At 64.2% G+C, this 55,481-nt stretch carries 55 protein-coding genes, 2 pseudogenes and 1 riboswitch (2 of these 58 running past the window's edge); of the genes and pseudogenes, 36 read left to right on the top strand and 21 right to left on the bottom strand.

Annotated elements, in window-relative coordinates; genetic code table 11:
• The 3 genes in view from ATB98_RS11190 to ATB98_RS11180 are tightly spaced (each overlapping or abutting the next) and all read right to left on the bottom strand, a layout consistent with a single transcriptional unit that may run on beyond the window.
• Positions 1-373 carry the 5' end (the start) of a methylenetetrahydrofolate reductase gene (locus tag ATB98_RS11190; RefSeq protein WP_066873492.1) on the bottom strand. It extends 719 nt beyond the left edge of the window, so the window shows 373 of its 1,092 coding nt (coding positions 1-373); the start codon lies at positions 371-373; its stop codon lies off the left edge, out of view.
• Positions 370-954: a methylenetetrahydrofolate reductase C-terminal domain-containing protein gene (locus tag ATB98_RS11185; RefSeq protein ID WP_066873489.1), complete on the bottom strand. Its 585-nt coding sequence runs from the start codon at positions 952-954 to the stop codon at positions 370-372. The genes ATB98_RS11190 and ATB98_RS11185 overlap by 4 nt, the downstream gene beginning before the upstream one ends.
• Positions 947-1,249, bottom strand: a complete 303-nt coding sequence (locus ATB98_RS11180; protein WP_066873485.1) for a virulence factor — start codon at positions 1,247-1,249, stop codon at positions 947-949. Before ATB98_RS11180 ends, ATB98_RS11185 begins: the two co-directional genes overlap by 8 nt.
• Positions 1,250-1,567: 318 nt before the next feature.
• On the opposite strand from ATB98_RS11180, the gene ATB98_RS27955 reads away from it, so the two are divergent.
• Positions 1,568-2,044, top strand: coding sequence for a BA14K family protein (locus ATB98_RS27955; RefSeq protein ID WP_084435431.1), 477 nt, complete (start codon positions 1,568-1,570; stop codon positions 2,042-2,044).
• A 69-nt stretch (positions 2,045-2,113) separates the two neighbouring features.
• On the opposite strand, the gene ATB98_RS11175 is transcribed toward ATB98_RS27955, so the two are convergent.
• The 3 genes from ATB98_RS11175 to ATB98_RS11165 form a co-directional block, all read right to left on the bottom strand.
• A complete protein-coding gene (locus ATB98_RS11175) occupies positions 2,114-2,296 on the bottom strand; it encodes a hypothetical protein (protein WP_066873482.1) in 183 nt (60 codons plus the stop codon).
• Positions 2,297-2,369: 73 nt separating this feature from the next.
• Positions 2,370-3,083 carry a formyl transferase gene (locus ATB98_RS11170; RefSeq protein ID WP_234781907.1) on the bottom strand — a complete coding sequence of 238 codons (714 nt, stop codon included), beginning with the start codon at positions 3,081-3,083 and terminating at the stop codon, positions 2,370-2,372.
• Between the two features lie 263 nt (positions 3,084-3,346).
• Positions 3,347-3,967, bottom strand: coding sequence for a DUF1638 domain-containing protein (locus ATB98_RS11165; protein ID WP_066873476.1), 621 nt, complete (start codon positions 3,965-3,967; stop codon positions 3,347-3,349).
• A 39-nt stretch (positions 3,968-4,006) separates the two neighbouring features.
• Here ATB98_RS11165 and ATB98_RS11160 point away from each other — a divergent pair, with 39 nt between their 5' ends.
• The gene (locus tag ATB98_RS11160; RefSeq protein WP_066873611.1) at positions 4,007-4,165 is read left to right on the top strand and encodes an entericidin domain-containing protein; all 159 of its coding nucleotides are present in this window, start codon (positions 4,007-4,009) and stop codon (positions 4,163-4,165) included.
• A gap of 92 nt (positions 4,166-4,257) precedes the next feature.
• On the opposite strand, the gene ATB98_RS11155 is transcribed toward ATB98_RS11160, so the two are convergent.
• Positions 4,258-4,953, bottom strand: coding sequence for a corrinoid protein (locus ATB98_RS11155; protein WP_066873473.1), 696 nt, complete (start codon positions 4,951-4,953; stop codon positions 4,258-4,260).
• A 498-nt stretch (positions 4,954-5,451) separates the two neighbouring features.
• On the opposite strand from ATB98_RS11155, the gene ATB98_RS11150 reads away from it, so the two are divergent.
• The 5 genes from ATB98_RS11150 (at position 5,452) to ATB98_RS11130 (ending at position 11,566) form a co-directional block, all read left to right on the top strand.
• Positions 5,452-7,026, top strand: a complete 1,575-nt coding sequence (locus ATB98_RS11150; RefSeq protein WP_066873470.1) for a trimethylamine methyltransferase family protein — start codon at positions 5,452-5,454, stop codon at positions 7,024-7,026.
• A gap of 107 nt (positions 7,027-7,133) precedes the next feature.
• Positions 7,134-7,838 (top strand): 4Fe-4S dicluster domain-containing protein, encoded by a 705-nt coding sequence (locus tag ATB98_RS11145; RefSeq protein ID WP_066873467.1) that lies wholly within the window; start codon positions 7,134-7,136, stop codon positions 7,836-7,838.
• A gap of 357 nt (positions 7,839-8,195) precedes the next feature.
• A complete protein-coding gene (locus ATB98_RS11140) occupies positions 8,196-8,948 on the top strand; it encodes a phosphodiester glycosidase family protein (RefSeq protein ID WP_066873463.1) in 753 nt (250 codons plus the stop codon).
• 87 nt (positions 8,949-9,035) lie between these two features.
• The gene (locus tag ATB98_RS11135; RefSeq protein ID WP_066873460.1) at positions 9,036-9,563 is read left to right on the top strand and encodes an RNA polymerase sigma factor; all 528 of its coding nucleotides are present in this window, start codon (positions 9,036-9,038) and stop codon (positions 9,561-9,563) included.
• The gene (locus ATB98_RS11130; RefSeq protein ID WP_066873457.1) at positions 9,563-11,566 is read left to right on the top strand and encodes a vWA domain-containing protein; all 2,004 of its coding nucleotides are present in this window, start codon (positions 9,563-9,565) and stop codon (positions 11,564-11,566) included. Before ATB98_RS11135 ends, ATB98_RS11130 begins: the two co-directional genes overlap by 1 nt.
• A gap of 39 nt (positions 11,567-11,605) precedes the next feature.
• Here the strand turns inward: ATB98_RS11130 and ATB98_RS11125 are convergent, their stop codons facing one another.
• The 3 genes from ATB98_RS11125 to ATB98_RS11115 all read right to left on the bottom strand — a co-directional run bounded on the left by ATB98_RS11125 (position 11,606) and on the right by ATB98_RS11115 (position 14,135).
• Positions 11,606-11,950 carry a hypothetical protein gene (locus tag ATB98_RS11125; protein WP_066873454.1) on the bottom strand — a complete coding sequence of 115 codons (345 nt, stop codon included), beginning with the start codon at positions 11,948-11,950 and terminating at the stop codon, positions 11,606-11,608.
• Between the two features lie 176 nt (positions 11,951-12,126).
• Positions 12,127-13,146, bottom strand: a complete 1,020-nt coding sequence (bmt, locus tag ATB98_RS11120; RefSeq protein ID WP_066873451.1) for a betaine--homocysteine S-methyltransferase — start codon at positions 13,144-13,146, stop codon at positions 12,127-12,129.
• A 125-nt stretch (positions 13,147-13,271) separates the two neighbouring features.
• Positions 13,272-14,135, bottom strand: a complete 864-nt coding sequence (locus ATB98_RS11115; RefSeq protein ID WP_066873448.1) for a LysR substrate-binding domain-containing protein — start codon at positions 14,133-14,135, stop codon at positions 13,272-13,274.
• 103 nt (positions 14,136-14,238) lie between these two features.
• On the opposite strand from ATB98_RS11115, the gene ATB98_RS11110 reads away from it, so the two are divergent.
• Positions 14,239-14,649 (top strand): tautomerase family protein, encoded by a 411-nt coding sequence (locus ATB98_RS11110; RefSeq protein WP_066873445.1) that lies wholly within the window; start codon positions 14,239-14,241, stop codon positions 14,647-14,649.
• A gap of 53 nt (positions 14,650-14,702) precedes the next feature.
• On the opposite strand, the gene ATB98_RS11105 is transcribed toward ATB98_RS11110, so the two are convergent.
• Positions 14,703-15,749, bottom strand: coding sequence for a quaternary amine ABC transporter ATP-binding protein (locus ATB98_RS11105; RefSeq protein WP_066873442.1), 1,047 nt, complete (start codon positions 15,747-15,749; stop codon positions 14,703-14,705).
• Positions 15,750-15,956: 207 nt separating this feature from the next.
• Entirely contained in the window at positions 15,957-16,955 is a 999-nt protein-coding gene (locus ATB98_RS11100; protein ID WP_066873439.1) for a glycine betaine ABC transporter substrate-binding protein, read from the bottom strand.
• A gap of 907 nt (positions 16,956-17,862) precedes the next feature.
• On the opposite strand from ATB98_RS11100, the gene ATB98_RS11095 reads away from it, so the two are divergent.
• Positions 17,863-19,317: a cobyric acid synthase gene (locus tag ATB98_RS11095; protein WP_066873436.1), complete on the top strand. Its 1,455-nt coding sequence runs from the start codon at positions 17,863-17,865 to the stop codon at positions 19,315-19,317.
• 197 nt (positions 19,318-19,514) lie between these two features.
• Positions 19,515-21,686, top strand: coding sequence for a CHASE2 domain-containing protein (locus tag ATB98_RS11090; protein ID WP_066873608.1), 2,172 nt, complete (start codon positions 19,515-19,517; stop codon positions 21,684-21,686).
• 24 nt (positions 21,687-21,710) lie between these two features.
• Here ATB98_RS11090 and ATB98_RS11085 read toward each other — a convergent pair whose 3' ends face one another.
• Positions 21,711-22,568, bottom strand: a complete 858-nt coding sequence (locus ATB98_RS11085; protein ID WP_066873433.1) for a FecR family protein — start codon at positions 22,566-22,568, stop codon at positions 21,711-21,713.
• 233 nt (positions 22,569-22,801) lie between these two features.
• A riboswitch (cobalamin riboswitch) is annotated at positions 22,802-23,203 on the top strand.
• A 135-nt stretch (positions 23,204-23,338) separates the two neighbouring features.
• On the opposite strand from ATB98_RS11085, the gene cobU reads away from it, so the two are divergent.
• The 4 genes from cobU (at position 23,339) to cobO (ending at position 29,843) form a co-directional block, all read left to right on the top strand.
• Positions 23,339-23,866: a bifunctional adenosylcobinamide kinase/adenosylcobinamide-phosphate guanylyltransferase gene (cobU, locus tag ATB98_RS11080; protein ID WP_066873431.1), complete on the top strand. Its 528-nt coding sequence runs from the start codon at positions 23,339-23,341 to the stop codon at positions 23,864-23,866.
• A gap of 2 nt (positions 23,867-23,868) precedes the next feature.
• The gene (gene cobW / locus ATB98_RS11075) at positions 23,869-24,933 is read left to right on the top strand and encodes a cobalamin biosynthesis protein CobW (RefSeq protein WP_066873428.1); all 1,065 of its coding nucleotides are present in this window, start codon (positions 23,869-23,871) and stop codon (positions 24,931-24,933) included.
• Between the two features lie 305 nt (positions 24,934-25,238).
• Positions 25,239-29,189: a cobaltochelatase subunit CobN gene (cobN, locus tag ATB98_RS11070; RefSeq protein ID WP_066873425.1), complete on the top strand. Its 3,951-nt coding sequence runs from the start codon at positions 25,239-25,241 to the stop codon at positions 29,187-29,189.
• Positions 29,190-29,198: 9 nt separating this feature from the next.
• Entirely contained in the window at positions 29,199-29,843 is a 645-nt protein-coding gene (cobO, locus tag ATB98_RS11065) for a cob(I)yrinic acid a,c-diamide adenosyltransferase (RefSeq protein WP_066873422.1), read from the top strand.
• Positions 29,844-29,896: 53 nt separating this feature from the next.
• On the opposite strand, the gene ATB98_RS11060 is transcribed toward cobO, so the two are convergent.
• Both ATB98_RS11060 and ATB98_RS30345 read right to left on the bottom strand, forming a co-directional pair.
• Positions 29,897-30,682, bottom strand: coding sequence for a TSUP family transporter (locus ATB98_RS11060; protein WP_066873418.1), 786 nt, complete (start codon positions 30,680-30,682; stop codon positions 29,897-29,899).
• A 45-nt stretch (positions 30,683-30,727) separates the two neighbouring features.
• Positions 30,728-30,862 (bottom strand): hypothetical protein, encoded by a 135-nt coding sequence (locus ATB98_RS30345; protein ID WP_268801787.1) that lies wholly within the window; start codon positions 30,860-30,862, stop codon positions 30,728-30,730.
• A 225-nt stretch (positions 30,863-31,087) separates the two neighbouring features.
• Between ATB98_RS30345 and ATB98_RS11055 the strand changes: the two genes are divergently transcribed.
• From ATB98_RS11055 to ATB98_RS30340, 14 genes are all read left to right on the top strand, one after another.
• On the top strand, positions 31,088-31,543 hold the full coding sequence (locus tag ATB98_RS11055) for a cobalamin biosynthesis protein (protein ID WP_066873415.1): 456 nt from the start codon (positions 31,088-31,090) through the stop codon (positions 31,541-31,543).
• On the top strand, positions 31,540-32,382 hold the full coding sequence (gene cobA / locus ATB98_RS11050; RefSeq protein WP_066873411.1) for a uroporphyrinogen-III C-methyltransferase: 843 nt from the start codon (positions 31,540-31,542) through the stop codon (positions 32,380-32,382). The genes ATB98_RS11055 and cobA overlap by 4 nt, the downstream gene beginning before the upstream one ends.
• Positions 32,379-33,674 carry a cobyrinate a,c-diamide synthase gene (locus tag ATB98_RS11045; RefSeq protein WP_066873407.1) on the top strand — a complete coding sequence of 432 codons (1,296 nt, stop codon included), beginning with the start codon at positions 32,379-32,381 and terminating at the stop codon, positions 33,672-33,674. Before cobA ends, ATB98_RS11045 begins: the two co-directional genes overlap by 4 nt.
• 2 nt (positions 33,675-33,676) lie before the next feature.
• Positions 33,677-34,678: a threonine-phosphate decarboxylase CobD gene (gene cobD / locus ATB98_RS11040; RefSeq protein ID WP_066873404.1), complete on the top strand. Its 1,002-nt coding sequence runs from the start codon at positions 33,677-33,679 to the stop codon at positions 34,676-34,678.
• On the top strand, positions 34,679-35,662 hold the full coding sequence (gene cbiB / locus ATB98_RS11035) for an adenosylcobinamide-phosphate synthase CbiB (RefSeq protein WP_066873399.1): 984 nt from the start codon (positions 34,679-34,681) through the stop codon (positions 35,660-35,662).
• Between the two features lie 3 nt (positions 35,663-35,665).
• The gene (locus tag ATB98_RS11030) at positions 35,666-36,415 is read left to right on the top strand and encodes a glycerophosphodiester phosphodiesterase (RefSeq protein WP_066873396.1); all 750 of its coding nucleotides are present in this window, start codon (positions 35,666-35,668) and stop codon (positions 36,413-36,415) included.
• Positions 36,416-36,689: 274 nt separating this feature from the next.
• Positions 36,690-36,974: an acyl carrier protein gene (locus ATB98_RS11025; protein ID WP_085938953.1), complete on the top strand. Its 285-nt coding sequence runs from the start codon at positions 36,690-36,692 to the stop codon at positions 36,972-36,974.
• A gap of 115 nt (positions 36,975-37,089) precedes the next feature.
• Entirely contained in the window at positions 37,090-37,566 is a 477-nt protein-coding gene (locus ATB98_RS11020; protein ID WP_066873393.1) for a 3-hydroxyacyl-ACP dehydratase FabZ family protein, read from the top strand.
• A 2-nt stretch (positions 37,567-37,568) separates the two neighbouring features.
• On the top strand, positions 37,569-38,771 hold the full coding sequence (locus ATB98_RS11015) for a beta-ketoacyl-ACP synthase (RefSeq protein WP_066873390.1): 1,203 nt from the start codon (positions 37,569-37,571) through the stop codon (positions 38,769-38,771).
• An 11-nt stretch (positions 38,772-38,782) separates the two neighbouring features.
• Complete coding sequence (locus ATB98_RS11010) at positions 38,783-40,066, top strand: beta-ketoacyl-ACP synthase (protein ID WP_066873383.1); 1,284 nt, start codon at positions 38,783-38,785, stop codon at positions 40,064-40,066.
• A gap of 229 nt (positions 40,067-40,295) precedes the next feature.
• Positions 40,296-41,324 carry a zinc-binding dehydrogenase gene (locus ATB98_RS11005; RefSeq protein ID WP_066873380.1) on the top strand — a complete coding sequence of 343 codons (1,029 nt, stop codon included), beginning with the start codon at positions 40,296-40,298 and terminating at the stop codon, positions 41,322-41,324.
• 11 nt (positions 41,325-41,335) lie between these two features.
• A complete protein-coding gene (locus ATB98_RS11000; protein ID WP_066873605.1) occupies positions 41,336-42,259 on the top strand; it encodes a lipid A biosynthesis lauroyl acyltransferase in 924 nt (307 codons plus the stop codon).
• A 417-nt stretch (positions 42,260-42,676) separates the two neighbouring features.
• Positions 42,677-43,465: a PAS domain-containing protein gene (locus ATB98_RS10995; RefSeq protein ID WP_234781904.1), complete on the top strand. Its 789-nt coding sequence runs from the start codon at positions 42,677-42,679 to the stop codon at positions 43,463-43,465.
• A gap of 113 nt (positions 43,466-43,578) precedes the next feature.
• Positions 43,579-43,701, top strand: coding sequence for a hypothetical protein (locus tag ATB98_RS30340; protein ID WP_268801786.1), 123 nt, complete (start codon positions 43,579-43,581; stop codon positions 43,699-43,701).
• Between the two features lie 310 nt (positions 43,702-44,011).
• Here the strand turns inward: ATB98_RS30340 and ATB98_RS10990 are convergent, their stop codons facing one another.
• From ATB98_RS10990 to ATB98_RS10980, 3 genes are all read right to left on the bottom strand, one after another.
• Positions 44,012-44,365 carry a VOC family protein gene (locus ATB98_RS10990; RefSeq protein WP_066873377.1) on the bottom strand — a complete coding sequence of 118 codons (354 nt, stop codon included), beginning with the start codon at positions 44,363-44,365 and terminating at the stop codon, positions 44,012-44,014.
• A gap of 19 nt (positions 44,366-44,384) precedes the next feature.
• Positions 44,385-44,792: an SRPBCC family protein gene (locus ATB98_RS10985; protein WP_066873373.1), complete on the bottom strand. Its 408-nt coding sequence runs from the start codon at positions 44,790-44,792 to the stop codon at positions 44,385-44,387.
• A gap of 191 nt (positions 44,793-44,983) precedes the next feature.
• Positions 44,984-45,583 carry a glutathione S-transferase family protein gene (locus ATB98_RS10980; RefSeq protein WP_234781903.1) on the bottom strand — a complete coding sequence of 200 codons (600 nt, stop codon included), beginning with the start codon at positions 45,581-45,583 and terminating at the stop codon, positions 44,984-44,986.
• Positions 45,584-45,689: 106 nt separating this feature from the next.
• Here ATB98_RS10980 and ATB98_RS10975 point away from each other — a divergent pair, with 106 nt between their 5' ends.
• From ATB98_RS10975 to ATB98_RS10955, 5 genes and pseudogenes are all read left to right on the top strand, one after another.
• A complete protein-coding gene (locus ATB98_RS10975; RefSeq protein ID WP_066873370.1) occupies positions 45,690-46,637 on the top strand; it encodes a LysR family transcriptional regulator in 948 nt (315 codons plus the stop codon).
• Positions 46,638-46,700: 63 nt separating this feature from the next.
• Positions 46,701-46,883: pseudogene (locus tag ATB98_RS10970) on the top strand (hypothetical protein); the annotation flags it as partial.
• A pseudogene (gene ccoS / locus ATB98_RS10965) lies at positions 46,883-47,039 on the top strand (cbb3-type cytochrome oxidase assembly protein CcoS). The pseudogenes ATB98_RS10970 and ccoS, both read left to right, overlap by 1 nt.
• A 178-nt stretch (positions 47,040-47,217) precedes the next feature.
• A complete protein-coding gene (gndA, locus tag ATB98_RS10960) occupies positions 47,218-48,648 on the top strand; it encodes an NADP-dependent phosphogluconate dehydrogenase (RefSeq protein ID WP_066873366.1) in 1,431 nt (476 codons plus the stop codon).
• A 100-nt stretch (positions 48,649-48,748) separates the two neighbouring features.
• Positions 48,749-49,018, top strand: coding sequence for a hypothetical protein (locus ATB98_RS10955; RefSeq protein WP_066873365.1), 270 nt, complete (start codon positions 48,749-48,751; stop codon positions 49,016-49,018).
• A gap of 322 nt (positions 49,019-49,340) precedes the next feature.
• On the opposite strand, the gene ATB98_RS10950 is transcribed toward ATB98_RS10955, so the two are convergent.
• Positions 49,341-49,940: a YdeI/OmpD-associated family protein gene (locus tag ATB98_RS10950; protein WP_066873363.1), complete on the bottom strand. Its 600-nt coding sequence runs from the start codon at positions 49,938-49,940 to the stop codon at positions 49,341-49,343.
• Positions 49,941-50,226: 286 nt separating this feature from the next.
• On the opposite strand from ATB98_RS10950, the gene ATB98_RS10945 reads away from it, so the two are divergent.
• Positions 50,227-50,901 carry a hypothetical protein gene (locus ATB98_RS10945; RefSeq protein ID WP_066873360.1) on the top strand — a complete coding sequence of 225 codons (675 nt, stop codon included), beginning with the start codon at positions 50,227-50,229 and terminating at the stop codon, positions 50,899-50,901.
• A gap of 91 nt (positions 50,902-50,992) precedes the next feature.
• On the opposite strand, the gene ATB98_RS10940 is transcribed toward ATB98_RS10945, so the two are convergent.
• Positions 50,993-51,790 carry a class I SAM-dependent methyltransferase gene (locus ATB98_RS10940; RefSeq protein ID WP_066873357.1) on the bottom strand — a complete coding sequence of 266 codons (798 nt, stop codon included), beginning with the start codon at positions 51,788-51,790 and terminating at the stop codon, positions 50,993-50,995.
• Positions 51,791-51,947: 157 nt separating this feature from the next.
• Positions 51,948-53,009, bottom strand: a complete 1,062-nt coding sequence (locus ATB98_RS10935; RefSeq protein WP_066873354.1) for a LacI family transcriptional regulator — start codon at positions 53,007-53,009, stop codon at positions 51,948-51,950.
• Positions 53,010-53,636: 627 nt separating this feature from the next.
• Here ATB98_RS10935 and ATB98_RS10930 point away from each other — a divergent pair.
• Both ATB98_RS10930 and ATB98_RS10925 read left to right on the top strand, forming a co-directional pair.
• Positions 53,637-54,872 carry an ABC transporter substrate-binding protein gene (locus ATB98_RS10930; RefSeq protein WP_066873351.1) on the top strand — a complete coding sequence of 412 codons (1,236 nt, stop codon included), beginning with the start codon at positions 53,637-53,639 and terminating at the stop codon, positions 54,870-54,872.
• Between the two features lie 292 nt (positions 54,873-55,164).
• Positions 55,165-55,481, top strand: partial view of a carbohydrate ABC transporter permease gene (locus ATB98_RS10925; protein ID WP_066873348.1) — the start only. It continues 592 nt past the right edge of the window; 317 of the gene's 909 nt are visible here — the first part of the coding sequence; its start codon is at positions 55,165-55,167; the stop codon falls past the right edge of the window.

Raw genomic sequence — 55,481 nt, 5'->3', positions numbered from 1 at the left:
ACATGATGTTCTGAACGCCCATGGCCGAGGCGCCGAGCACGTCTCCCTGGATGGCGATGCGGTTCTTGTCGCGGCAGGCGATCTGCATGATCGGCGCATAGCCCATGCGGGTCAGGAGCGCGCAGATGCCGACGGACGACATGTGGCAGTTGGCACCCGAAGCATCGACCGCATTGATGCCGTCGACCCAGCCGTCGAAGATCGCTGCGCGCTCGTAAACGTCCTGCGGATTGGCGCTGTCCGGCGGGTTGAGCTCGGCGGTGACCGCAAACTCACCGCGGCGGAGCACGCGCTCCAGCCGGCCTCGCGACGTATGGCCGGGCAACGGGTCGAGCGGTGCGCTCGGGTCGAGAGGGTTGATATCCGGGCTCATCGCTGGGTTTCCTTCCGAGCGGCATCACGACGAGCCGCGGCTTCCGCCGTCACACGCAGCCAGGAGGACGTTTCGCGCAGCGACTGATTGACCGGCTTCTGCACGTTCATGATAGCATCACCCTTCACCATGTTTTGCGAACCCTTCCACGCCTGTACCCAGACGCAGGGCATGTCCGGTTCGACCTCGCAATGGCCGTTGGCGCGGACGCCGCCGCAGGGGCCATTGCGCAGCTGTTTCGGGCAGTTCATCGGGCAGGACATGCCCGTCGACGAGAGCGCGCACTGGCCGCACATGCGACAGTCGAAGAGAAAACCCTTCACGTGGCGTTCGATGAAAGTGACCGGCCGCTCGACACGATTGTAGCCGAGGGCGTTCCACAGCGGATGGAGTGTCAGGAACAAGTCGGCGAAACGGTTGTAGAACCATTCGAGGAACCGTGAATTCCGCACGGCCCAGAGCCGCACGGTGTATTTGTGGCGCGCGCGGCGGCTCGGCGAAACGTTTGCAGGGGTGTAGGCGCCTGTTGCCGCCTTCTTGGCGGGCTGGGCGTTGCCGGTGACGACCTTGGGATCAGACATTGTCGCGTCCTCCGGACTTGACGAGGGCCACGAGCCGCTCCTTGTCGTAGGCGGCCTCCAGTTCGGCCGCCGCCTTGTCGGCCTCCGCTTCGAGATCGTCGGAGACCGGGACCGGGTCGGCCTTGCGCCATTCTGCGAGGTAGTCGTCGGTCTCGGCCGCGCCGGTGCGCATCGCGCACATGTCGATCGCCTCGGTAAAGCGCAGCGACAACTCGCGTTTGGCGCTCTTTCGGCCCTGTTTGATGATGACCTGCGCGGGGATGTCGCGCCAGTAGACGATGATGCGGTCTGCCATGGGGATTCCTGTTCTCCTCAAGAGGGGACAATGCGCATGTCCGGGTCTCGTGGCTCACCTTGCCACGACGTCGGATATGTCCAAAAACGACGCTGCACAGCGACGCGTCCGGACACTTGCGCGGCCTTCCCCGGCGCCCTCCTAGCATGGACGCGAAGAGGGCGACGATTGCCTTCACCGCTCCAGGTGGCGGGGGAGCGCACCGGCCGGATTGCCGGGAGGCTTTTCCTTTGGATTAGAACATCATGATATTGGCATTCACTGCCGGTTCAGATGGTTCGAGCAAAGCTGCGTCTATCGTAACAGATAGGTGTGGAAATGAAGAAGTTCGGCATTCTGTTTATTGCGGCAGCGACGGCGTTCACGGGTCTGGCGCCGGCACAAGCCATGCCTGTTCCGCCGGCCTTGGCGTCACAGCCTGGTTCGAGCGTGGAACTGGTTCACCATAAGCCCTGGCATCAGGGCGGTCCGCCGCGTCGCTGGCGTGGAGATGAGGGCCATCGCTACAGCTACTACAATGGATATCGCGGCTACCGCTCCCACCGGCACGGTTACCGCAGGCATAGCGACGGCTGGTGGTATCCGCTGGCGGCCTTCGGCGCCGGCCTCGCGATCGGTGGGGCGCTCGCGGCGCCTCCTGCGCCGCGCTACGCGGCGCCCCGTTACGGTGCGTCGAGACTGCCGCCGCGCCATGTGAGCTGGTGCTACAATCGCTATCGCTCGTACCGCGCCTGGGACAACTCCTTCCAGCCCTATGGCGGTCCCAGGGAGCAGTGCTATTCACCTTACTATTGAGAGGTCCCGGGCTGCCCGCGCGTCGCGCCGGGCAGCCTTCGACATGCAAAGCCCGGGTGAATGCGCGCATCAATAGCCGGAACTGCCGCCACCCTGGCTGCCGCCGCCCATGCCGCCGCCGGAAGCACCGGCGCTGCCGGAACTGCTCGGGGGAGGAGGGGCGGTATTCTTCTGGCTGGCCTGATTGCTCATGCATCCGGAGATCGTCAGAAGCGCAATCAGGGCCATAACCGCGGACGCTCTGTAGGTCATGGCTTTCTTCAATCGTGGATTGGATATGACGCCGACCGCGCCGTCTTTATTCCCCGTTCAAGATCAAACCCGTCTACCAGATCCCGCGCCGCAGGCCGTTCCAAAGCCAGGTCCACAGGGTCGGGTGATACCATTGCCGAGAGGGTGCCGCGCTGGCGACGGGGTGCAGATTTCCGGCGAGCGCATCCTCGACGGCCCTGATCGCGATGCCGGTCGAGGCCGCCGTCTGGAGGAGCGGATAGGTATGCATCGTGTCGGCGGAAGTCGGGGTCTGCCGGGCCTGATAGAGGGTCGCGCCGGTATCGACGCCTTCGTCGACGAGATGCACCGTCGCGCCAAAGTTTTCGAGGTCGTTGTTGACGAGCGCCCAGTAGCCGCCCATCAGCCCGCGATATTGCGGGTTGATGCCGGCATGAAAATTGAGGACCGGGCAGGGGATCGCGGCGAGCGTTTTCGACGCCAGCATGCGGCAACTGATCAGGAAGACGACCGCGGGCTGAAGTGCCTGCAATTGTGCGCGGCCTTCGCGATCGTTGATCGAGCCGATGCGGCGGATAGGGATCGACGGATCGAGTTCGACGGATGCGCCGTATTTAACCAGGATCTCGGCCGCTCGCCGGCGCGTGACGCGCTTGCCGAAGCGCGAGACGATCATCGTCGCAAGCTGGCCCAAGGCGGTCGGCCATCCGAGCCTGCGGGCGCGGCGCTTGACGAAGAGCGCCTTCGATTCCGGCTCCTCCTGAAGCACGACGACGTCGTCGAACCGGCCAGCAAGGGCGTTGATCATGATGTTCGGATTGTCGCCGCCGGCTGTGACCACGACGATGCGTCCGCCGGCCGATACGCCTGCTTTCACCTTTTCATCAGCCCCGGGAAAAGCTCGATCCATGCGCGATAAACTTGGCGTATCTATTTGATTTACATTCGAGGCAACTGCTCGCAGCGGCGGCGCCAGATATGCGGCATCACATGTTACCGTCCGCTTAAGAAGGTCGTTTTGCGGGGTGCGTGGCGCGCGAAGGCGTCTGACCGCGACGGTCTTTCGATCGATTACGTTTCGGTCAGCGACCGGGTGAGGTCGCCGTAGCCGGTGTAGCGATACTCGTATTCGAGGCCGAGATAGTCGGCGGCGCGGCGGGCCTTCTCCTGCAGCGCTCCGTCCTCCTGTTGCGAAAGATAGACGAGCTTGCGGTAGTGGCCGAAATACATGTCGCGCAACTCCGGATGCCGGTTGAGGCCGAGCGGCTCGATGACAAAGGCCTCGAACTGGCGGGCGAGGAAATCGGTCAGGAAAAAGGCGGTGATATCGTCGTCCCAGCGCTTGGCGAAATCAGCGTTGCCGGCGAAGAAGGAGTAGCAATGCGGGCCGGGAATGCGGGAGACGCCTTCCTCCGCGCACAGCCGGTCGATCAGCCCGCCGGTGCCGCAGTCGGCGTAGGCGATGAAGATGCGCTCGCAACCTTCCGCCCGCGCTCGCGCGATCGCCTCGCGCAGGCCCGGCACGATTTTCTCCGGCGTGTTGTGCCAGATGGCGGGCAGGCATTCGAGGTCGATGTGGTCGAGCCCGTTGGCTTCGCAGACGGCGAGAATTTCGCGCGCGATCGCGCCGCAACCAATGACGTGAACTTTCTTCGGTTGTGCACGTTCTCTTGCCGGCGATGCATTTTCCATCTTTATTCCGCCTTGCAGCAATAGGAAGGAATCATGGTCATGAGAACAAAGACTCTCGCGGCGATCGGCGCTGTCCTGATGGCGCTGACGACGTTCAGTTCCTGCGCAAACACGATCCGCGGCATGGGGCAGGACACTGCAAATGCCGTCAATGCGACGCAATCGGCCGGTCACCGGGTCGCCAAATCGGCAAACTGAGGGCCCTTGCGCGGCTCCCTCTGCGCATAAATAGGAAAGCCGGCTGCCGTTTTCACCCGTGCAGCCGGCTTTGTTTTCCCGAGGGTTCAGCCTCAGCCGGCAAGCTGGTTATGCCTGCGCTTCATGAAGTCCTTGGCGGTTTCGACGGCCACGGCAGCATCACGGCAGTAGGCATCGGCGCCGACCGCCTTGCCGAATTCCTCGTTGAGCGGCGCACCGCCGACGAGCACGACGTAATCGTCGCGCAGGCCCTTCTCCTTCATCGTGTCGATGACGACCTTCATATAGGGCATGGTCGTCGTCAGCAGCGCCGACATGCCGAGGATATCGGGCTGCTCACGCTCGAGTGCCTCGATGTAGTTCTCGACCGGGTTGTTGATGCCGAGGTCGACGACATCGAAGCCCGCGCCCTCCATCATCATGCCGACGAGATTCTTGCCGATGTCGTGGATGTCGCCCTTGACGGTGCCGATCACCATCTTGCCGAGCTTCGGCGCCCCGGTTTCGGCGAGCAGCGGGCGCAGGATCGACATGCCTGCCTTCATCGCGTTCGCGGAAAGCAGCACTTCGGGCACGAAGAGGATGCCGTCGCGGAAGTCGATGCCGACGATGCGCATGCCTTCGACGAGAGCTTTGGTTAGGATGTCGTAAGGCGTCCAGCCGCGCTCGAGGAGGATACGCGTACCATCCTCGATTTCCTCCTTGAGACCGTCATAAAGGTCGTCATGCATCTGCTGCACGAGTTCCTCGTCGGAAAGGTCCTCGAGAATGATTTCATCATCTGCCATAGTAGGTTTCCTCGGTTCCTGGCATGGTCGTTTCGCTCGGATGGCCAACAGGCGCGCAATCCGGACGCGTTTCCCATCCTTAACGGGCGTCGCCCGAAAATCTCTTTTTGAAAGCGACGTCGCATGTAATGAAAAACGACGGCGCCCCTGCTCAATCTCTCCCTCTTTATAGTCCTAGCGCATATTTCCCCGGGCCGGAATCCGGCTCCGGTAAATTTATGCAACAGTTCAAGATGTTATGTCCGCCGGAACTTCCGATCCTGGCGGCCGTGGCGGGCACCGTGCGCCTCCTCATCCGGCGCTGGCCGAGTGTCTGAGATGCGCCACCCGTTGGCGCATTGAGACCCGTACCGGTCCGGCGGCTTGGTAGCATTAGGCCCAATCGACACCGGGCGCATGGTGCCGACCACTGGATTTGACCTCCGGAAAGGACTATGCGCCCATCCTGGTAAAATATGCTGCGCCCCTCTCGGGTGCTGCGGGAGAGGAAGCGAGCGAATGAGCGACGTGACAGAACGAGGCGCGGTCGAAGGCGGCGGACGCCGCGCGCGTGGCGAGGGACGGGGAGCGGCAGCGCGACGCGCATCCCGCACCGGTGGCGGCCCGGGGCCGTCTCTGCCCTATATCCAGCGCAAGATTCGCGAGTATGAAGTGCTCGACGAGGAGGGCCTGCAGCTCATCGAGCGCAATGCCGATAGAATTCTCGAGGAGATCGGCATCGAGTTTCGCGACGACGCGGAAGCGCTCGAACTCTGGAAGGCCGCCGGCGCCGACGTGCGCGGTGAGCGCGTGCATTTCCCGAAGGGACTTTGCCGCGAGCTTCTGAAGACGGCGCCCAAGGAGTTCACCTGGCATGCGCGCAATCCCGAGCGCAACGCCCAGATCGGCGGCAAGGCAACGGTCTTCGCACCGGTGTACGGCCCGCCCTTCGTGCGCGATCTCGAAGGCAACCGCCGCTATGCCACGATCGAGGACTTCCGCAGTTTCGTGAAGCTCGCCTATATGGCGCCGTCGATTCACTCTTCCGGCGGAACGGTGTGCGAGCCGGTCGACGTCCCCGTCAACAAGCGCCATCTCGATATGGTCTACAGCCATATCCGCTATTCCGACAAACCCTTCATGGGGTCGGTCACCGCGCCGGAGCGCGCCGAAGACACGGTCGCCATGGCGAAGATCCTGTTCGGCGACGATTTCGTCGAAAACAACACGGTGACGCTGAACCTCATCAACGCCAACTCGCCGATGGTCTTTGACGAGACGATGCTTGGCGCGGCCAAGGTCTATGCCCGCCATAACCAGGCCTGCGTGGTCTCTCCCTTCATCCTTTCGGGCGCCATGAGTCCCGTGACGGTTGTCGGCACGCTGACGCAGATCCTGGCCGAGGTGCTGGCCGGTGCTTCCTTCACGCAGCTCATCCGCAAGGGTGCGCCGGTGCTCTTCGGCACCTTCGCCGCGTCGATTTCGATGCAGTCGGGCGCCCCGACCTTCGGCACGCCTGAGCCGTCGCTCGTCTCCTACGGCGCGGCGCAGCTCGCCCGCCGCCTCGGCCTGCCGTTCCGTACCGGCGGCTCGCTCTGCGGCTCCAAGGTCCCGGATGCGCAAGCCGCGCACGAATCGGCGAACACGCTGAACATGACGCTGCTTGCCGGCACCAATTTCGTGCTGCATGCGGCCGGCTGGCTGGAAGGCGGTCTCGTCTCGTCCTACGAGAAGTTCATGATCGACCAGGACCAGCTCGGCATGATGCAGAAGATGGCCGAAGGCGTCGATCTGTCGGAGAACGCCCAGGCGCTCGAGGCGATCCGCGAAGTCGGCCCGGGCAGCCATTACCTCGGCTGCGCCCACACGCAGGCGAACTTCCAGACGGCCTTCTACCGCTCGCCGCTTGCCGACAACAACTCCTTCGAGCAGTGGGAGGTGGAAGGCGAGAAGCGGATCGAGCAACGCGCCAATGCGCTCGCCCGTTCCTGGCTGGAGCATTACGAGGCGCCTTACCTCGATCCGGCGATCGACGAGGCGCTGAAGGAGTACATCGCCAAGCGCAAGGACTCGATGCCGGACGCCTTCACCTGAAAGGCTCCCGAGCGCGCCAGGGAGCAAGGCGGCGCGGCGCAGGTGGCCGACATGATTCAGAAGGAGGTCTGGCGCCCGCATTACGAACTTCAGGGGCCGAAACCAAAATGACGGCAGCCCCCGCTTGCGTCGACAATCTGATCGAAACAATCCGTGCGGCTCTCGAGCCGCGCGGACTTTTTTTGCGCGGCACGGTGGATTTCGAGCCGGGGGAGGCGGCGCCCCGGCTGGCGAGTGGCGCGCCCGCGGCAAGCGTCGTGCTCATCGGCAATATCGGCGGCTCGATCTGGGAGCCGCTCACGCGCTGGCGCGCAGGCACGCCGGATCGCGGCGGCTCCGATCCCCTCGACAATTGGTCGAAGCAGGTGATCCTGCCGGTGGCGGAGGCCGCCGGCGCCACGAGCTATTTTCCCTCCGATCCGCCCTGGCAGCCCTTCCAACAATGGGCGATACGCGCCGAAGGCTTGAAGGCTTCTCCACTCGGCATATTGATCCACCCACGGTATGGGCTGTGGCACGGCTACCGCGGCGCGCTCGGCTTTGACAGGGCCTTGCCGCAAACGAGCTCCGTTAGAGCCGGCCATCCTTGCGACGACTGTATCGGCAAGCCGTGCATTTCTGCCTGTCCGGTGAATGCCTTGGGGACCGGTATGTTCGACGTGGGGCGGTGCCGCACGCATGTGAGGACGAAGTCCGGGGCGGCCGGCTGTCTTGCAGATGGCTGCCTATCCCGCGATGCCTGTCCCATCGGCCGAGACTTTCGCTATCCGAGAGAGCAACTGCGTTTCCATATGGCGGCGCTTGGTCTTTGATAGAGAACGCGCCCACCGCGCTTGATGACGATCGTGACAGTTTCTCGCGCCGCCGACGCGGCGCGACTGGATTCCTGTGACAAGCAAGGAATGAGGGAGTGTTGGATTGCGCACATGCGCAAATCGCGGCGGATTGAATCAAACGTGGGAAGCAGAGTTGGAAATGCCCAGATGGCCTGATCCTATTGAGCCGCAATGCACCCTTACGCCACCCTCATTCCTGTGCTTGTCACAGGAATCTAGCCACGGCGCGTCCGCGCCGTGAAAGAAGCCATTCACGTGTTGGCAAAAACCTGCGCGCAGAACTGCCGTAATCTATGCGATGCTGCACAGTGCGATTCCCTCCAGGTGCAAACCATGCCGCTGTTTCCCAAATCTTTGCTCACCGGCGCCGCCATTCTCTCCGCCAGCCTTGCTGCCCCTGCGTTCGCCGCCTGCCGCAACGTGAGCCATCTCGGCGAGGACTATGTCGCCTGCAGCTTCGACCCCGCGGCGAGCGACATTCGCCTCTACAACAAGGACCAGGCGGGCGTACCCTTCAAATCCTTCCAGGCGCTGTCGCTCGAACTGCGTCATCGCGATGAGTATGTCGTCTTTGCGATGAATGGCGGGATGTATCACGAGGACCTTTCTCCGGTCGGACTGCATGTCGAAGAGGGGGTGGAGCAGGCGCCGCTCAATACCAACGCCGGCTGGGGCAACTTTCACCTGCTGCCGAACGGCGTCTTCTATTTCGGCGACGGCAAGGCCGGCGTCATGGCGGCGGAGGCCTACCGCGCCGCCGGGATCAAGCCGCGCTTTGCGACGCAGTCCGGTCCGATGCTGGTCATCGACGGCGGGCTTCACCCGCGCTTCCTGCCGGGCAGCGATAGTCTGAAAACCCGCAATGGCGTCGGCGTCACGAAAAGCGGCGAGGTCGTTTTTGTGGTTTCGAAGCGCCCGGTGCGCTTCCATGACTTCGCGACGTTGTTTCGCGACGGGCTCGCTTGCTCGAACGCGCTGTTCCTCGACGGCACGATCTCGAGCCTTTACGCGCCCGAGATCAACCGCCACGATCGACTGTTTCCGCTCGGGCCGATCATCGCCGTCGTCGCGCGTTTTCCACGATGAACCGGCGCAATTTTTTTGCCTCTGGCCCCAAGGAAGAACGTTCGGCGGACGTCTAAGGGTTAAGACAGGACAAGAGCGGGCAGGGACTTGGACGCGGAACTCGTTGACAGGGCGGTGAAAGGGGATCGCGAGGCTTTCAGCCGATTGCTCGAGCGCCACTATGATTTCGTCCATGCGATCGCCTGGCGCTGGTCGGGAAACGTATCCGATGCCGAGGATATCGCGCAGGATGTCTGCATCCGGCTGGGTTCGGCGATCCGCGGTTTTCGCGGCAGCAGCCGTTTTCGCACCTGGCTCTACACGCTGACGCTGAATGCGGTGCGCGACCACCAGCGTCGCCGGGCGCGCGATGAGCGGAAGATCAGGGCCTATGCGACGGATCGGACGCTGGTCGGCCCGTCACCAGGCGATGACGAGGACCGGCACGAGGCGCTCTGGGCGGCCGTCAGGGCGCTGCCGGAAAAACAATGCGATGCCGTGCTGCTGGTCTATGCCGAGGGCCTGAGCCATGCGGCGGCCGCCGATGTGCTCGGCTGTTCCGAGGCAACCGTCTCTTGGCACGTCCACGAGGCGCGCAAGCGCCTGCGCACTCTGCTCGGCAGGGAGGCTGTGTAATGACCGACGATTTCGACATTCTGTCACGGCGGACGCCGCCAAGGCCCGGCGACGATGGACGGGCGCGCGCGCTTGCCGCCGCCATGCAGGCCTTCGATGCGGCGGAAAAGCAGGGAACGCCCCAAGGATCCGTAAGCCCCGGTCGTCAAAGCTCCATCCTCAATCGGATATGGAGCCCTATCATGAACAGGAAATTGCTTGCCGGATCGGCGCTGGCAACGTTGATCATCGTCCCCGCGGCCGCCTTCGTTGCGCTGGCGATCGTCCGCAACGATCCGCCGCGCGAAGCGGAGGTGCAGGTAGCGGCGAAACCAGAGGCGCGCCCGGTGCCGAAACCGGCCCCGCCTGCGACCATGCAGGAGAGCGCGCTCGCCGACGCAGAGAAACGGGAGGATGCCGGCCTCCTCAGCAAACAGGCGGCTCCGGCACCACGCGAATACGAAGCGATGCGCCAGAGCGCCGCTGACACCGCTGCGCCCAGCGCCTTTGGCGGCGCCGCTGGCTTCGCAGCCCGCCGCGATGTCATGCCTTTGCCGGCGCCCGCCGCACCGGCGGACATTCTCCCGCCGCCAACGGAAAACCGTGAGCGCTTCGGCAAGGCCGATGCCAATCCGGTGAAGAGCGCGGCCACGGATCCCGTCTCGACCTTCTCCGTCGATGTCGATACGGCCTCTTACGCCTTCGTGCGCCGTTCACTGATGGCGGGCGAGATGCCGAGCCGTGACGCCGTGCGCGTCGAAGAGATGATCAACTATTTCCCCTATGACTGGCCGCGCCCGGCCTCGGCCGCCGAACCGTTCAAGGCGACCGTCACCGTCACGCCGACGCCGTGGAACGCGGGAACAAGGCTGATGCATGTGGCGATCAAGGGCTATGAGGTGGTGCCGGCGGAAGCGCCGAAGGCCAATCTCGTCTTCCTCATCGATGTCTCGGGCTCCATGGACGAGCCGGACAAGCTGCCGCTCCTGAAGAATGCGTTCCGGCTGCTCATCGACCGGCTCAAGGCCGAGGATACCGTTTCGATCGTCACCTATGCCGGCAACGCCGGCACGGTGCTCGAACCGACCGCGGTCAAGGACAAGGCGAAGATTCTTGCGGCGATCGACACCTTGCAGCCGGGCGGCTCGACGGCCGGTGCCGCCGGTATCGATGCGGCCTACGCACTCGCGGAGAAGGCCCTCGTCAAGGGCGGCGTCAATCGCATCCTGCTCGCGACGGATGGCGACTTCAATGTCGGCCCGTCGAGCGACGACGAGCTGAAGCGGCTCATCGAGGAGAAGCGAAAGACCGGCATCTTCCTTTCGGTGCTCGGCTTCGGCCGCGGCAATTACAGCGACGCCCTGATGCAGACGATCGCGCAGAACAGCAACGGCGTTGCGGCCTACATCGATACGCTGGCGGAGGCGCAGAAGACATTGGTCGAGGAGGCGGGATCTTCGCTCTTTCCGATTGCCAAGGATGTGAAGCTGCAGGTGGAATTCAACCCGGCAGCGATCGCCGAATATCGGCTGATCGGCTACGAGACGCGCTCCCTGAAGCGCGAGGATTTCAACAATGACCGGGTTGATGCCGGAGACATCGGCTCAGGCCACAGCGTCACGGCAATCTACGAGGTGACGCCCAAGGGCAGCCCCGCCGTGCTCAACGACGACCTGCGCTATGCCGCGGCGGAAAAGCCCGCCGGCGAAGCGGCGCTGAGCGGCGAACTCGCCTTTCTCAAGATCCGCTACAAGAAGCCGGACGGCGACAGGAGCGAACTGATCGCGACGCCGGTGACCGAGGCAAATGCGATGCCGAGCCTCGCCGATGCGTCGGCGGACATCCGCTTCTCCGTCGCGGTCGCTGCTTTTGGCCAGAAGCTCGCGAACAATTCGGCGGTGGCCGATTACAGCTACGCGGCGATCGCCGATCTTGCGGCCGGCGCGAAAGGAGCCGACCCGTTCGGCTACCGCGCCGAGTTCGTCAATCTGGTGCGGCTGGCGAAGGGGCTTTCGGGGGAATAAGCCCCGGCGCACGCGGCAACGGCTCATCCGGCGCTTGCGTCAGGCATTCGCAAATGCCCGCTGCAGTCCGCCGGATCTCGCCAGGCCGGCTCGGAAGGCCTGGTAGGCCGGGTGCTGGCTTGAGCGGGCGGTTTCCATGAGCCGCATCTGCAGCCGGGGCGGCGCCTCGTTGCCCAGCCATTCTCCGAGTTTTTCGAGCTTCAGCGAATTCAGGAAGCGCGCTTCAGCGGCGAGGTCGAGATGGCGGCAAAGGCCCTCCATCAGGTTCTCGTCCTGCTCCGGGTTTTCCATCAACAGCTTGACGAAAGCCTGGTTCGCATCATCGAAGCTCGCGAGCTTGGCGGCAGTGGTGTCCCTGTCCGGAAAGGCGGCTGGCCCGCTCATGGAATCATCTCCCTAGGAATCGAACATCCTCGGGGATAGGCGAGCCGCCGCCGATCCGCAACAGAGTGTCTCCGCGCCGTGTGCGGCATCACTCCCGCGAAGACCCGGCGTCGAAAGAAAAAGGCTCCGGACCTTTCGGGTCGCGGAGCCCTCTTTTGTGTTTGTCGGCTCTTCCGTCAGGCGCGGCGGCGGCCGCCACGCTCGCGCGCCGGCGCGGCGGCCGCCTCGTTGGCCGTCTTGTTGCGCAAGGGGCCGATCTTCTCGACGATCACGTCAAGCGTCGGACGCTCGCGCTTGCTGTGGTTGTCGAGTGCAAGCCGCATCGCCGCGAGGTGGTTGCAGGAGGTGCCGCAGCAGCCGCCGATGATCTTGGCGCCGGCATCGACGGCCAAGCGCGCATATTCCGCCATCAGCGGCGGCGTGCCGGAATAATGAATCTCCGAGCCGCGGAATTCGGGAATGCCGCAATTGCCCTTGACGACGATGGCCGCGTCCGGCTTGGCCGCCGTCATGTCGAGGAGCGAGGAGAGGATGTCCGAGGCTCCGACGCCGCAATTGGCCCCGACCGCGACCGGCCCTTCGCCGATGTCGGCAGCGACGCCGTGGATGTCCTTCGGGTGGAGACCCATCATCGTCTTGCCGGCGGTATCGAACGAGCCGGTATAGACGAAGGGAAGGCCGACCTTCGTTGCGGCTTCCGCGGCCGCGCGGATCTCCTCAGGCGAGGACATCGTCTCGATCCAGGCGATCTCCGCGCCGCCGGCCTTCAGGCCCTCGATCTGCTCGGCGAAAGCCGATACCGCATCCTCATAGGAAAGCGCGCCGAGCGGCACCAGCAGCTCCCCGGTCGGGCCGACGGAGCCGGCGGTAATGACCTTGCGCGGCGCTTTGTCGGCGACGGCCCGGGCGATCTCGGCGGCGCGCTTGTTCAGTGCGTGCACACGATCCTCGGCCTGGTGCAGCTTCAGCCGGTGGCGCGTGCCGCCGAAGGAGTTGGTGAGAATGATATCGGCGCCGGCATCGACGAAATCCTGATGCAGCTTGGTGATGTTCTCCGGCTTCGTTTCGTTCCAGAGCTCCGGCGCCTCACCCGCTTCGAGCCCCATGGCGAAAAGCGAGGTGCCGGTGGCGCCGTCGGCAAGCAGGACGCCCTTTTGGGCAAGGAGATCGGAGAGGGCATTGGAGACGGCGGACATCGGCTTTTCCCGGCTGAATGAAATTGCAACAACATATAAAGATATCTTTATGTCTTGGCAATCAGCTAGGCAACTTAAATATGGTTCGATGAACCACGTTTCGGAGGATCGCCGGGTGCCCGGGCTCAATAGATGGGGCCTGATCGCGGCAGTTCATCCGACAGCAAGGCCGCGAGATCGGCGGGCGCGCCTTCGGCCTGGGGGCGCAGGCGCAGGCTGAATTCCGCGGCCGGCAGCGCCGGGAGCTCAAGATGCCGGGGCGCAACCACCATGCCGGCACCGAGGAAACGGTCCGTACGGGCAGTCACGGCGATGCCGCTCAAGACGGCGGCACGCAGGCCCGAAAGGCTCGGGCTCGTGGCGGCAATCCGGAACGGCCGGCGGGCGGCTTCGAGCGCGGCAATGGCGGCGGCGCGAAAGCCGCAGGGCGGATCGAGCACGGCCAGCGGGAGTTCGGGCTCGGCCGACGCGAGGCCGTCCGCGGAACACAGCCAGATCATCGGCTCTCGAAGGACGAGCACTTCGTCGGCCGCGGGCCCCTGTCGCATTGTCAGCAGAATGTCGATCTGGCCCTGTTCGTAGGCCGTCATCAATTCCTTCGTCCTGCCGATCCGCAGATCGAGGCGAACGCGCGGATGCGAGCGCGCGAAGCGGCGGAGCAGGGCAGGAAGCGTCGTGTCGGCAAAGTCCTGGGTGCTGCCAAGCGCGACACGACCATCGGCCCGAGCGCCCTTGAGGCTGAGCCATGCGTCGCGATGAGCATCGAGGATACGGCGAGCATGCTCCACGAACTCCTCGCCCACCGGTGTCAGTGCTCGTCCGCGCCCCATCGGCGCGAGAAGGGATTCTCCGACGAGCGCCTCGAGCCGCTGCATCTGCGCCGTCACGGCCGATGGAGAGCGGTTGACCGCCGCGGCAGCGCGGGCGAGCGAGCCGCCTTCGGCAAAGGCGAGGAACGTTCGCAGCAGGTCAGGATCAAGTGTCGTCATAGTTCAACGATACAGAATTATTTATGCCAAACAATTCGATTTTTCTGATGCAACGAGCATGGCAAGCTCACCTTCAATTTCTAACCACCAAGAAGGAGCTTCCATGCCAATCATCAATATCGCCATCGCCGGCTGGGCGGATCCCGATCTGTCCGCGAGAATTGCGGCTTCTGTCACCGAATTGACGCGCGTGCACCTGCGCAAGGACCCGACCGTGACGGCCGTTGCAATCAGTTATATCGACCCGCAGCACTGGTTCGCTGGCGGAAAGTCGATCGCGTCACAGCAGACGAACAGCTTCTGGCTCGACATCAAGGTTGTCGACGGCACCAACACGAAGCAGGAGCTTGCCAGCTATATAGGGGCGATCTTTGCCGGGTTCGAAGGGCTCTTGGGAAAGGTCCACACGGAAAGCTACGTGCTCGTGCACGAGGTGTCGGCCGCCGCTTACGGTTATGGTGGCGAGACCCAGGAGTTCCGGTTCATCAGCGGTAAATTGCAGGCGGCCGCATAAAGAACGCGTAAAGATGAAGGGGCGCTACAAGAGCGCCCCTTCAGCCGAAGGCATCAAGCTGCCTTGCTCTCGTGGTGGCTTGCCGGCATCACCATGGCGCCAATGATCGTTTGCAGGTCGACCGAGCCGATCGGGCGGCCATTGGCGTCGACGACGTGGGCCGTGTTGAGATGCGCGCTCGTCATGGTGCGAGCGGCGGCCTCGAGGACCGTATCCGCCGCGATCGGAAGACCCTCCGGGCTGCCGGACAGCGGTCGCATGATTGTCTCGACATGCACGACTCGACCACGGTTCACCTCCTTCACGAAGGCGGTGATGTAGTCGTCCGCCGGCGAAAGCACGATCTCCTGGCCGGTTCCCTGCTGCACGACGCGGCCGTCGCGCAGGATGGCGATCTTGTCGCCGAGCCTCAAGGCCTCGTCCAGATCGTGGGTGATGAAGACGACGGTCTTCTTCAATTCGCTCTGCAATTCGAGCAGGACCGTCTGCATGTCGACGCGGATCAGCGGGTCGAGTGCCGAGTAGGCTTCGTCCATCAGCAGGATCTCGGCATTGTTGGTGAGCGCCCGGGCAAGACCCACGCGCTGCTGCATGCCGCCCGAAAGCTGGTTCGGATAGTGCCTCTCGAAGCCCTTCAGTCCTACCCGCTCGATCCAGCCGAGCGCCCGCTTCTCGCTTTCGCGACGCTCGACGCCCTGGATCTCCAGGCCGTAAATGGTGTTCTCGAGTACGGTGCGATGCGGCAGCAGCGCAAACTTCTGGAATACCATTGCCGTCTTGTGGCGGCGGAAATTGCGAAGATCGTTCTCGTTCATCTTGCAGACATCGACGCCGTCATAGAGCACTTCGCCGGCCGTCGGGTCGATCAGCCGGTTGATGTGCCGGATCAGCGTCGATTTGCCCGAGCCGGAAAGGCCCATCACGACCGTTATGCAGCCGCCGGGCATGGAGATGTTGATGTCCTGCAGCCCCAGCACGTGCCCATGCTTTTCATTGAGCTCGGCCTTGCCCATGCCGTTGCGGACGACATCGACATAGTCCTCGCCGCGGGGGCCGAAGATCTTGTAGAGGTTCTTCACCTCGATTGCGTGGCTAGTCATGAACAACCTTTCCCCTTCTCGGCTGGGAGCCCTGTTGCGGCCGCTTGCGTCTTCGGAAGGCTCTTCATCGCCCCCTTGCGCCATTTCTTCATGGGCTCTTCGCTCCCCGCATCAGGAATGTGACAGCGGAACGTGCCCTCCGCTTTACTGTTTGCGACGCCTGCGACCATAGTGCGTCGCGATGAGCAAGTATTGCCTCGAACGCGGTCAGATGGCCGCCTTGACCTTTTCCGCGACGGCCGGACTGACCCACGGAACCCATGTGCTCTGGAAATTGCTGAGGAAATATCGCGCGGCGTCCTCGCTCGTTCCCTGGTTCTGGTCCATCCAGGCCAAGACCTTGTTGATCGTCGCATTGTCCCAGCTGCGTGCATTGACGTAGTCCATCGCGACCGCGGCCTTCTGCGCGAAGGATCTGGTCACAACGGTGTAGACGTCCGAAACCGGGTAGGAGTTCACCTTCGGGGCAGGGCAGTCGGGAACGGCGGAGCAGGAGTCCCATTCCGCCCTGTCGTGATCGACGCCGAAGGACAAGAGGGTCATCTCGTATTTGCCGAGGATGGCCGTTGGCGCCCAATAGTAACCGAGCCAGCCCGTCTTGTTCTCGAAGGCCTCGGCGATGGAGCCGTCGAGCCCGGCGGCGGCCCCGGTGTCGACCAGTTCGAAGCCCGCCTTTTGCGCTTCGAGCGCCCGGAAGAGATTGGCGGTCGAGATCTGGCAGTTCCAGCCGGCCGGGCAATTGTGGATTGCTCCCCTGGACGGATTGTCGGGCGCGGGGAAGAGGTCCGGACGCGACAATGCATCCCGGACCGTCCTGATTTCCGGGTGCGCGTCGGCGATGAACTTCGGTATCCACCAGCCCTCCACGCCGCCTTCGCTCAGGATCCTGGCGGCCTCGATGAGGCGGCCATCCTTCACCGCCGCATTCAGGGCCGTGCGCACCGAATTGACCCAGAGCTCGGGTGCCATGTCGGGTTCCGCCTTCTCGTTCATCGAGGCGAAGGTCGGCATCGTATCTCCGGCGACGAGCGTCACCGTGCAGCCGTAACCATTTTCCAGGATGATCTTGTCGACGTGAGCCGCGATGCCGGCCGACGCCCAGTTCATCTCCGCTATGCTGACCTGGCCGCATTCCTGCGCCTCGGCGGAAGCCGCCACGGCGCTGACGCCCGCGGCAAGGAAGATGAAAGCAAGGAGTCGTCTCATATCGTCAGACCTCCGCGTCATCTGCGGCCGAAGTCGACGGCGCCGCAGAGTCATTTGCGGAAAGCGAAACGCCGGAGCATCCTGCCGCGAGCGCTCGGCCTGTCGTTCAACGTCCGGTCGCAAAGCCCATTTCTCCCGCCGGACTGCTCTTCACCGTTGCGGCAAGCCTAAGTATTCCTCACGAGAAATCAACAGGGAAATCAACCTTTTGAATGTGGCGCGCCGGCGTGCGGCCGGTTCCGTTGCCGGTCGTTCGAGCCGGCGATGGAACGGCTGAAAAAATCCGGAATTCATCTTTGGTTAAGAGCTCAATAACGATCCGGTAACGTTGTCGGGATAATGGTTTGCCTGCGGCGGGAAACTGCCGCAGGTCCGGATCAGGTAGTGCGTACCGGACCCGATTTTCGCGGCCGCATCCCTCCCGCATCAAGGGTCGGGTGCGGTTTTCGCTTTCCTCGACGCGAACAAAAAAAGCCGCCCCTGAATGGAGCGGCTCGAAGTTGGGGAGGCGTCTCGCTTATCCGACGTTGGACGTACGAATGAAGCCGAGGGGACCGACCGGCGCGTCCATCACGACGTTGCGGACGCGGGACTGGTTCCTCGGCGTTCTGGAATTCCAGGCAATCTGAACGAAGTTGGGCTTGCTGAAGACGAACAGCATGGTTTGTACCTTGGGAGGCCCGGTCTTTCCGGGGCGTGTTTGCGATAGCGCTGATATAGGCGCGTGCCGTTGCGATTTGAATGCCATGCCCGCCATGGCATGTCGCAATTCGGCTAGTCCCGTCGAGGTTCTTCGCAAGCTTGGTGAGGGGATGAAACAGACCGTGATCGCTGACGGCGCAGTTGCGGCAAAATCGCGCCGAGACAGGGCTTTGCGCGAGACGGTTTCGGTGTTACGGGAGACGGCATGACACGTAGGATCATGCTGCAGGGTACCGGCTCGGATGTCGGAAAATCGGTATTGGTCGCCGGCCTCTGCCGGCTTGCCTCCAACCGTGGCCTGAAGGTCAGGCCGTTCAAGCCGCAAAACATGTCGAACAACGCCGCGGTCTCGGACGACGGCGGCGAGATCGGCCGGGCGCAATGGCTGCAGGCGCTCGCGGCGCGCGTGCCGTCTTCGGTGCACATGAACCCGGTGCTCCTGAAGCCGCAATCCGACGTGGGCAGCCAGATCGTTCTCCAGGGCAAGGTCGCCGGACAGGCGAAGGGCAGGGAGTACCAGGCGCTGAAACCTCGGCTTCTTGGTGCGGTGATGGAGAGTTTCGAGCAGGTCTCTGACGGCGCCGACCTCGTCGTCGTCGAAGGGGCGGGCTCGCCCGCGGAGATCAACCTGCGCGCGGGCGACATCGCCAACATGGGATTTGCCACCCGCGCCGGGGTGCCCGTGGTGCTCGTCGGAGACATCGACCGCGGCGGCGTCATAGCATCGCTCGTCGGTACGCACGCGATCCTGCCAGAGGAGGACCGGCGGATGGTCACCGGCTATCTCATCAACAAGTTTCGCGGCGACGTGACGCTTTTCGATGACGGCATTGCGGCGATCCGCCGCTTCACCGACTGGCCCTGCTTCGGCGTCGTTCCGTGGCTGAAGAGCGCGTCGCGGCTGCCGGCCGAGGATTCGGTCGTGCTCGAGAGGCTGGCGCGCGGCGGCGGCAAGGCGCTGAAAGTCGCCGTGCCGGTCCTGTCGCGGATCGCCAATTTCGATGATTTCGATCCGCTGGCGGCGGAGCCGGAAGTCGATCTCGTCTTCGTCCGGCCGGGCACGCCGCTTCCCGAGGATGCCGGCCTCGTCGTCGTTCCCGGCTCGAAATCGACCATTGGCGACCTCAAGGATTTCCGCGCCGAAGGCTGGGACCGGGACCTTGAGCGCCACGTGCGTCGCGGCGGCCGGGTCATCGGCATCTGCGGCGGCTACCAGATGCTGGGCGCCCGCGTCACCGACCCGCTCGGCATCGAAGGCACCGAGCGCGAGATCGCCGGACTTGGCCTGCTCTCGGTCGAGACCGAGATGGCGCCGGAAAAGACGGTGCGCAACAGTCGCGCCTGGTCGGTGGAGCACCAGGTTGCGCTTGAAGGCTACGAGATACATCTCGGCAAGACGACGGGCGTCGACTGCACCCGCGCACCGGTGGAAATCGACGGCCGCCCGGACGGGGCGATGTCCGCCGACGGCAAGGTCATGGGAACCTATCTGCACGGCCTCTTCGGGAGCGACGCCTATCGCGCGGCGCTGCTCAAGAGCTTCGGCATAGAGGGCGGCGGAGGCAATTACCGCCGGTCGGTCGATGCCGCGCTCGACGAGATCGCCGCCGAGCTACAGTCGGCGCTCGACCCCTCATGGGTCGATGACTTGCTCGGATAGCGCGGAGCTCGCCGACCGATTGACGCAGCGGGCGATCGTAGGCTCGCCGTTGCATAGTCCCGATGAACAATGCAGCATGATCTACTGCATGCTTCCTTGCAGCGACCGTTGCGCGTCTCGTCGCGCGGCGCTGCAGAGCGAGGACGATGTCGCTGGCGCAACGCGCGGCGGTGACATCCGGTGCGAAAGGCGCTGCCATGACACGCACGCAGTTCGTTGGCGTCACTATCGGCCTGGCGCTCGTCGCCGCGCTGACCGTTCTGCGAGCAAGCGATCCGCCGCTCCTGCGGCTCGCGCGCGACGTGACCTTCGACGAATACCAGCGTCTGGCGCCGCGGGACTTCGAGGATGTCCCGGTCCGCATCGTCGATATCGATGAAGCCTCGCTCAAGGCGTTCGGCCAATGGCCCTGGCCGCGCGATCGCCTTGCCGCACTCGTCGACCGCCTTTCCGAAATGGGTGCCTCCGTCATCGCCTTCGACATTCTTTTTTCCGAGCCTGACCGCCTGTCGCCGCGCACCGTCGTGCGCGACATTCCCAACGTCGACAAAGCGCTGCTCGGCCGGCTCCCCGACAATGATGAGATATTCGCCCGGTCGATCGCCGGCCCGCCCGTCGTGCTCGGCTTCGGGCTCTCCACCGAAGGGAGCTATCTTCCGCCCGTCAAAGCCGGTTTCGCCTTTACCGGGGAGAGCCTGTTTGCTGCGCCGCCAAAGATCGATGCCGCCACGCCTTTGCGGCCGCGATTCGCGATCAATGCCGCCGGCATCGGCCATATCAGCCTCGATCCCGGCCGTCCTTCGGCGGTCGTGCGGACGATTCCCCTCCTGCTGAGCGACGGCCAGCAACTCTATCCCAATCTCGCGCTCGAGGCGCTCCGCGTTGCGCAGGGCGCCTCGACTTACATCCTGGCGGGTGCTCCGGACGTTCAGGACGTCCTCACTGAGCTCAAGGTCGGCGAATTCGTCATTCCGGTGACGGCCGCCGGCGAACTCTGGCTCTATGTCAGCCCGGACCGGGCGGAGCGATATGTTTCGGCGAGCCGGGTTCTGGCGGCGGACGGTCCATCCGCGCAAACCAGGGCGGCGATCGAAGGCAGCATCGTTTTCGTCGGTACGTCGGCCGCCGGGCTGCAGGACATCCGCACCACCGCGCTCGGGCACAACGTGCCGGGCGTGTCGCTTCACGCACAGACGGTCGAGCAGGTGCTGTCGGGGCGCTTTCTCGCGCGCCCGGACTGGGCCGACGGGCTGGAGATCCTGTCGATCGCCGCGGCGGGCAGCCTGCTCGTCCTGCTGACCACCTTCGTCAGTCCTGCCGTCGCGCTCGCCTGCGGCCTGCTGATCACCGCGCTCGCTCTGGTCGCCTCCTGGCTCGCCTTCGTTTACATGGGGCTCCTCTTGGATCCGTTGGCGCCCATCCTCGCAGGGTCGGTCACCCACTTCGCGGCAACCGCCTACCGTTTCCTCGTGACAGACCGGGAGCGGCGCGTGGTGCGGCGTGCCTTCGGCCAATATCTGTCGCCGTCGCTCCTTTATCGCATCGAGCACACGCACGACGCCCTGCGCCTTGGCGGCGACGACCGCGAACTGACCATCATGTTCGTCGATGTGCGCAATTTCACGGAGATCAGCGAGCGGCTCGCGCCGACCGAGGTGGTTCGCTTTCTCAACACGCTTCTCGATGCGCTGAGCCGCCATGTCATCGCCAACGAGGGCACGCTCGACAAGTTCATCGGCGATTCGATCATGGCCTTCTGGAATGCGCCGGTCGACGTCACCGACCATGCCGGCAAGGCCGTGCGCGCCGCCCTGGCGATGCGCGAGACGCTCGCCCGCCTCAATGACAGCGACGCCTTCGGGTTCGGCGACGAGCAGAAGGTCCGGATCGGGGTCGGCATCCATACCGGGCTTGCCTGCGTCGGCAACATGGGTGCCGAGATGCATTTCGACTATTCGGCGGTGGGCGACGCCGTCAACGTCGCCGCGCGGATCGAGTCCGCCTGCAAGGATCTCGGATTCGACATTCTCGTATCCGAGATGACGGCAAAATCGGCTGACCATTACGCCTTGCTCGAGGCGGGGGCGCTCCCTCTAAGGGGCAAGAGCACGCGGACGCAGGTCTACGCCGTTGTCGGCGACGAAGCGGTGGCGGCATCGACAGAGTTTGCGGAACTGCATGGCATTCATGGACAACTGATCGCCGCGCTGCGGTCGCGCACTCCGGCGAGCCGCGAGAAGCTTGCCGCCGCAAAGCTCAAGGCTCCGTCCGTCTGCACCGGGCTCACGGATTTCTATCGCAGGATTTCCCGCAGGAGCGATCACTTCGCCGGCGAGCCTCCGGCGAGGCCCGCCGAGTCTGCCGAGTAGAGCGACGCAAGCGCGCCTGCGCGCCTACCGCCGGTCCTGACCTCTCTTCTCGCCTGTGTCCTGACCGCGCGTGCCGGGATCCTGCCCCCGCTTGCCGGTGTCCAGGCCTCTCTTCCCCGGCTCGTTGCTCCTGATCTTGCCCGGAGGTTGGCTCGGTTTTTCCTGCGGGCGCAGCCGCTCCGGGGTGGTCGGCTTGATTTCCAGGGAAGCGGAAAGGCCACAACTACCGCTCATGCTGCCGAACGAGGGCGACAGCCGCTGGTCGCCCGAAAGGAAGGGCAAGGCCTTCTGGTTGCCGAGCGTCGTCAGTATGCTGCGATTGACCCGGTGAGCGTCGGTCATCGAGCCGTTGCGCCTGGCGATCACGCAATCGCAGCGCTGCGTCAGTTGCTGGCAATTGCCCTGGCTGCAGAATTCGGCGGCGCCGCTCAACAGAACCATTGCCGTCGTGCCGTCGCCGCCGACGTAAAAGTCGAAGACCGTGCCCCGGACGCCGATCGTCCCGGCGGGGGTGACGATCTCGTAGGCCGAGTGCTTGGACTTGCCGCTGATCCACCGGAACGTCCCCTTCACCGCCGCGACGGTGAGCTTCTGCACCGTTTTCGAGTCGTCAAAGACGAATTTGTCGATGACGACGGACGACCCGGCGCCCACGGCCAGTTTGCTGCCGTCGCGGAACACGAATTGCCCGAGGCCCGACCTCGATGTCGAAATGCGCTCATCGCGATGGACGGCGTCCCGGACCGCGATCGGTCCGCTCGCGCCGGTAACCGAGGTCCTTATCCGGACTGCTTCGCCGACCGGTTCGGCGGCCATTGTAGGCATGAAACCGTAAAGCGCCGCGCCAAGCGCGGCGATTGCGGTACGACGCACACAGGACATCGCACCCTCCACGACGATACCGGCCTGGAAAGTCCGGCACCCCGAACGTGAACGATCAAGACAGTTTTAGCGCGACGCTGCCCCCAGGCGGCGCTCGGCTGCAAACGGTCATTTTTAGCACGCGGCGGGCAGGGGAGTCTGCTCACCCGTTCGGAGTAGGAATTTCCCTCCCTGCCGTAATCGATGGCCGCGGTGTCGCAGTCCGTCGATTGACTTTGCCGCCCCCGCTTCATAATTAACGCAGAACGGATGGTTCCCTCGCGCCGAGGTGGAGCGGGGGAGTAAATGGGAATGTGACGGGGCGGACCCACGCCGGGCGCCCTTATCGCAGCCGACCCCGCGACTGTAGAACGGTCAGGGTTCGCCATCGGGCAATGTCGTCGCGTTCCGACGAACCGCATGGGGTGGTTCGCGGAGTGGCGGGGCAGGCCGGAAAAGCCACTGGCGTGGCGTCGTGATCAGCCGGGCTGGACGCCTCTTCTTCTACGAATCGTCCGCCTTTCACGATGTCGAATACGCCGGGAAGGCGAGGCGAACCCGTTCGGGTTGCCGCATCGACGCGCGAGAGCCTTGCGCGCAGATGCTGCACCCGTGGCGCCGTGAGCCAGGAGACCTGCCATCCGCACGGGCATTCCGCCCAGGGGAGAATGCCTCCCCGATGCCAGCACGGAGGTTGTCGTGGCTTACAGTTTCTCCATCGGCGCGCCATTGGCGCGTGCGACTGCCATTGTCTCGGCAGGCTGCCGCTTAGTGACCTGCGGCTGGCCCGCATGACCGTCTCCATTGCCGGCCCGGTCCTCGTGCTCGGCGGTGCCCGCTCCGGGAAGTCCGCCTTCGCGGAGAAGCTCGTCGAAAATTCGGGCCTGCCGATGCATTATCTGGCGACCGGCCGCGCCTTCGACGACGAGATGCGCGAGCGCATCGCCCATCACCGCGCAGCACGGAGCGGCAGGGGCTGGACCACCCATGAAGAGCCGCTCGATCTCGTCGGGCAGTTGCGCCGCATCGACGCTCCGGACCGCGCCGTGCTCGTCGACTGCCTGACGCTGTGGGTCACGAACCTGATGATGGAGGGGCGTGACATCGCCGCCGAATTCTCAGCACTGGCCGCGTTCCTGCCCGAGGCGCGCTCGCGGCTCGTTTTCGTTTCCAATGAGGTCGGACTCGGCATCGTCCCGGAAAATCGCATGGCGCGCCATTTCCGCGACCACGCCGGCCGGCTGCATCAGGTCGTGGCGGAGAAGTCCGCCGAGGTTTACTTTGTCGCGGCCGGACTGCCGCTGAAAATGAAGGGTTGAACATGACACTCGCAAAGGCCCAGCAGGGCAAGATTCCGGCCACCGTCATCACCGGCTTTCTCGGCGCCGGCAAGACGACGATGATCCGCAACCTGCTGCAGAACGCCGACGGCAAGCGCATCGCGCTGATCATCAACGAGTTCGGCGACCTCGGTGTCGACGGCGACGTCCTGAAAGGATGCGGCGCGGAGGCCTGCTCGGAGGACGACATCATCGAACTCACCAACGGCTGCATCTGCTGCACCGTCGCCGACGATTTCATCCCGACGATGACCAGGCTGCTCGAGCGCGAGAACCGACCGGATCATATCGTCATCGAGACCTCGGGCCTGGCGCTGCCGCAGCCGCTCGTCGCCGCCTTCAACTGGCCGGATATTCGCAGCGAGGTCACCGTCGATGGCGTCGTCACGGTCGTCGACAGCGCGGCCGTCGCCGCCGGCCGCTTTGCCGACGACCACGACAAGGTCGATGCGCTGCGCGTCAACGACGAGAACCTCGACCATGAGAGCCCGCTCGAAGAGCTCTTCGAGGATCAGCTCACCGCCGCCGACCTCATCGTCCTCAACAAGACCGACCTCATCGATGCGGCCGGCGTCAAATCCGTGCGAGAGGAAGTCGCCTCCCGTATCAGCCGCAAGCCGGCGATGATCGAGGCGAAGAACGGCGAGGTGGCCGCCGCCATCCTGCTCGGCCTCGGCGTCGGCACCGAGGGCGAGATCGCCAACCGCAAGTCGCACCACGAGATGGAGCATGAGGCGGGTGAGGAGCACGATCACGACGAGTTCGACAGCTTCGTCGTCGAACTCGGCCAGATCGCCGATCCCGCTCGCTTCATCGATCGGCTGAAGGGCGTCATCGCCGAGCACGACGTGCTGCGGCTCAAGGGCTTCGCGGACGTTCCCGGCAAGCCGATGCGCCTCCTGATCCAGGCGGTCGGCAGCCGCATCGACCAGTATTACGACCGCGCCTGGGGCGCGGACGAAACGCGCGGCACGCGCCTCGTCGTCATCGGCCTGCATGATATGGACGAGGCGGCGGTCCGCGCGGCGATCGCCGCGCTCGTGTGAGGTTTGACCTTGAACCTGAATTGCCCCTCCCCAAGCCCACCCCACAAGGGGGAGGGGCTGGAGCGGGATGCGCTCACATGCGTTCGCGCCACCGCTCTATCTGTTTGTTTCTGCCGCATTTGTGCGACGCCGGGCGATTCCGCCTGGCTGCAAAATGCTTCAGGCGCCTGCGGGCCTCGCTTGCCTTTTTTCACTCCCGGGGTCTGGCCGAGCCGTCTCAATCGAAGGCAGAGACGGTGCGGCGGGGCAAGCCCCTCCCCCTTGTGGGGAGGGGTTGGGGAGGGCTTTAACCCCGAGGAGCCGTCATGCATCTCCTCCTAGCCCAGAAAGGAACGATCGCCGACGGCAATGAGGCGATCGACCTCGGGCAAAGCCCGGCGGACATATTGTTTCTGTCGGCCGCCGATACGGAGCTCGCCTCCATCGCCGCCGCCCACCGTCGGCGCGCCGGCGCAAGGTCGCTGCGCATCGCCAGCCTGATGACGCTCATGCATCCGATGTCGGTCGACACCTATGTCGAGCGCACGGCCCGGCACGCGAAGCTGATCGTCGCGCGGCTGCTCGGCGGCGCCAGCTATTTCCGTTACGTGATCGAGGCTCTGCATGCTGCCGCCGTGGCGGGCAAGTTCCAGATCGCGGTGCTGCCGGGCGACGACAAGCCGGATCCGGGCCTTGATCCCTATTCCACAGTGTCGGCCGAAGACCGCGGGCGCCTCTGGGCCTATCTCACGGAAGGCGGTGCGGAGAATGCCGGGCTCTTCCTCGATTATGCAGAGGCGCTGATCGATCGCGGCGAGAAACCGCAACCGGCGCGACCGCTGCTCAAGGCCGGTATCTGGTGGCCGGGCAGGGGCGTGATCGGGCCTGGCGAGTGGATGCGTGTTGCCGGACAGGACGCGGAGGAGTGCCGGCCGACCGTCGCCATCTGCTTCTACCGCGCCCTCGTGCAGAGCGGGGAGACGAAACCCGTCGAAGCCTTGATCGAGGCGCTGGCCGCCGAGGGGATGCGTGCGCTCCCGGTCTTCGTCTCCAGCCTCAAGGACCAGGTATCGATCGGGACGCTCGAGGCGATTTTCGCCGAGGCTGCACCCGACGTGGTGATGAACGCCACCGGTTTCGCCGTCTCGGCTCCCGGCGCCGACCGGCAGCCGACGGTATTGGAGTCGACCGGTGCGCCGGTGCTGCAGGTGATCTTCTCCGGTTCGACGCGGGCGGCCTGGGAGGCCTCGGCTCAGGGCTTGATGGCCCGCGACCTCGGCATGAATGTTGCGCTGCCGGAGGTGGACGGGCGCGTTCTGGCGCGCGCCGTGTCCTTCAAGGCGGCTTCCGTCTACGATCCGCTCGTGGAGGCGAATATCGTCGGCCACGAGCCGGTCGCCGACCGCGTTCGCTTTGCCGCCCGGCTTGCGGCCAATTGGGCGCGCCTGCGCCGGGCGCGACCGGAGGTGCGCCGCGTCGCCATCGTGATGGCCAACTACCCGAATCGCGACGGAAGGCTCGGCAACGGTGTCGGCCTCGACACGCCCGCCGGCACCATCGAGGTGCTGAGGGCGATGGCGCAGGAAGGCTATGCGCTCGGCGAATTGCCGGGCGACGGGGATGCGCTGATGCGCTTCCTGATGGCCGGGCCGACGAATGCAGCGAGCCATGACCGGGAAATCCGCGAGACCATTTCCTTGAGCGAATACAAGGATTTCTTCTCCGGCCTTCCCAGCAAGATTCAACAGGAGGTGACGGATCGCTGGGGCTCTCCGGAGACCGATCCCTTCTTTCTCGACGGTGCCTTCGCGCTGCCGCTTGCCCGCTTCGGCGAGGTTCTCGTCGGCATCCAGCCGGCGCGCGGTTACAACATCGATCCGAAGGAAACCTATCACGCGCCGGACCTCGTGCCGCCGCATGGCTATATCGCCTTCTATGCCTATCTGCGCCAGGTTTTCGGTGCCGACGCGATCGTCCACATGGGCAAGCACGGCAATCTCGAATGGCTGCCCGGCAAGGCGCTGGCGCTGTCGGAGGCCTGCTATCCCGAGGCGATCTTCGGACCGACGCCGCATCTCTATCCGTTCATCGTCAACGATCCGGGCGAGGGCACCCAGGCCAAGCGCCGTACCAGCGCCGTCATCATCGACCATCTGACGCCGCCGCTGACGCGCGCCGAGTCCTACGGGCCGCTCAAGGACCTGGAGGCACTGGTCGACGAATATTACGAGGCGGCCGGAGGCGACCCCAGGCGGCTCAAGCTTTTGAGCCGCCAGATTCTCGATCTCGTGCGCGATATCGGTCTCGACCACGATGCCGGTATCGACAGGGGAGACAGCGACGACAAGGCGCTGGAGAAGCTCGATGCCTATCTCTGCGACCTGAAAGAGATGCAGATCCGCGACGGGCTGCACGTCTTCGGCGTCGCGCCGGAAGGGCGGCTGCTGAACGATCTCACCGTCGCACTCGCCCGCGTGCCGCGCGGACTGGGAGAGGGCGGGGACCAGAGTCTCCAGCGGGCGATTGCGGCGGATATGGGGTTGGGTCGCCCGGGGCAAATGACCCCCTCTGCCCTGCCGGGCATCTCCCCCACAAGGGGGGAGGCGGGCGCTCGCTCGTCCACAACCGCCGAACTGGAGGCAAGTCCTGCCGAAAATTCCCGCGCCCCAAGCGACAATTTTGGGGCAGAGGCTCGCCGCGAGTCACTCTCCCCCCTTGTGGGGGCCCCTTTCGACCCGCTCGATTGCGTGATGTCCGCCCCTTGGACCGGCCCGAAACCCGATCTCCTCGCAACGCTCTCGGACGCCCCCTGGCGCACCGCCGGCGATACGGTCGAGCGCATCGAACTGCTGGCGACGAAACTCGTCTCGGGCGAAACCGCTTGCCCGGGAGGCTGGAGCAACACCCGCGCCGTGCTCGACGAGATCGATGCGCAGCTCAAACCTTCGATCCAGCAGTCCGGCCGGGCGGAAATCCATGGCCTGCTCACCGGTCTCGCGGGCCGTTTCGTTGCGCCCGGGCCCTCCGGCGCGCCGACCCGCGGGCGGCCCGACGTGTTGCCGACGGGTCGCAATTTCTATTCCGTCGACAGCCGCGCCGTGCCGACGCCGGCGGCCTACGAGCTCGGCAGGAAATCGGCCGAACTGCTCATCCGCCGCTATCTGCAGGATCACGGCGAATGGCCGTCCTCCTTCGGGCTCACCGCCTGGGGCACGTCCAACATGCGAACCGGCGGCGACGACATCGCCCAGGCGCTGGCGCTGATCGGCGCCAAGCCCGTCTGGGACGTGGCCTCGCGCCGCGTGACCGGCTACGAGATCGTGCCGCTTGCCGTCCTCGGCCGCCCGCGCGTCGACGTCACCTTGCGCATTTCCGGTTTCTTCCGCGATGCTTTTCCGGAACAGATCGCGCTGTTCGACAAGGCGATCCGCGCCATCGGTGCGCTCGACGAGGACGATGCAGACAACATGATCGCGGCGCGCATGCGCGCGGAGACCCGGTCGCTCGAAGAGAAGGGCGTCGAGCCGAAGGAGGCGGCGCGGCGCGCCTCCTATCGCGTCTTCGGAGCGAAGCCCGGCGCCTATGGGGCGGGCTTGCAGGCCCTGATCGACGAGAAGGGCTGGGAGAAGCGCGGCGACCTCGCCGAGGCCTATCTCACATGGGGCGGCTATGCCTATGGCGCGGGCGAAGAAGGCAAGGCTGAGCGCAGCCTTTTCGAGGAGCGCCTGCGCTCGATCGAAGCGGTCGTCCAGAACCAGGACAATCGCGAGCACGACCTGCTCGACAGCGATGACTACTACCAGTTCGAGGGCGGCATGAGTGCCGCGGCGGAACACCTCGCGGGCCAGAGACCGGCGATCTATCACAACGACCATTCGCGTCCGGAAAAGCCGGTGATCCGCTCGCTCGAGGAAGAAATCGGCCGTGTGGTGCGTGCCCGCGTCGTCAATCCCAAGTGGATCGAAGGCGTCATGCGCCACGGCTACAAGGGCGCCTTCGAGATCGCCGCGACGGTCGACTACATGTTCGCCTTTGCCGCTACCACCGGCGCCGTGCGCGATCATCATTTCGAGGCAGCCTACCGGGCGTTCATCGCCGACGAGAAGGTCCTCGACTTCCTGCGCGAGAAGAACCCGGCCGCACTTGCCGAAATGTCGGAGCGGTTTCTGGAAGCGATCGATCGCGGTCTATGGAGCCCGCGCTCCAATTCGGCGCGATTTGAACTGAACAGCCTGTCCAGCCGTGCAGCGGAACGCCTGCACGCCGGAAACGAATAGGAGGACGCCATGAGCGATGAAACCGCAAACACCGGCGAACCGGTCGCCGAGAAGGACGAAGCCCGTCACGCCATGAAGATGGCGAAGAAGAAGACCGCCCGCGACAAGATCATGGCGACGAAGACGGACGAGAAGGGGCTGATCATCGTCCATACCGGCAAGGGCAAGGGCAAGTCGACCGCCGGCTTCGGCATGATCTTCCGCCATATCGCCCATGGCATGCCCTGCGCTGTCGTGCAGTTCATCAAGGGCGCCATGCAGACCGGTGAGCGCGACCTGATCGACAGGCATTTCGGCGATCTCTGCCAGTTCTACACGCTCGGCGAAGGCTTCACCTGGGAGACGCAGGACCGCGCCCGCGACGTGGCGATGGCGGAAAAGGCCTGGGAAAAGGCGAAGGAACTGATTCGCGACGAGCGCAACTCGATGGTGCTGCTCGACGAGATCAACATCGCGCTGCGCTATGACTATATCGATATCGCCGAGGTCATGCGCTTCCTGAAGGAAGAGAAGCCGCACATGACGCATGTGGTCCTGACCGGCCGCAACGCCAAGGAAGACCTGATCGAGATCGCCGATCTCGTCACCGAGATGGAACTCGTCAAGCACCCGTTCCGCTCCGGGATCAAGGCGCAGAAGGGTGTGGAGTTCTGAAGCCTACCATCGGCGGGGCGCTGCGCGGGGCGCATCGTCCCGCAAGTGAGCGGTCACATCCCGAGCCACAGCCTCAACGGATGCGTCGGGTCGGCAAGCAGCCGGATCGCGAGCGCGATCGAGACGATGACGAGCAGCGGCTTGATGATCTTGGCGCCCTTGGCCATGGCGTAGCGGGAGCCGACCTGCGCGCCGAGGAACTGGCCGGCTCCCATGATCAGGCCGACTTTCCAGAGCACGACGCCATAGAGGACGAAGACGGCGAAGGCGCCGAGATTGGAGCCGAAGTTCAGAAACTTCGTATGGGCGGTGGCCTTGAGGATGCCGAATCCCCCCAGCGTGACGAAGCCGAGCATGAAGAATGAGCCCGTGCCGGGGCCGAAGACGCCGTCATAGAGGCCGATCAGCGGCACGAAGGAGAGGGTGAACATCAAGCGGGTCATGCGGTGGTGCCTTTCGACATCGCCGATGTTCGGCTTGCAGCCGAAATAGAGGGCGATCGCGATCAGCAGGAAGGGCAGCACGGCTTTCAGCGCATCTCCCGGGACGACGGTCGCGAGCAGCGCACCCAGCACCGATCCCGCTGCCGACATCAGGGCCATCGGCATTTGCTCTCGCAGGTTCACATGGCCGTTCCGCGCATAGGCCATGCTCGCCGAGCCGGAACCGAAGAGCGACTGCAGCTTGTTGGTCCCCAGCGTTTCGAGCGGCGGAATCCCGGCGATCAGCATGGCCGGGATGGTGATCATGCCGCCGCCGCCGGCGATCGAATCGATGAAGCCGGCAATGAAGGCCGCAGCAAAAAGGAAGAGCAGGATGTGGAGCGCGAGATCGGGCACGGGAGAACCGGGAGCGGATGGCGACGGAATTGCTTTCGCCTTGTGTCAGAGGTCGAGGCGAAATGCAAAGGCAGGCTGCTCCGAGGTGCACGGATTGCTTTTGCCTGCGCCGTTTACGACGCCGCCATGGCGCAATCCGGTTTGACCGCCCGGATGCCCTCCGATAAAAATGAAGATCATGCGACGGCGTCCGTGCAAGCGGACTGAAAGAGCGTCCGGTGCGGCCGACCCATCCAGGGGGCCAGATCCGGTGCTGTCCAGACCGGTGCGGGCATCGACCCCAGGCCGGCGCTTCGTATGAACGCCGTCCGCTGCTGGGGTCCTGGAACCGAAACTCCCTGTGCAGCTATCAACTAAGTTGCAGCTTGCGTGTCGAGAGGCCGCGGCTGTGGGGAGCCGCACCGCATGCCTTCGGCCGAGGGACCAGCCGCCACCATTGGAAAGTTCGTACTGGGTCTCGGCTGCGAGCGCCGCACGCCGGCCGAGGAAGTGATCGCGCTTGCGGAACGGGCGCTGGCGGATGCAGGCGCCTGCGCGAGCGATCTCTCTCTGATCGTCTCCCTCGATACGCGTTCGGAGGAACCCGCCATTCACGCCGCCGGGCAGCATTTTGCCGTGCCGCTTCGGTTTTTCGACGCAGCCACGCTCGAGGCGGAGGCGGAGCGGTTGCAGAGCCCATCGGAGATCGTCTTCGCCCATACCGGCTGCCACGGCGTCGCGGAAGGGGCAGCACTTGCCGGGGCGGGACGGGATGCGGTCCTGATCGTGCCGAAAATCCGCTCGGCTCACGCAACGGCGGCGATCGCCGGCAGGCCCGATGGGCGTGCAATGCTTCGTTCGACGGGGAGTGAAAGACGATGACGGAAACCGTATTCGACGGACTGCCTCAACTCGAACCGGGGACCGTCTGGCTCGTCGGGGCGGGGCCGGGTGACCCGGGCCTCCTGACGCTGCACGCGGCCAATGCGTTGCGCCAGGCGGACGTGATCGTTCACGATGCGCTGGTGAATGGCGACTGCCTGAAACTCGCGAAGGCCGGTGCGACGCTCGAGTTCGCCGGCAAGCGTGGCGGCAAGCCTTCGCCGAAACAGCGCGACATCTCGCTCCGGCTGGTCGAACTCGCGCGTGAAGGCAAGCGGGTGCTGCGCCTCAAGGGCGGCGATCCCTTCGTTTTCGGCCGCGGTGGCGAAGAGGCGCTGATGCTCGTCGAGCACGGCATACCGTTCCGCATCGTGCCGGGCATCACCGCCGGCATCGGCGGGCTGGCCTATGCCGGCATTCCGGTGACGCATCGCGAGGTCAACCATGCCGTCACCTTCCTGACCGGTCACGATTCCTCCGGCGTCGTGCCGGACCGGATCAATTGGGAGGGCATCGCCAAGGGCTCGCCGGTGATCGTCATGTATATGGCGATGAAGCATATCGGCCAGATTTCCGCCAATCTCATCGCCGCCGGGCGTTCGGCGGACGAGCCTGTCGCCTTCGTGTGCAATGCGGCGACGCCCGAGCAGGTGGTGCTCGAGACCACGCTGTCCCGCGCCGAAGCCGATGTTGCCGCCTCGGGCCTCGAGCCGCCGGCGATCGTCGTCGTCGGCGAGGTCGTCCGGCTGCGGCCGTCGCTCGATTGGCAGGGCGCACGCAAGGGCCGGGCACTTGCGGCCGATCCGTTTTCGAGCCGCATCCTCCGGAATCCGGCATGAATGGTCTGATGATTGCTGCCCCGAGCTCCGGCTCGGGCAAGACGACGGTGACGCTCGGCCTGATGCGGGCGTTGAAACGGCGCGGGGTATTGATCGCACCGGGCAAGGCAGGGCCGGACTATATCGATCCGGCCTTTCACGCGGCCGCCAGCGGCAAGCCCTGCTTCAATTACGATCCCTGGGCGATGCGGCGGGATCTGCTCCTCGATAACGCTGCGACTGCCGCGGAAGACGGCTCGATGCTCGTCGTGGAGGCGATGATGGGCCTCTTTGACGGCGCCGCCGACGGCAGCGGCTCGCCGGCGGACCTTGCCGCGGCGCTCGGGCTCGCCGTCATCCTCGTCGTCGATTGCGCGCGTCTGTCCCACTCGGTGGCTGCGCTCGTGCGCGGCTATGCCGCTCATCGCGACGATATCCGCGTCGCCGGGGTCATCCTCAACAAGGTCGGCAGCGACCGTCACGAGACGATGCTGCGCGACGCGCTCGACCAGCTCGGCGTTTCGATTTTCGGCGTGCTCCGCCAGGACAGCGCCCTGCAATTGCCCGAACGGCATCTGGGCCTCGTCCAGGCGCGCGAACACACGGCCCTGGAGGTCTTCATCGACCATGCGGCAGCGCGCGTTGCATCCGGTTGCCATCTCGAGGCGATCCAGGCCGCAGCAGCGCCCTTGCGGGCTCGGCCGACGACCGGGGCCAAGAGGCTGAAGCCGCTCGGGCAGCGGATCGCCGTTGCCCGCGACGTCGCCTTCGCCTTCTGCTACGAGCACCTTCTCTCCGGCTGGCGCGGGCAGGGGGCGGAAATCTCGTTCTTTTCACCGCTGGAAGATGAAGCGCCCGAGGCGGGCGCCGAAGCAATCTATCTGCCCGGCGGGTATCCGGAGCTGCATGCCGGGCAGCTCGCCGCCGCCTCCCGTTTTCGTGGCGCGATGCGCAGCGCGGCCGGGCAGGGCACGCGCATCTTCGGCGAGTGCGGTGGCTACATGGCGCTCGGCGAAGGGCTTGTCGCCGCGGACGGCAGGGGTTACGAAATGCTCGGCCTCTTGCCGCTCGTCACCAGTTTCGCCGAGCGCAAGCGGCATCTCGGTTACCGGCGCGTGACGCCGCTCGATAACGCCTATTTCGATGGACCGATGACGGCACACGAATTCCACTATGCGACGATTGTTTCCGAGGGCGCGGCAGAGCCGCTCTTCGCGGTGGAGGACGCGGCCGGCCTCGATCTCGGTCGCGCCGGCCTTCGTCGCGGCCACGTCGCCGGCTCCTTCATGCATCTCATCGACCTTTCGGAGTGATCATGACCGCTCCGATCATCCATGGCGGCGGGATCACCGAAGCTGCGGCGCGCTTCGGCGGCGCACCTGACGACTGGCTCGACCTTTCGACCGGCATCAACCCGTGCCCGGTGGCGCTTCCCGAGATCGACCCGCGGGTCTGGCACCGGCTTCCCGACCGGTATCTCGAAGACACGGCGCGCGAGGCGGCGAGCCGCTATTACGGGGCCGGCGGCATAATGCCTCTGCCCGTTCCCGGTACCCAAGCGGTCATTCAACTGCTGCCGAGGCTCGTTGGCGCGAGGAAGCGCGTCGCGATCTTCGCTCCGACTTACGGCGAATACGCCCGGGTGCTGACGGGAGCCGGGCTTGCCGTGGACTTCATCGGAAGCGCCGAAGATCTCGCCGACGGGTACAGCCTCGCCGTGGTGGTGAATCCCAACAACCCGACCGGCAGGCTTTTCGCGCCGGAAGAGATTCTCGCCATGGCAGAGACGATAAAGGCGCGAGGCGGCCTCATCGTCGTCGACGAGGCCTTCGGTGATCTCGAGCCGGCGGCGAGCGTCGCTCGGCACGTCGCTGCCCATGACAACCTCGTCGTCTTCCGCTCCTTCGGCAAATTCTTCGGGCTTGCGGGCCTGCGGCTCGGTTTCGTCATCGCGGCTCCAGCCATCATCGAAACCTTCCGCGACGGGCTCGGTCCCTGGGCGGTCTCCGGTCCGGCACTCGCCATTTCGGCAAAGCTGATGCAAGCCGATACGAGTTCGATCCGCGACCGCATCCTTGAACGCAAGGCCGCACTCGATGCCGTGCTTGGCGGTGCCGGGCTCGATATCGTCGGCGGTACGGGGCTCTTCGCGCTCGTTGAAAGTGAAGGGGCATACGATCTTCATGCGGCGCTCTGCGAAGCGCATATACTGACGCGCAAGTTCGACTATAACCCGCGCTGGCTGCGGATCGGTTTGGCGGCCACCGCGGAGGGCGATCGTCGCCTTGCCGCGGCCCTGAACAGAGCAGGTGTATAAGTGTCGGCGGAAATTCTGCTCATCCTCGTCGTTGCATTGCTGATAGACCGCCTTTTGGGCGATCCGGAGTGGCTCTGGTCACGCCTCACGCATCCGGTCGTGCTCTTCGGCCAGGCGATCGGCTTGTTCGACGAGATGCTCAACGGTGCCGGCGTGACTGCCGGCCGGCTGAAGCTGCGGGGCATGGCGACCATCCTCATCCTGCTTGCAGCCAGCATCGCGGCAGGGGTGGTGCTCAACCGGCTGTTCGATGTCCTGGGGGCGATCGGCTTCGTGCTGGAGGCGGTCACCGTCGCCGTTTTCCTCGCCCAGAAGAGCCTTGCCGACCATGTGGTCCGGGTTGCCGACGGCTTGCGCAGCGGCGGACTTGCCGCCGGCCGCGAAGCGGTATCGATGATCGTCGGCCGCGATCCGAAGACGCTCGACGAGCCTGCGGTCTGCCGTGCCGCCATCGAGAGCCTCGCGGAAAACTTCTCCGACGGGGTGGTCGCTCCGGCCTTCTGGTATGCGGTCGCCGGTCTCCCCGGTCTGCTGGCCTACAAGATGCTGAACACCGCGGATTCGATGATCGGCCACAAGAGCCCGAAATACCTCCATTTCGGCTGGGCCTCGGCGCGCCTTGACGATCTCGCCAATCTGCCGGCTGCGCGGCTTTCCGTCCTCCTCGTCGCGGCGGGCGCCTATTTCAGGCGGGGCTCGGAAGCGGCGAGGGCCGCAATCGACGTCGCGCGGCGCGACCATCACTTTCATCGCTCGCCAAATTCCGGATGGCCCGAGGCGGCCATGGCGGGCGCGCTCGGCATCCAGCTTGCCGGGCCCAGGGTTTACGGTGGCGAGACGGTGGATGAGTCGATGATCAACGCCGCGGGACGCGCGGTCGCCACCGCCGCGGACATCGACACCGCCGTTTCGGTTTTCCATGCCGCCTGTCTTGCGATGACGCTTGCCTTCGCGGCCATGGCGCTTTCGTTCCTGGTCCTGTGATGCATGTCGAATTGGTGGACCGATCGACCGGAACGCAAGCCCCTGATCATCGCACATCGCGGCGGCGCTGCCCTCGCGCCTGAAAACAGCGCGGAGGCGCTGCGCGCGGCCGCGCAAGCCGGGGCCGATGCCGTCGAGACGGATGTCCGCCTGACCAGGGACGGGGCTCTCGTCTGTATCCACGACGCCGACCTGTTGCGGCTTTCAGGCGATCCGCGCGCGGTCGCCGACCTCGACCTTGCGACGCTGCGCCGGCTGCTGCCGGCGGTGATGACGCTCGAGCAGGCGCTTGCAGCCTCCGGTTCGCTGGGTGTGCTCCTGGACGTCAAGCTGATGGAGAGCACGCAGCTTCCGCTGGTCATCGATGCGGTCGCCGCCGCCAATGCGCTCGACCGCGTGATGCTGGGCCTGCGCGGCGTCGATCTCATCACTTCCGCCCGTGGCGCCAGCCAGGACGTCGCGATTCTCGCCTTTCTCGGTGAGCCGGACGCGATCCAGGCGGCAGCGCGAGCGGGCGCGAACTGGTTCCGGCTCTGGCAGGCCGCGTTGACGGCTGACCGTGCGGCGACCGTGCGGGCTGCGGCAATGCGTCTCGCGGTGATGGCCGGTCAGCCGCGGCCGGTTCCCTTGCCGGAATATCCGCCGTTTCCTGTCGGTCTCATCGATCGGGAGGGGCTGGCAAGGTTGCACGCCTTTGCTCCCGACGCGATCCTCCTCGATGACCCGCGCCTCGCTGCGGATTGTTTCCGGTAAACCCCGCTACTGCAGTCCGCTGCCGCTCAGCAATCCATGCCGGCATGACGCATCAGCGGATCGAGGTCCGGCACGGCAACGCGGCTGTTTGCCAGGCGTCCTCGGGATGGGCCTGACGGTGCACGCCAGGCCCGTCCTGCTCTACCGGAAGGCTAGCGATCGGTCGCCGTTCGGCAACACCGCTTCTCAAATCACGACGGCAAAAGGCCGTGGGGCATTGGCTTTTGCGGTGCATTTTTCTATAGGGATCGCCAAGACTCGAATTTCATGAGGTATGCGCGTGACAGCTACATTCGACAAAGTTGCCGACATCATTGCGGAAACGAGCGAGATCGATCGTGAGACGATCAAGCCGGAAAGCCATACGATCGATGACCTCGGCATCGACAGCCTGGACTTCCTCGACATCGTTTTTGCGATCGACAAGGAGTTCGGCATCAAGATTCCGCTGGAGCAGTGGACCCAGGAAGTCAACGAGGGCAAGGTCTCTACCGAGGAATATTTCGTACTGAAGAACCTCTGCGCGAAGATCGACGAGCTTCGGGCCGCCAAGGCCTGATCGATCTCCCGCTGACACGGGTTCATTCCTTGTCCGGTGCCGCCTGTCGCGCCTCGCGCTTGACAGGCGGCATCGGCATTTTTACTTGAGCGCGAAACAAACGGGATGAGCCTTCATGCTCCTTGAGTATTTCCAGATGATCGACCGGATCGATGCCGTCGATCTTGCGGCCGGCAGGCTTGTCGCGCGGTCGGTCGTGCCGGAGCAGAGCCCGGTCTTCGAGGGGCATTTCCCGGGCTATCCGCTGGTTCCCGGCGTGCTGCTCATCGAGACAATGGCGCAGGCCTCCGGCTTCCTGGTGCTCGCCGCCACGAAATTTGCCGCAATGCCGTTCCTGATGTCGGTCGACGGTGCCAAGATGCGCAGCTTCGTCGAGCCTTCCGCCGAGCTCGAGATCGAAGCCCTGTTGGAGCACGAGGGCTCGGGTTTCGCCGTAACCAAGGCGAAGATCACCTCGGGCGGCAAGAAGATATGCGACGCCCAGCTGAAGCTGAGGACGATCCCGTTCGACCAGGTGCCGCTTGGCGATATCGTCCGCAAACGTGCCGAGGAACTGGGACTGGTGGCCGCGATGGCCGGTTCGGAGAAGTGAAGATGACGAAATCCGCTAACGATGTGGTGATCACCGGCGTCGGCATCGTGACCAGCCAGGGCGTTGGAGCCGAGCCGCACGTGGCGCTGCTCGGCGCGAGCCAGTCGCCGAAGGTCAGGATCGAGACGGAACGCTTTGCCCCCTATCCGATACATCCGCTGCCCGAGATCGACTGGTCGCAGCAGATCGCCAAGCGCGGCGACCAGCGGCAGATGGAGAACTGGCAGCGCCTCGGCGTGTTTGCCGCCGGGCTCGCCCTCGACGATGCCGGGCTCAAGGACAATCTCGAAGCCTGCGGCAGCATGGACATGATCGTCGCGGCCGGTGGTGGCGAACGCGACATCAATGTCGACTCGCTGATCGTCGACGAAGCCCTGAAGCGCAACGATCGCGAGCAGCTCCTGAATGAGAAGCTCACGACCGAGCTGCGCCCGACGCTTTTCCTGGCGCAGCTTTCCAACCTCCTTGCCGGCAACATTTCCATCGTCCACAAGGTGACGGGTTCGTCGCGCACTTTCATGGGCGAGGAGGCGGCAGGCATCTCGGCGATCGAGACGGCCTTTGCCCGCATCAAGGCCGGTCAGTCGACGCACACGCTGGTCGGCGGCGCTTTTTCGGCCGAGCGCCTCGACATCGTCCTGCTCATCGAAGCGATCCAGGGCCATTCGCTTGGCGAGTGGCATCCGATCTGGTCGCGCAAGCCCGGAAACGGCGGCGGCATGATCCTCGGCTCCGTCGGCGCCTTCCTCGTCCTGGAATCGCGCGAATATGCCGAGGCCCGCGGCGCGCGCATCTATGCGACGATTGCGGCGATCGGCGGCGATCGCGGCAGCCGCGAGGACGGCCGGCTCGAGGCGCGCCTCAAGGACCTGGCGCGGCCCGCGGCGGAGTTCGATCCGCAGTCGACCGTGGTCTTCTCGGGCACCTCGGGGTTCCATGATCTTGCCCGGCGCGAGAAGGCGTTTCTCGAAACCGAGCTCGCCGGCCGGCCGATCCGCGCCTATGGCGGTCTCGTCGGCCACGGCATCGAGGCTCAGTTCCCGGTCGGCGTGGCGTTCGCTGCCCTTTCGCTCGGCCATGGAGCAGAGGTTCCCCCCTTCGATCCGGACGCGGAGGCGCCCATGACGGCGGCCGCCAAGGCCGCGGTCGTCACAACCATCGGCCATGCCCGCGGCGAAGGCATCGCCGTGCTTGCCGCTGAATAGAGGGCTTAAGCATGAGCAAGGCGTATAAGGATCACCTCGGCCGTCCGATCGTCGCGGTCACCGGCATGGGCGTCATCACCTCGCTGGGCCAAGGTCTGGAGGACAACTGGGCGGCGCTCAGCGGCGGCGTTTCGGGCATCCACAAGATCAGCCGCTTCCCGACAGAGGGGCTTTCGACGCGCATCAGCGGCACGGTCGATTTCATCGAGCTGCCGGCGGAAAACGCCGTCGAGCGCTCCTATGCGATGGCGCGCGAGACGACGTTGGAGGCGCTCGCGCAGGCCGGTCTTTCCGGCGACTTCAACGGCCCGCTTTTCCTGGCGGCGCCGCCGATCGAGCCGGAATGGAGCGCGCGTTTCGAGCTCGCCGACCGCTCGCCGCCGTCGGAGCGCCCGGGCGATGCCTACAACCGCTTCCTCGCCGCCATGCGGCAGAAGGCGGATCCGGCCTTCCATGAGGCCGTACTGTTCGGCTCGATCTCGGAGCGTCTCGCCGATCGCTTCGGCACCCGCGGCCTGCCGGTCACGCTTTCGACCGCCTGCGCCTCGGGCGCAACCGCGATCCAGCTCGGCGTCGAGGCGATCCGCCAGGGCCGCACCGACCGGGCGCTGACGGTCGCGACCGACGGCTCGCTCAGCGCCGAAGCGCTGATCCGCTTTTCGCTGCTTTCGGCGCTTTCGACCCAGAACGATCCGCCGGAAAAGGCATCGAAGCCCTTCACCAAGGACCGCGACGGTTTCGTGATCGCGGAAGGCGCCGCCACGCTCGTGCTCGAATCGCTGGAGGCCGCCGTTGCCCGCGGCGCTCGCGTCTACGGCATCCTCAGGGGCTGCGGGGAGAAGGCCGACCTCTTCCATCGCACGCGCTCCTCGCCCGATGGCGGACCGGCGATCGCGACGATCCGCGCGGCGCTTGCCGATGCCGGCATCGACGAGACCGGTATCGGCTACATCAATGCGCACGGCACCTCGACGCCGGAAAACGACAAGATGGAGTATCTGTCGATGTCGGCCGTCTTCGGCGAGCGGCTGCCGTCCATTCCGGTTTCGTCCAACAAGTCGATGATCGGCCACACGCTGACGGCCGCCGGCGCGGTCGAGGCGGTCTTCTCGCTGCAGACGATCCTTACCGGCACCCTGCCGCCGACCATCAATTACCAGAACCCGGACCCGGCGATCGTTCTCGATGTCGTGCCGAACGTGAAGCGCAGCAAGCAGGTCACCGCCGTGCTGTCGAATTCCTTCGGCTTCGGCGGACAGAACGCCAGCCTCGTCATGACCGCCGAGCCGGCTTGAGTGGTGGCGCAAGCAGTGCCCCCTCTGGCCTGCCGGCCATCTCCCCCACAAGGGGGGAGAATACAAGCGGCCTGCCCCGCGCTCCAAGCGAAACACCCCCTGCAAACGGAACGGTCGCTGGAGACGCAAACGGCGCCACATCTGTTCGCCCCCATTGTGGGGGAGGTGGCCGGCAGGCCAGAGGCGGTGAGCGCCTCCGCCAGAAACCGAACTATCCAAAGGAAAGACCATGCGCGCCCTGCAACTGCTCGATGATCGCAAGCTCGAAATCACCGACCTCCCGGAACCGGACGCGCCGGCCCCCGGTGAAGTCACGCTTCGCGTCAAGGCGGTTGCGCTCAACCATATCGACGTCTGGGGCTGGCGCGGCATGGCCTTTGCCAAGCGCAAGATGCCGCTCGTCATCGGCGCCGAAGCATCGGGTGTCGTCGAAAGCATCGGCCCCGGCGTAGCCAATCTCCTGCCAGGCCAGCTCGTTTCGATCTACGGTGCGCGGACCTGCGGCCTCTGCCGCCCCTGCCGGGAAGGTCGTGACAATCTCTGCGAACATGTCGGCGGGGTGCACGGCTTCCATCTCGACGGCTTCGCGCAGGAGAAGGTGAACCTGCCGGCGCGCCTCCTGGTCCCGGCGCCCCCGGGCGTCGATGCGGTCGGCGCGGCTCTCGCGCCCGTCACCTTCGGCACGGTCGAGCACATGCTGTTCGACAACGCCAGGCTCGAGCCGGGCGAGACGATCCTCGTCCATGCCGGCGGTTCCGGCATCGGCACGGCGGCGATTCAGCTCGCGAAGAAGATAGGCTGCACCGTCATCACCACCGTCGGCTCCGACGACAAGATCGAGAGGGCCAAGGCGCTCGGCGCCGATCATGTCATCAATTACCGCACCGACCGCTTCGAGGGCGTGGTGCGCAAGCTCACCAGGAAGAAGGGCGTCGACGTCGTCTTCGAGCATGTCGGCAAGGACACCTGGGCGGGTTCGATGCTGTCGATGAAGCGGGGCGGACGGTTGGTCACCTGTGGCTCGACCTCCGGCGTGTCGACCGACCTCAACCTGATGATGCTCTTCCAGCAGCAGCTGAAGCTGCTCGGCTCCTTCGGCTGCCGCATGGAGAACATGGCGAACGCCATGCAGAAGATGGCGCGCGGTCTCGTCCATCCGGTGATCGACACGGAAGTCGGTCTCTCCGACATCGACCGGGCGCTGGAGCGCATGGAGTCGCGCCAGGTCTTCGGCAAGATCGTCCTCAGGATGGATTGATCGCCGTGCGGATGCTGATCACGCGGCTGGTGCTGGCCGCCGACCATTTCCGGCAATGGCTCATCGCGCAGTTCGTGCTGCTGCTCCTCACGGTCCTGAAGCTGCTGCCGCCCGACACGGCGATCGATTTCATGGACCGGGTCGCACGCTGGATCGGTCCGAAGACCCGCCGCCACAAGCTGACGCTCACCAACCTGCGCAACGCCTTTCCCGAAAAGAGCGATGCGGAGATCGGGGAGATCGCGCTCGAAAGCTGGGGCAATATGGGGCGGCTCGCAGCCGAGTATGTCTTTCTCGACCAGCTCTTCGACTTCGATCCCGACCGGAGGGAGCCGGGGAGGGTGGAGGTGTCCGGTATTCCGCTCTTCCTCGAGCTCAGAGACAGTCCGCGGCCCTTTATCGTGTTCACGGCTCATACCGGCAATTTCGAGATGCTGCCGGTCGCCGGCTCCGCCTTCGGCCTCGACGTGACCGTCCTCTTCCGCCCGCCGAACAATCCTTATCTCGCCGACAAAGTGTTCGAGTTCCGCAAGGCACGCATGGGCAATCTCGTGCCCTCGCATGCAGGCTCGTCCTTCGCACTGGCCCGGCAGCTCGAGCGCGGCGGCGCCGTCGGCGTGCTCGTCGACCAGAAGTTCCGCAAGGGGCTGAAGACGAAGTTCTTCGGCCGCGACGTGCAGACGAACCCGCTGCTTGCCAAGCTTGTGCGCCAGTTCAACTGTGAGGTCTATCCGGCCCGCTGCATCCGCCTGCCCGGGGGGCGTTTCCGGCTGGAACTGGAGCCGGCCGTGGAAATCCCGAGGCGGGCCGATGGCAGCGTCGATGTCAATGCCACAGCGCAAATGCTGAACGACAAGGTCGAAAGCTGGGTGCGCGAATATCCGGGCCAATGGCTCTGGTACCACGATCGCTGGCACATCAAACGCCATCTTTGAGGGCGGACGCTCCGCCGCCTTCCGGAATCTCGCCGGCGACCCAGACGCCAGGAAACATGCGTCCCCCGGTCCGGCTTCCCGATTGATCGCCCCACGCGCATCTTGGCCTTTCGACCTACTCAAATTTGGGCCGATGCGCCGTTTGCATGGTCCGCAAACGTTTGCAATATATAGTGGTGGCTTTCTGTTGTTGAACGGCTGTGCGATGGGTGTAAACTCATTCGTTGTGCTCGGGGAGCGGCTGCAAGCGCTTTGGGCTGAAGGCGCGGGGCAGTTTTCCTGCGCCGGAAACAGGGGGACCGTCCAGATCGACGCTACAGCGCCCGCGCGTCTGATAAGGCGCGCAAAGGTCGCTGCAGCACGTTGAATTTCTGCATCTCTTTGTCCTTGAATCGAGGTCGATTCAAGGAGATGCGCATGAGTCGCTTGCAACTGAGCGGCCAGCTTTCGAGTGCTTTGGGCGCGGCCTTGCCGCGGGGAATGGGGCTTTTCGAATTGAACGAGTTGATTGAGCTGTTCTGGTTCAAATATTCGCAATTGCAATACGCCGTGAAGGTGGCGGACGAGCATCTGGTCGGTATCCTCGATCGCGAACTCGAGCCGATTCTGAAGGCCGTTTACGATGAAAAGGCCGCGAGCGTCGAAGACGCGCGCCTGCAATTTCAGTTCCTGATCGATATATTGCGCTTCGAGGCGGACGACATGTCCTGCGTGCTGCGCCATTCGCGCTTGCTTCAGTCGCTGATCAATCGCTATTTCGCCGCGACGCGGTCAACGGATCTCGCCGGGCTCGACCTCGAGCGCGCGCCGAAGCTTCCGAACAAGGGGCGCGCCGACGAAGGGCTGCTCAACGAGGCGATCCTCGACAGCTTTCCCGACCGGATCGCCGTCATCACGCCGGATTACCGCTATCTCTACACAAATCCGGTGAATGCGAGCCGTCTCGACAGCAGGCCGATGGAACTCATCGGCAGGCACATCGTCGAATTCATCGGCCTGCAGCGCTTCGAGCAACGTGTGAAGGGCTATCTCGACCGCTGTTTCGCCGGGGAAGTGGTCGAGTACACCTTCGCAAAGACCGTCAACGCACGGACTGTCGTGGTACGCTGTCGCATGACGCCGTGCAGGTCCAGTTCCGGCAAGCTCATCGGCGCCATTCTTGTCATCCAGGAACATGCCGATCGACGCAAGGCGATCGCCGCCTGATCTCTGCCGTGAGGAACGCATCGGAACGATGCGATGCGCATGTTGTATCAGGACGGCGGCTGCACCGGGTATTGGGCGAGAATTCCCCGCAGGCATTCCTGCTCGAAATGGACATGACGGCGCAAATTGGTGAAGAAGCCGCGCAGCATGTAGCCTCCGGTCTGCCGCGCATCGGTGACACGACCGTCAAGGAACTCGCGGTCTTCGTCCATTCGCTCGGGGGCGGCGCCGACTAATCCCGGCGAACGGAGCGGCGAAGGAAAACCGCTCACACTTTTCCGCTACCGCTCCGGCCGTGCGCCCTTCACCGGACGCACGGCTTTTCTGTGCGGAACTCCACCGGAAGTGTTAGACTCGCCACTCGTGCTTTCGAGTGGCGCAGAAATCCACGGCAGCGGTGATGCTCGACAGGAGGATTCGAGATGTCACAGGAATGGCCAATGTTCATTCTGCAGTGCATCGTCGTCTTCGGCCTTGTCGGCGCATTGTTCATTCGCTTCGGCGAATAGCCAGGAGCCCCCCGGGACAGAGCCGACCGCGAATTGCTTAGCGGGTGGACCAGACTGCCAGTTCATAGCCGTCCGGATCGGCGAAGTGGAAACGCCGGCCGCCCGGAAAGGAAAAGATCGGCTTGAGGATCTTGCCGCCGGCGCCTTCGACGCGCGCCAAGGCGTCTTCCAAGTTATCGGCATAGATGATGACGAGCGGGCCGCCGCTGCGGACCGGTCCGAGCGTGGTGAAGCCTCCGGTCAGCCGGCCGTCGGCAAACTCGCAGTATTCCGGGCCGTAATCCTTGAAGGTCCAGCCGAAGGCGTTGCCATAGAAGGCCTTGCTGGCGGCGATGTCCGCTACGTTGAATTCGATATAGTCGATGCGGCGGTCGTTATTTTGGGTATCCATGTTCTTTCCCGTCGTTTGATCAGCGATCGTCGGCTTCCATGATGGTTTTGAGGGCGGCAAGATCCTTTTCCACCCAGGCGGCGTCGGCGGCGAACTGCTCGTCGCTCATGTCCGCTTGTCTGAGCAGCGTGAACATGACTTCCGCCCCGTCGCCGTTCGGCACGACGCGGAGGGCGTTGTGCACCGTCAAGCCGTTCTCCAGGCTGACGAGATGGTCGACGACGCCGAATTCGTTGTGAGCGGCGAAGCGGACGCGGGCATTGCCGAGCGGTCCGGGCGCGATCCACTCATCGCCGTCACGCTTGAGCCCGGACGAGAGGCCGGAAGCCCAAAGCGGCATCTTCTGAGGATCCGCCATGAAGGCATAAACCTCGCGCCAGTCGCGCTCGATCGAGATGTGGACGATCCTCGCCGCCATCGTGGTCATGGGTTTCTCTCCTTGCCCCCTTTGATAGCACTTTGCCGGGCGGCGGTCTTGAACGAAACGGCCAGGCCCTGCCCGGATGCGCGGCGTCGCACGCCTGTTGCGGCTCGTGCGACGCTGAAGATTCAGTGCGTTACACGGACAGTCTCCCTGATTCCGGCGGGCGGGTAGTTACTTGGAAAGCCATGACACACTCACAGTTCCGGCATGCCGACGAACCCGGGAAGCGTCTTTATCCTCCCGATCCAGGCGGTAACGTTACGTCTGTCCCCGACGGGCACCCGACCCTCATGCCCCAACGCGATGTATGGGAAACATGCGATGTCTGCGATCGTCGGACGGCCCAGAACCAGCCAGTCCCGTCCTTTCAAGTGTTCCTCGATGAGGTCCAAGATGCGCGTCGATCGTTTGACAGCCAGACCGTGGTCCAAGTCGTACCCGAATTTGTCGTGGAGGCGGGCATCGTTTGGGCCACGAGCGATTTCATTTTCAGCGACCATGAGCCATTCAATGACCCGGGCCATTGATGATGGTTCAGTCGGCATCCAACCCTCTCCGCCATACTTGCGCGCCAGATACACAAGGATCGCGTGCGAGTCGCGCAGAACGAGGTCGCCATCCGCGAGAATCGGGATCTCAAGAAACGGGTTCAACTCGCTAAGCGGAGGCTTTTTGTGCGCGCCTCCCAGAAAATCAACGGGGACAAGTTCGTATTCTTGACCGATCAGTTGCAAGAACAGGCGGACTTTGTAGCAGTTGCCCGACAGTTCGAGGTCGTAAAGTTTCATGGCCATCTTTACCTCCAGGTAGCCTCACTTGACGCTGCATTCTCACAAAGGGCAGGGCGTCGAGGTAAGTCTGGTTCTTTGAAAGTCATCTTTCCAGAAAGGGGGAGGATCCATGGACAAGCTGCGGATGATGAAGACTTTTATCGCCGTCGCCGAGGCGGGAAGCCTTTCCGCGGCCGCGCGGTCGTTATCCGAACCGCTCACAAACGTGAGCCGCCAGATGGCCCAACTGGAGCACCATTTGGGTTTTACGCTGGTCAATCGTACATCGCGTGTCGCGGTTCTAACTCAGGAGGGGCAAGAGTATCTCATCGCTGCGCGTAACCTGCTCGACGAGCTCGAGTATGCGGAAGCGCGCATCAGCGAAAAGGTGAAGGGCCACTCCGGGAACTTGGTCATAACTGCCCCTGTTACCCTTGGCCGCTCGCACTTCCTCCCTGTCGTCAACGACTTTCTACGCGTCTACCCTAAGGTCACGGTCCGCATCGAGTTTCTCGACCGATCCATTGATATCGTCGAGGAAGGAATTGACCTGGCAATACGAGTGGGGAAACTCGGTGACTGCGGCTTACTGTCGGTCAACGTAGGCAATCTCCGTCCGGTGGTGTGCGCTTCGCCCGACTATCTTGAAAGACACGGTGAGCCAACCACCGTAGCAGAACTCGCGAACCATGACTGTGTGGTCTTCAATGGTGGTTTCGGTGATTTTCGATGGACGTTCAGTAGTGCGGAGTTCGGTGCAAACTCGGTGCGGCTGCGTCCAAGACTGTCCGTGAACGCTGTGGCAGCCGCTGTTTCGTGTGCCGAGGCGGACATGGGCATCACTCGGCTTCTATCGTACCAGGTGTATTCGTCTGTCATGGAAGGCCGTCTGGTCGAGATACTCCCGCAATTTGACGACAGTCAGATCCCCGTCCATATGCTGCGCCTGCAAAAGCGGCAGACCCGAAGTCTTGTCGAGGAATTCGTTGGTTTTGCCGCGCCGCGTCTGCGCGCGCGCCTTTCAAACGTCGCTCAAGCGCTCTTGGCAGTACGCATCCGAGGAGGGCCGCCTTGCTGAGAAGTGAGGCGAGCTGGATGCTCTGTCTATATGGACGTCAATATAGACGGTGTGAGAACCGTGGATCTGATCGCCGTGCGGATCGCGATGCTGGGTTATGCGACGCCGCTGGTCGCTGCCGTGGCGATGTCGACCTCGTCGCTGATCGTCGTCGCCAATGCCTTGCGGCTGCGGGGTCTCGCATCCATGAAGCCCGCCGAAAGCAATGCATCGCCCACCGCCTTGCTGCCGGCAGGGGGTGCTTGATGAACACGCTCGCCTACCTGACCCGATCGCGCTTTCCCTCGACGGTCTCGGTCCTGTCGCCTTCCTCTGGGCGCTGAAGAGCGATCAATACGAGGATCTGACGGCGCGGCTTGGCGCGTCCTCGACGACGGCGACGGCCGACCCGAAAAGGATTGATTTTGCCAGGAATGGCTTGTCGTAAATCGATTTGAGTGCCAAAACTGCCTCCGCGACCGCGTGTCAGGACCGCCCGTTCCCGCAGGGCGGCGGGCGTGCGCAGATCAATTCGAGGTGCCGGCATCGCGCGTCGTCGCGATTTTCGTGTCCGGCTCTTCTGTCCAATGGAGGCAATCACGTGTCACAGGCGGAAATCGGCCTAATCGGCCTCGGCGTCATGGGATCGAACCTGGCGCTCAACATCGCTGAAAAAGGCAACAAGATCGCCGTTTTCAACCGCACGGTTGACGCGACGCGCAAGTTCTACGCCGAAGCCGGCGCCCTCAAGGAGCAGATCGTTCCTTGCGAGACGATCGAGGACTTCGTCGCCGCCATCCGTCCGCCGCGCCCGATCATCATCATGATCAAGGCCGGCGAGCCGGTCGACCAGCAGATGGCGGCCCTGAAGCCGCATCTTGCCAGGGGCGACATCATGATCGATGCCGGCAACGCCAATTTCCGCGACACGATGCGCCGCTTCGATATGTTGAAGGATTCGGGTTTCACCTTCATCGGCATGGGTGTTTCCGGCGGCGAGGAGGGCGCTCGCCACGGCCCCTCGATCATGGTCGGCGGCACGCAGGAATCCTATGCCCGCGTCGAGAAAGTGCTGACCTCGATCGCCGCGAAATATGAAGGCGACCCCTGCGTCGCCTGGCTCGGCGAGAATGGCGCCGGGCACTTCGTCAAGACGATTCACAACGGCATCGAATATGCCGACATGCAGATGATCGCCGAGATCTACGGCATCCTGCGCGACGGGCTGAAGATGACGGCGAGCGAGATCGGCGAAGTCTTCGGCGGCTGGAACAAGGGACGGCTCAACTCCTATCTGATCGAGATCACCGAAAAGGTGCTGAAGGCCGCCGATCCGCTGACCGGCAAGCCGACCGTCGACCTGATCCTCGACAAGGCCGGGCAGAAGGGCACCGGCAAATGGTCGGTGATCGAGGCGCAGAACATGGGCGTTCCGGCGACCGCCATCGAGGCAGCCGTCGCCGCCCGCAGCATTTCCTCGGCGAAGGAGGAGCGGGAGGCGGCCGAAAAGATCCTCGGCCTGCCGCCGGTCGGCGCGTTCCAGGTTGCGGACAGGAATGCCTTCATCAAGGACCTCGAAAACGGGCTTCTCGCCGCCAAGATCGGCGCCTATGCGCAGGGCTTCGCGGTAATGTCTGCGGCCTCGAAGGAGTTCGGCTGGAACCTGCCGATGCCGACGATCGCCAAAATCTGGCGCGCCGGCTGCATCATCCGTTCGCAGTTCCTCGACGAGATCACCACCGCCTTCACCAAGGCGCCGGATGCGGCGAACCTGATCGTGACGCCGGCTTTCGCTTCGATGGTCAAGGAGACCGACGCAGCACTCCGCCGCGTCGTCTCGGCCGCGGTGCTCGGCGGACTGCCGGTGCCGGCGCTTGCCTCGGCGCTCGGCTATTTCGACAGCTATCGCCGCGGCCGCGGTACGGCCAACGTCATCCAGGCGCAGCGCGACTTCTTCGGCGCCCACGGCTTCGACCGCATCGACGGCGCCGACAGCCACCATGGGCCATGGGGTAGCGGGCTGAAGGCGTAGGATCAGTTTAGTTCGCTTCTACCAAAGGAAGGGTGGCGCTGGTCGCCCTTTCACGACAAGCTCACGATACCTCAGGCAAGGGAGCAATCGGGAAGGCAGCATGAAATTCAGGGTGATCGAAGGGGGCAAAGCGATCGAAACCAGGCCCGGGGCGGGGCCGGCAGGCATCCGCGACGAGGCGGAGCGACGCATCAAGGCGACGGGCTACGAGCAATGGCGAGTCCGCAGCCTGGCGACCGGGGCGCCGATCCCGCGGTCGATCCAATACCTGAAGATGCAGATCGATTTCGTTGCCGAGAAACTCGAACAGCTCAATCCGATGCCAATGGATTTTACCGACGACAAATATTGGCCGACTGTGAGCATTTGAAGAATACGGCTGTAGCATGACCCCGAATTTGCACGCAACGGCTTGTCCGGCATCGACAGCGCCGACAGCGGAAAGGCCTTACGAGTGAACGAAGGGCGGTCCACGGCGGTGCCGCCCTTTCGTTTGACAAGACAGCAGACGCTGGAAGTAGCTATACCGGAGCATGGAAGAGACGATAAATCCGGAAGTTTGGCGCTGGTATCGGCAGTTCGTGCGTGATCGTCATGACCACACGACCGCGAAGACGGATTGCATCTTCTACAGACAGCTACTCGGCCTGCCGCAATTCGCAGCACGAAAATAACAGTGGGCGTCGCCCGACTCACTTCTCTCGTTGCGGGTAAATCGTCTCGCCGCGCTTCAGCATCTCGACAAAAGTTTCGATCTTCTTCTTCCGGCCGGCTTCCGTCTTCATGTTGTGGGTGCGGAATGCGAGCGCGAAGCGGTTCTGTTCGCTGAGCTTGCCGAGCATTTCCCTGGCCTTGGGTTCGGCATCGATCGCGGCCTGCAGATCGTCGGGGATCTTCATATCCTTGCCGCTCTTGTAGGCGCGGTCCCAACGGCCGTCGGCCTTGGCCATTTCCACCTGCCTCAGGCCGTGCTCTGTCATCCGGCCCGCCTCGATGAGCCGGGCGACATTGTCGACGTTGATCTGGCTCCAGGTGCTCTTCCTGCCGCGCGGTGTGTAACGCTGGAGAAAGCTCTTGTCGTCGAGCCCCTTGCGCACGCCGTCGATCCAGCCCCAGCAGAGCACGACGTCGATGGCTTCCTTGGGCGTGATCGACTTGAGACCGGAACCCACCTTGTGAATCTTGATCCAGGCCTCATCCGCCGTGGCGTGGTGATGGGCAAGCCAGTCGTAGAAACGCTCGGCGGTCTCGAACTCGTGCACCTTGTCGGGATCGATCTTGACGGGCGGCATGCGCAATCATCCTCCTGATGGCTCGATCTTCACGGCTCAATCGGCGGTGCAGCCTACAAATGGCACAGGTGCTCGGCAAGGCGGCCCCGTGTGCGCGACTGGCGTGCGCGACCGTCTCATGCGATGGTTAGGCTTCGGGCGCACGATCGGACACCGTCGAGCTTGGCGCGTATTCCCGGGCGTCTGGATCCTAGAGCAGACATCGCACAAATGCGGCAAAAACAAAGAGATAGGGCGGTGCGCGAACGCATGTGAGCGCATCCCGCTCCAGAGGGAAGAGGTCTGCATGCCTGCCGTTTCGGATCTCAGCTACGAAGACTGGCTTGAGCACGCGTTCGGCCACGCGATCAGGCCGCACGGCTATGCCTGGTTCTTCGACGAAGACCCGCCCTGGTGGGATCCCGAACCGCCGGTCGCCATTGATTATCTCACGCGGCTCTTTTCGACGACCGAACGGTCGCTCGCGTATTTTTCCGACGCGCAGATCGCGCAGGGCTTTACCTACCTCCTGAGCACCAGCGCGTCGGGCGACAACGGGTGGTTCTACAAGACCGCCACGTCGACAGCGGCGCGGCTCGCCTGCGTCGAGGCGATCGAGCATGTCTTCGCCGACCTGTTCGCGCCCCGCTGCGCCGCCGTGCTGGGCCACAGGGACGAACCCGGCGCCGCACCCCTGAACATGGTCTGCTACATGTGGTGGGACGAGTTCCCGTGCCTGGCCTTGCCCGAAGACCCGGTCCACGATCTGCTGCACAAGGCAGCGATTGACGTGATGCGTCGGACCTTGAGGCTCGATTCGATTGCCTGCCAGGAAGCGGCCCTCCATGGCCTCGGCCACTGGGCGCGGCAGCGGCCAGGCGAGGTCGCCGCGGCCGTCGATGCGTTTCTCGAGGACGGTCGCGGCAAACGCGCCGAGATCGTTTCCTACGCCCGCTCCGCGCGGTGCGGCTGCGTCCTCTAGATGGAATCACCTGACGTTGCACAAATGCGGCAAAAACAAACAGATAGAGCGGTAGCGCGAACGCATGTGAGCGCATCCCGTTGTAGCTCGATCAGGCCGGCCGCTCGGCCATCACCAGCAACAGGAAAGCCGCGAGATCTCGCCAACGGGTGAAGCGCGGGACGGCCTCGCATGCTTCAGGGGTCGGCTGCGGCTCTTCCACCCGGGTGATCCTGAACCCGGCTGCCGCGATGGCGTTGAGATAATCGCTTATCGTTCGTGGAAACCGCGGCACCGCAAAAGGCGCCACCTCCTCGTCCTGCGGCCGGTCTCCGAACCGCCAGTATTCCGTGAAATCGGCGCGATCAAAATAGCGCGACACGCGGAGACTGATCGTTCGGCCTTCTTCATCCTTCTCCCAGCGCAGCCCCGGCGTGATGAAGCAGGGGTGGAGGACGCTGAAGGCGAGAAAGCCGCCGGGACGCAACAGGCGATGGGCCTCCCGCATTGCGCCGCCGAAATCCGGCCCATCCATCAGCGCCATGGTCGAGATGACGGCGTCAAAAGAGCTTTCGGGAAAGCCGGTATCGGCACTGTAGGACGCAGCCCTGTAGGTGATGCCGAGCGGATCGGCCTCTTCCATCTGGCGGGCGTATTCGATCATTCGCTCGGAAATGTCGATGCCCGTCATTCGCGCGCCCATCCCGGCGAAGCGCCGCGTGTTCGTGCCCTCGCCGCACCCGAAATCGACGATTTCGAGTCCCTGCAACGGCGGCAGGAACTGCTGAAAAGCCGGAAGCGTGAAGAGGTCGCGGTAGACGTCATAGCCATTCCGCACGTCGCGGGCCCACTGGTCCGCGTTCTGATTCCAGCGTGCAGCCACGTCCGCGTGAGACAATCTCTCCGTCATCGTAAAGCGTCACTCTTCGATCTTGAAATGGTCAGGCGTCTGTCGCCTCTGGGTAGGCGCTCTTCAGACGTGAAGCACGTATAACAAGAAACCGTTCGTGCCGGCAATCCGTTCGACAAGGCCAGTGTTCGCCTTCGCTTGTGCCGCCCGGATGGTTCTAACCCTCGACCGACCTCGCCATCGGCGGCTGGAACTCGGGCGGGCTCAGGCTCTGCAGCGTTTCCGGCGGGCGGCCCTCGATGTGGCCGATCACGGCTTTGGCGAGCTCGCGGCCGGCAAGGCGGATGTCCTCGTACATGGTCATCACCTCCGGTCGCAGCCAGCGGAGGAAGTCGCTCGGTACCTTGGAGACCATGTCGGCATCCTCGCCGACTTTCTTGCCGGCCGCTTCGACGCCGGCGATCAGCGCGATCGCGCCCGAGCCGCTGCCGGAGACGATGCCGTCCGGGGCCTCGGAAGAGCGCATCAGCCTCTCGAAAGCGTCACGAATGGCGACGAGGCTGTGGTCGATGTTGACCTGGTGAAAGCTCACCGATTCCGCGCCGAAGTCTTTCAGGCCCCGCTCGAAGCCGGTGCGCATGTGCGAATGGAAGGTGAGGTGCGGCGGCGGCTCCAGGAGCACGAGGCGTCGCCGACCGCGGCCCGCCAGTTCGCGCACGGCCTCGTAGGCGAAGCGCTCGTTGTCGAAGTCGTGGTAAGGATGAATGATGCCCATCTCGGTGCGGCCATGGGTGGCAAAGGGCAGGCGGCGCTCGGTGAGCAGCGCCACGCGCGCGTCGTTCGGCTCGATGCGCGAGATGATCACGCCGTCGGCGGCGCCGGTGTCGAGGATATAGCGGATGGGGCCGAGCGGATCCTTGGCGGAACTGTAGGGCGTCACGACCAGGTGGTACTGCGTGCCGGCGAGAATTTCGGTGATGCCGATGACCATGGGGCTGGTGATGCCCATGATCTCCTCCTCCAGCGTCAGCACGAGACTGATGACATTGGTCTTGCCGGTCCGCAGCCGCACGCCCGCCCGGTTCGGCTGGTAGCCGATCTGTTTCGCGACGAGGCGAACGCGTTCCTTCGTCTCGGCGCCGATGTCGGGGGCGTCCTTCAGCGCACGGGAAACGGTGGTGATGCCGAGTCCGGTCATGAAGGCGATCGTCTTCAACGTCGGCCTGCCGCCTTCCGGTGGCTGTGCCGTCGCCGCCCTGTTTTTTGTCTTGTCGTCCATTCCCGTCACGTCAACCCGCTTTCCTGGACCGCCGGCCTCGTGGTGAAGTCCCCGAGATCGTCGCGATCGGCACGATCGGCACCCGATGAGTTGGAACGGGATGTCGGCGGAGAGCCGCCTTTAACTGCCGCATCCTGCCCCACGCCCCCGCGCGCCTCTGTCGCTCCGCCCGCTGTCGGCGTCGATCCAGTTCATCCACAGCCAGCATTGCCCCCGCCTTATATATGAAATGTGGCGGCCCGCCACATTCACGGAAGATTGGAGCCAGAGCTGAAATCTGTAACGATACAGTACGGATGTCGAGCTTTTTCGTTGCTGCGGTGCGAAGACCATAGCCATCTGGTTGAATCCCGCCTCGGCGCGTGTGTTTGCAGCGGTGGCATGACCGTGATGGTTGTGCAGAGGTTTCTGGCGTGAGCAACATCTAATAAAAATAACGGCATAGCTGAGGTGTTTTAGCCTTCGGGATCGTGACGCATGCCGTCACGGCGGGCATCTGGAGGGGCAGCGTTTGCCCGTCAAAGATGTAAATTGACAAATGTTTTGAATTGGCCGTTGTGGGTGTTGCGTATGTAAATCGTTTGAACTAAGGTTTTTACGGTAACGTTACAGTGAGGGAGGAGACTCATGAAATTACGTTTTCTGGCTGCCGCTTTGGCTGCAACCGTCGCTATGCCCTTCGGTGCGGCCAACGCCACCGATCTCGAGGTCACGCATTGGTGGACGTCGGGCGGTGAAGCCGCAGCGGTTGCCGAACTTGCCAAGGCGTTCGATGCGACCGGGAACAAATGGGTCGACGGTGCGATCGCCGGCTCCGGCGGGACGGCACGGCCGATCATGATCAGCCGCATCACCGGCGGCGACCCGATGGGCGCCACCCAGTTCAACCACGGCCGCCAGGCGGAGGAACTGGTGCAGGCGGGGCTGATGCGCGATCTCACCGATCTTGCCGAGCGCGAGCACTGGAAGGACATCATCAAGCCCGCGAGCCTGCTCGATTCCTGCACGATCGAGGGCAAGATCTATTGCGCGCCGGTCAACATCCATTCCTGGCAATGGCTGTGGCTCTCGAATGCGGCCTTCAAGAAGGCGGGCGTTCCGGTGCCGAAGAACTGGGATGAGTTCGTCGCCGCCGCACCGGCGCTCGAGAAGGCCGGCATCATACCTCTGGCCCTCGGCGGCCAGCCATGGCAGTCGTCCGGCGCCTTCGACGTCCTGATCGTCGCGATCGCCGGCAAGGACGTGTTCGAGCAGGTCTTTGCCAAGAAGGATGAAGCGGTCGCCGCCGGACCGGAGATCGCCAAGGTCTTCAAGGCGGCCGACGATGCGCGCCGCATGTCCAAGGGCAGCAACGTCCAGGACTGGAACCAGGCGACGAACCTCGTCATCACTGGCAAGGCGGGCGGCCAGATCATGGGCGACTGGGCCCAGGGCGAGTTCCAGGTCGCAGGCCAGAAGGCCGGTGAGGACTACACCTGCCTGCCGGGCCTCGGTGTAAACGAGGTGATCGCGACCGGCGGCGACGCCTTCTACTTCCCGCTCATCGAGGACGAGGAAAAGTCCAAGGCACAGGAAGCATTGGCGTCGACATTGTTGAAGCCGGAAACGCAGGTTGCCTTCAACCTGAAGAAGGGCTCGCTGCCGGTGCGTGGCGACGTGGACCTTGCAACCGCAAACGACTGCATGCGCAAGGGTCTCGACATTCTCGCCAAGGGCAACGTCATCCAGTGGACGGACCAGCTTCTGTCGCCGGACAGCCAGAAGCAGAAGGAAGACCTCTTCTCTGAGTTCTTCGCGAACCCGTCAATGACGCCGGAGGATGCGCAGAAGCGCTTCGCCGAGATCATCGCGGCTGCGGATTGATAGCCACCTTGTGGCGGCCCCGCTTTTGCGGGGCCGGCTCCGCGACGCCTTGCCGGACGCAGGCCTACAGCGCCGCGCGTCTTATCGGACGCGCAAAGGTCGCTGTGGCACTTTGAACTGCTGCATGTCTTAGTCCTTAGATCGAGGTCGATTCAAGGAGACATGCAGCGGGCCTGAGTCGGCGGCGTGCGCGCGGGGGAGACCTTGCAAGGTGGGCCGGCGCCGTCGTCCGCGCCGTTGCGGAACCGGCTGCCTGCCATCCGAAAACCCTCATCGTTCCGGAGGAGGAAACATGACGGCTCAAACACGTGGCTCGGCTCGACCGAACCAGTGGCTGCGCAACCTCAATGCGAAGATCGCGTCCATCCCGATGATCCTGACGGCCGTGGTCATCTTCGTCGGAGGCACCGCCTGGACGGTTCTCTACTCCTTCACCAATTCGAAGCTCCTGCCGCGCCTCTCCTTCGTTGGCTTCGACCAGTACGAGCGGCTGTGGGAGGCGCCGCGATGGATCGTCTCGATCCAGAACCTCGCGGTCTTCGGCTTCTTCTCGCTGATATTCAGCCTGGTTATCGGCTTCGTGCTCGCAGCGCTCATGGATCAGAAGAT

The organism is Sinorhizobium saheli (assembly GCF_001651875.1).
Classification (GTDB): Bacteria; Pseudomonadota; Alphaproteobacteria; order Rhizobiales; family Rhizobiaceae; genus Sinorhizobium; species Sinorhizobium saheli.
The sequence above is the reverse complement of the archived record's forward strand: the minus strand, read 5'-3'. Positions and strand labels throughout refer to the sequence as shown.

Bases quoted from the DNA above. Each gene is read 5' to 3' on its own strand.
- ATB98_RS11175 (WP_066873482.1), bottom strand. From the start codon at position 2,296: ATGACCTACAGAGCGTCCGCGGTTATGGCCCTGATTGCGCTTCTGACG.
- cobD (WP_066873404.1), top strand. From the start codon at position 33,677: ATGACCGCTCCGATCATCCATGGCGGCGGGATCACCGAAGCTGCGGCG.
- ATB98_RS11005 (WP_066873380.1), top strand. From the start codon at position 40,296: ATGCGCGCCCTGCAACTGCTCGATGATCGCAAGCTCGAAATCACCGAC.
- bmt (WP_066873451.1), bottom strand. From the start codon at position 13,146: ATGTCCGCCGTCTCCAATGCCCTCTCCGATCTCCTTGCCCAAAAGGGC.
- ATB98_RS11110 (WP_066873445.1), top strand. From the start codon at position 14,239: ATGCCAATCATCAATATCGCCATCGCCGGCTGGGCGGATCCCGATCTG.
- ATB98_RS10930 (WP_066873351.1), top strand. From the start codon at position 53,637: ATGAAATTACGTTTTCTGGCTGCCGCTTTGGCTGCAACCGTCGCTATG.
- ATB98_RS11100 (WP_066873439.1), bottom strand. From the start codon at position 16,955: ATGAGACGACTCCTTGCTTTCATCTTCCTTGCCGCGGGCGTCAGCGCC.
- ATB98_RS11025 (WP_085938953.1), top strand. From the start codon at position 36,690: ATGCGCGTGACAGCTACATTCGACAAAGTTGCCGACATCATTGCGGAA.
- ATB98_RS11125 (WP_066873454.1), bottom strand. From the start codon at position 11,950: ATGAGCGGGCCAGCCGCCTTTCCGGACAGGGACACCACTGCCGCCAAG.
- ATB98_RS30340 (WP_268801786.1), top strand. From the start codon at position 43,579: ATGACGGCGCAAATTGGTGAAGAAGCCGCGCAGCATGTAGCCTCCGGT.
- ATB98_RS11115 (WP_066873448.1), bottom strand. From the start codon at position 14,135: ATGACGACACTTGATCCTGACCTGCTGCGAACGTTCCTCGCCTTTGCC.
- ATB98_RS11170 (WP_234781907.1), bottom strand. From the start codon at position 3,083: ATGATCAACGCCCTTGCTGGCCGGTTCGACGACGTCGTCGTGCTTCAG.
- ATB98_RS11150 (WP_066873470.1), top strand. From the start codon at position 5,452: ATGAGCGACGTGACAGAACGAGGCGCGGTCGAAGGCGGCGGACGCCGC.
- ATB98_RS10945 (WP_066873360.1), top strand. From the start codon at position 50,227: ATGCCTGCCGTTTCGGATCTCAGCTACGAAGACTGGCTTGAGCACGCG.
- cobO (WP_066873422.1), top strand. From the start codon at position 29,199: ATGAGCGATGAAACCGCAAACACCGGCGAACCGGTCGCCGAGAAGGAC.
- ATB98_RS11085 (WP_066873433.1), bottom strand. From the start codon at position 22,568: ATGTCCTGTGTGCGTCGTACCGCAATCGCCGCGCTTGGCGCGGCGCTT.
- ATB98_RS11140 (WP_066873463.1), top strand. From the start codon at position 8,196: ATGCCGCTGTTTCCCAAATCTTTGCTCACCGGCGCCGCCATTCTCTCC.
- ATB98_RS10955 (WP_066873365.1), top strand. From the start codon at position 48,749: ATGAAATTCAGGGTGATCGAAGGGGGCAAAGCGATCGAAACCAGGCCC.
- ATB98_RS11010 (WP_066873383.1), top strand. From the start codon at position 38,783: ATGAGCAAGGCGTATAAGGATCACCTCGGCCGTCCGATCGTCGCGGTC.
- ATB98_RS27955 (WP_084435431.1), top strand. From the start codon at position 1,568: ATGAAGAAGTTCGGCATTCTGTTTATTGCGGCAGCGACGGCGTTCACG.
- ATB98_RS10935 (WP_066873354.1), bottom strand. From the start codon at position 53,009: ATGGACGACAAGACAAAAAACAGGGCGGCGACGGCACAGCCACCGGAA.
- cobA (WP_066873411.1), top strand. From the start codon at position 31,540: ATGACGGAAACCGTATTCGACGGACTGCCTCAACTCGAACCGGGGACC.
- ATB98_RS10940 (WP_066873357.1), bottom strand. From the start codon at position 51,790: ATGACGGAGAGATTGTCTCACGCGGACGTGGCTGCACGCTGGAATCAG.
- ATB98_RS10980 (WP_234781903.1), bottom strand. From the start codon at position 45,583: ATGGCCATGAAACTTTACGACCTCGAACTGTCGGGCAACTGCTACAAA.
- ATB98_RS11130 (WP_066873457.1), top strand. From the start codon at position 9,563: ATGACCGACGATTTCGACATTCTGTCACGGCGGACGCCGCCAAGGCCC.
- ATB98_RS11015 (WP_066873390.1), top strand. From the start codon at position 37,569: ATGACGAAATCCGCTAACGATGTGGTGATCACCGGCGTCGGCATCGTG.
- ATB98_RS11030 (WP_066873396.1), top strand. From the start codon at position 35,666: ATGTCGAATTGGTGGACCGATCGACCGGAACGCAAGCCCCTGATCATC.
- ATB98_RS11145 (WP_066873467.1), top strand. From the start codon at position 7,134: ATGACGGCAGCCCCCGCTTGCGTCGACAATCTGATCGAAACAATCCGT.
- ATB98_RS11155 (WP_066873473.1), bottom strand. From the start codon at position 4,953: ATGGCAGATGATGAAATCATTCTCGAGGACCTTTCCGACGAGGAACTC.
- ATB98_RS11165 (WP_066873476.1), bottom strand. From the start codon at position 3,967: ATGGAAAATGCATCGCCGGCAAGAGAACGTGCACAACCGAAGAAAGTT.
- ATB98_RS11185 (WP_066873489.1), bottom strand. From the start codon at position 954: ATGTCTGATCCCAAGGTCGTCACCGGCAACGCCCAGCCCGCCAAGAAG.
- cobW (WP_066873428.1), top strand. From the start codon at position 23,869: ATGACACTCGCAAAGGCCCAGCAGGGCAAGATTCCGGCCACCGTCATC.
- ATB98_RS11160 (WP_066873611.1), top strand. From the start codon at position 4,007: ATGAGAACAAAGACTCTCGCGGCGATCGGCGCTGTCCTGATGGCGCTG.
- ATB98_RS11180 (WP_066873485.1), bottom strand. From the start codon at position 1,249: ATGGCAGACCGCATCATCGTCTACTGGCGCGACATCCCCGCGCAGGTC.
- ATB98_RS11000 (WP_066873605.1), top strand. From the start codon at position 41,336: ATGCTGATCACGCGGCTGGTGCTGGCCGCCGACCATTTCCGGCAATGG.
- ATB98_RS10950 (WP_066873363.1), bottom strand. From the start codon at position 49,940: ATGCCGCCCGTCAAGATCGATCCCGACAAGGTGCACGAGTTCGAGACC.
- ATB98_RS10985 (WP_066873373.1), bottom strand. From the start codon at position 44,792: ATGACCACGATGGCGGCGAGGATCGTCCACATCTCGATCGAGCGCGAC.
- ATB98_RS11105 (WP_066873442.1), bottom strand. From the start codon at position 15,749: ATGACTAGCCACGCAATCGAGGTGAAGAACCTCTACAAGATCTTCGGC.
- ATB98_RS11045 (WP_066873407.1), top strand. From the start codon at position 32,379: ATGAATGGTCTGATGATTGCTGCCCCGAGCTCCGGCTCGGGCAAGACG.
- ATB98_RS10975 (WP_066873370.1), top strand. From the start codon at position 45,690: ATGGACAAGCTGCGGATGATGAAGACTTTTATCGCCGTCGCCGAGGCG.
- ATB98_RS11090 (WP_066873608.1), top strand. From the start codon at position 19,515: ATGACACGCACGCAGTTCGTTGGCGTCACTATCGGCCTGGCGCTCGTC.
- cobN (WP_066873425.1), top strand. From the start codon at position 25,239: ATGCATCTCCTCCTAGCCCAGAAAGGAACGATCGCCGACGGCAATGAG.
- ATB98_RS10990 (WP_066873377.1), bottom strand. From the start codon at position 44,365: ATGGATACCCAAAATAACGACCGCCGCATCGACTATATCGAATTCAAC.
- ATB98_RS11020 (WP_066873393.1), top strand. From the start codon at position 37,090: ATGCTCCTTGAGTATTTCCAGATGATCGACCGGATCGATGCCGTCGAT.
- cobU (WP_066873431.1), top strand. From the start codon at position 23,339: ATGACCGTCTCCATTGCCGGCCCGGTCCTCGTGCTCGGCGGTGCCCGC.
- ATB98_RS10995 (WP_234781904.1), top strand. From the start codon at position 42,677: ATGAGTCGCTTGCAACTGAGCGGCCAGCTTTCGAGTGCTTTGGGCGCG.
- ATB98_RS11055 (WP_066873415.1), top strand. From the start codon at position 31,088: ATGCCTTCGGCCGAGGGACCAGCCGCCACCATTGGAAAGTTCGTACTG.
- ATB98_RS11095 (WP_066873436.1), top strand. From the start codon at position 17,863: ATGACACGTAGGATCATGCTGCAGGGTACCGGCTCGGATGTCGGAAAA.
- ATB98_RS30345 (WP_268801787.1), bottom strand. From the start codon at position 30,862: ATGATCTTCATTTTTATCGGAGGGCATCCGGGCGGTCAAACCGGATTG.